Origin of the sequence: Vibrio sp. Vb1729, from assembly GCF_033338655.1 — a bacterium.
In the GTDB taxonomy this organism is placed as follows: domain Bacteria; phylum Pseudomonadota; class Gammaproteobacteria; order Enterobacterales; family Vibrionaceae; genus Vibrio; species Vibrio alginolyticus.
In genome coordinates this window covers 1-45,381 of sequence record NZ_JAWOTB010000021.1, presented here as the reverse complement: position 1 = coordinate 45,381, position 45,381 = coordinate 1, and the positions used below count along the sequence as shown (strand labels likewise).

At 43.5% G+C, this 45,381-nt stretch carries 41 protein-coding genes and 1 pseudogene; 22 read left to right on the top strand and 20 right to left on the bottom strand.

What is annotated here, in order from left to right:
- The first annotated feature begins 276 nt into the window (after positions 1-276).
- The gene (locus R7E29_RS11255; RefSeq protein WP_025766654.1) at positions 277-1,869 is read left to right on the top strand and encodes an ABC-F family ATPase; all 1,593 of its coding nucleotides are present in this window, start codon (positions 277-279) and stop codon (positions 1,867-1,869) included.
- Positions 1,870-2,109: 240 nt separating this feature from the next.
- Here the strand turns inward: R7E29_RS11255 and R7E29_RS11250 are convergent, their stop codons facing one another.
- Complete coding sequence (locus tag R7E29_RS11250) at positions 2,110-2,934, bottom strand: formate dehydrogenase accessory sulfurtransferase FdhD (RefSeq protein WP_005377552.1); 825 nt, start codon at positions 2,932-2,934, stop codon at positions 2,110-2,112.
- A 321-nt stretch (positions 2,935-3,255) separates the two neighbouring features.
- On the opposite strand from R7E29_RS11250, the gene R7E29_RS11245 reads away from it, so the two are divergent.
- The 12 genes from R7E29_RS11245 (at position 3,256) to R7E29_RS11190 (ending at position 19,416) form a co-directional block, all read left to right on the top strand.
- Complete coding sequence (locus tag R7E29_RS11245) at positions 3,256-3,720, top strand: DUF3305 domain-containing protein (RefSeq protein WP_005389514.1); 465 nt, start codon at positions 3,256-3,258, stop codon at positions 3,718-3,720.
- Positions 3,710-4,336 carry a DUF3306 domain-containing protein gene (locus R7E29_RS11240; protein ID WP_054576890.1) on the top strand — a complete coding sequence of 209 codons (627 nt, stop codon included), beginning with the start codon at positions 3,710-3,712 and terminating at the stop codon, positions 4,334-4,336. The genes R7E29_RS11245 and R7E29_RS11240 overlap by 11 nt, the downstream gene beginning before the upstream one ends.
- Positions 4,337-4,647: 311 nt before the next feature.
- Positions 4,648-6,309 carry a 4Fe-4S dicluster domain-containing protein gene (locus R7E29_RS11235; protein WP_054576889.1) on the top strand — a complete coding sequence of 554 codons (1,662 nt, stop codon included), beginning with the start codon at positions 4,648-4,650 and terminating at the stop codon, positions 6,307-6,309.
- Between the two features lie 9 nt (positions 6,310-6,318).
- A complete protein-coding gene (locus R7E29_RS11230; protein ID WP_017820684.1) occupies positions 6,319-6,945 on the top strand; it encodes a molecular chaperone in 627 nt (208 codons plus the stop codon).
- A 73-nt stretch (positions 6,946-7,018) separates the two neighbouring features.
- Positions 7,019-7,219 (top strand): twin-arginine translocation signal domain-containing protein, encoded by a 201-nt coding sequence (locus R7E29_RS11225; protein WP_005377542.1) that lies wholly within the window; start codon positions 7,019-7,021, stop codon positions 7,217-7,219.
- Between the two features lie 10 nt (positions 7,220-7,229).
- A complete protein-coding gene (locus R7E29_RS11220) occupies positions 7,230-10,085 on the top strand; it encodes a formate dehydrogenase subunit alpha (RefSeq protein WP_021033875.1) in 2,856 nt (951 codons plus the stop codon).
- Between the two features lie 11 nt (positions 10,086-10,096).
- Positions 10,097-10,705, top strand: a complete 609-nt coding sequence (fdh3B, locus tag R7E29_RS11215) for a formate dehydrogenase FDH3 subunit beta (RefSeq protein WP_005377536.1) — start codon at positions 10,097-10,099, stop codon at positions 10,703-10,705.
- A gap of 14 nt (positions 10,706-10,719) precedes the next feature.
- The gene (locus tag R7E29_RS11210; protein WP_054576888.1) at positions 10,720-11,772 is read left to right on the top strand and encodes a formate dehydrogenase subunit gamma; all 1,053 of its coding nucleotides are present in this window, start codon (positions 10,720-10,722) and stop codon (positions 11,770-11,772) included.
- Positions 11,756-12,172: a membrane protein gene (locus R7E29_RS11205; protein ID WP_005377532.1), complete on the top strand. Its 417-nt coding sequence runs from the start codon at positions 11,756-11,758 to the stop codon at positions 12,170-12,172. The genes R7E29_RS11210 and R7E29_RS11205 overlap by 17 nt, the downstream gene beginning before the upstream one ends.
- 423 nt (positions 12,173-12,595) lie before the next feature.
- The gene (locus R7E29_RS11200) at positions 12,596-16,975 is read left to right on the top strand and encodes an RHS repeat-associated core domain-containing protein (RefSeq protein ID WP_213906444.1); all 4,380 of its coding nucleotides are present in this window, start codon (positions 12,596-12,598) and stop codon (positions 16,973-16,975) included.
- 16 nt (positions 16,976-16,991) lie between these two features.
- On the top strand, positions 16,992-17,873 hold the full coding sequence (locus R7E29_RS11195) for an immunity 49 family protein (protein ID WP_053307099.1): 882 nt from the start codon (positions 16,992-16,994) through the stop codon (positions 17,871-17,873).
- A gap of 322 nt (positions 17,874-18,195) precedes the next feature.
- Positions 18,196-19,416, top strand: a complete 1,221-nt coding sequence (locus tag R7E29_RS11190) for an ammonium transporter (RefSeq protein ID WP_054576886.1) — start codon at positions 18,196-18,198, stop codon at positions 19,414-19,416.
- Positions 19,417-19,448: 32 nt separating this feature from the next.
- Here the strand turns inward: R7E29_RS11190 and R7E29_RS11185 are convergent, their stop codons facing one another.
- The gene (locus R7E29_RS11185; RefSeq protein WP_005377524.1) at positions 19,449-19,622 is read right to left on the bottom strand and encodes a hypothetical protein; all 174 of its coding nucleotides are present in this window, start codon (positions 19,620-19,622) and stop codon (positions 19,449-19,451) included.
- Between the two features lie 118 nt (positions 19,623-19,740).
- Here R7E29_RS11185 and cobB point away from each other — a divergent pair, with 118 nt between their 5' ends.
- On the top strand, positions 19,741-20,472 hold the full coding sequence (cobB, locus tag R7E29_RS11180; RefSeq protein WP_005377522.1) for a Sir2 family NAD+-dependent deacetylase: 732 nt from the start codon (positions 19,741-19,743) through the stop codon (positions 20,470-20,472).
- A gap of 88 nt (positions 20,473-20,560) precedes the next feature.
- On the opposite strand, the gene R7E29_RS11175 is transcribed toward cobB, so the two are convergent.
- The 5 genes from R7E29_RS11175 to potA form a co-directional block, all read right to left on the bottom strand.
- The gene (locus tag R7E29_RS11175; protein ID WP_005377521.1) at positions 20,561-21,598 is read right to left on the bottom strand and encodes an extracellular solute-binding protein; all 1,038 of its coding nucleotides are present in this window, start codon (positions 21,596-21,598) and stop codon (positions 20,561-20,563) included.
- A gap of 249 nt (positions 21,599-21,847) precedes the next feature.
- Complete coding sequence (locus R7E29_RS11170; RefSeq protein WP_213906442.1) at positions 21,848-22,879, bottom strand: extracellular solute-binding protein; 1,032 nt, start codon at positions 22,877-22,879, stop codon at positions 21,848-21,850.
- Positions 22,880-22,981: 102 nt separating this feature from the next.
- The gene (gene potC / locus R7E29_RS11165) at positions 22,982-23,752 is read right to left on the bottom strand and encodes a spermidine/putrescine ABC transporter permease PotC (protein ID WP_005389180.1); all 771 of its coding nucleotides are present in this window, start codon (positions 23,750-23,752) and stop codon (positions 22,982-22,984) included.
- On the bottom strand, positions 23,752-24,612 hold the full coding sequence (potB, locus tag R7E29_RS11160) for a spermidine/putrescine ABC transporter permease PotB (RefSeq protein ID WP_005377512.1): 861 nt from the start codon (positions 24,610-24,612) through the stop codon (positions 23,752-23,754). Before potB ends, potC begins: the two co-directional genes overlap by 1 nt.
- Positions 24,593-25,708, bottom strand: a complete 1,116-nt coding sequence (potA, locus tag R7E29_RS11155; protein ID WP_250158447.1) for a spermidine/putrescine ABC transporter ATP-binding protein PotA — start codon at positions 25,706-25,708, stop codon at positions 24,593-24,595. Before potA ends, potB begins: the two co-directional genes overlap by 20 nt.
- A 400-nt stretch (positions 25,709-26,108) precedes the next feature.
- Here potA and R7E29_RS11150 point away from each other — a divergent pair, with 400 nt between their 5' ends.
- The 4 genes from R7E29_RS11150 (at position 26,109) to ttcA (ending at position 29,503) form a co-directional block, all read left to right on the top strand.
- Positions 26,109-26,906, top strand: coding sequence for a hypothetical protein (locus tag R7E29_RS11150; RefSeq protein WP_005389175.1), 798 nt, complete (start codon positions 26,109-26,111; stop codon positions 26,904-26,906).
- Entirely contained in the window at positions 26,899-27,735 is an 837-nt protein-coding gene (locus R7E29_RS11145; RefSeq protein ID WP_017634900.1) for a glucosaminidase domain-containing protein, read from the top strand. The genes R7E29_RS11150 and R7E29_RS11145 overlap by 8 nt, the downstream gene beginning before the upstream one ends.
- Positions 27,736-27,748: 13 nt before the next feature.
- The gene (locus R7E29_RS11140; protein ID WP_005389171.1) at positions 27,749-28,411 is read left to right on the top strand and encodes a DUF2987 domain-containing protein; all 663 of its coding nucleotides are present in this window, start codon (positions 27,749-27,751) and stop codon (positions 28,409-28,411) included.
- A gap of 198 nt (positions 28,412-28,609) precedes the next feature.
- The gene (gene ttcA, locus R7E29_RS11135) at positions 28,610-29,503 is read left to right on the top strand and encodes a tRNA 2-thiocytidine(32) synthetase TtcA (protein ID WP_005377502.1); all 894 of its coding nucleotides are present in this window, start codon (positions 28,610-28,612) and stop codon (positions 29,501-29,503) included.
- Positions 29,504-29,643: 140 nt separating this feature from the next.
- On the opposite strand, the gene uspE is transcribed toward ttcA, so the two are convergent.
- The 10 genes from uspE to ccoN all read right to left on the bottom strand — a co-directional run bounded on the left by uspE (position 29,644) and on the right by ccoN (position 38,645).
- The gene (gene uspE, locus R7E29_RS11130) at positions 29,644-30,591 is read right to left on the bottom strand and encodes a universal stress protein UspE (RefSeq protein ID WP_054576884.1); all 948 of its coding nucleotides are present in this window, start codon (positions 30,589-30,591) and stop codon (positions 29,644-29,646) included.
- Between the two features lie 180 nt (positions 30,592-30,771).
- Positions 30,772-31,518, bottom strand: a complete 747-nt coding sequence (locus R7E29_RS11125) for an FNR family transcription factor (RefSeq protein WP_005377497.1) — start codon at positions 31,516-31,518, stop codon at positions 30,772-30,774.
- 90 nt (positions 31,519-31,608) lie between these two features.
- Positions 31,609-32,289, bottom strand: a complete 681-nt coding sequence (locus R7E29_RS11120; RefSeq protein ID WP_017634899.1) for a sulfite exporter TauE/SafE family protein — start codon at positions 32,287-32,289, stop codon at positions 31,609-31,611.
- Between the two features lie 8 nt (positions 32,290-32,297).
- Complete coding sequence (gene ccoS, locus R7E29_RS11115) at positions 32,298-32,462, bottom strand: cbb3-type cytochrome oxidase assembly protein CcoS (protein ID WP_005377493.1); 165 nt, start codon at positions 32,460-32,462, stop codon at positions 32,298-32,300.
- Positions 32,463-32,477: 15 nt separating this feature from the next.
- Positions 32,478-34,841, bottom strand: coding sequence for a heavy metal translocating P-type ATPase (locus tag R7E29_RS11110; protein WP_054576883.1), 2,364 nt, complete (start codon positions 34,839-34,841; stop codon positions 32,478-32,480).
- A gap of 4 nt (positions 34,842-34,845) precedes the next feature.
- Entirely contained in the window at positions 34,846-35,322 is a 477-nt protein-coding gene (locus R7E29_RS11105) for a FixH family protein (RefSeq protein WP_005377489.1), read from the bottom strand.
- A gap of 105 nt (positions 35,323-35,427) precedes the next feature.
- Positions 35,428-36,402 carry a cytochrome-c oxidase, cbb3-type subunit III gene (ccoP, locus tag R7E29_RS11100; RefSeq protein ID WP_017634897.1) on the bottom strand — a complete coding sequence of 325 codons (975 nt, stop codon included), beginning with the start codon at positions 36,400-36,402 and terminating at the stop codon, positions 35,428-35,430.
- The gene (locus R7E29_RS11095) at positions 36,402-36,575 is read right to left on the bottom strand and encodes a cbb3-type cytochrome oxidase subunit 3 (protein ID WP_005377485.1); all 174 of its coding nucleotides are present in this window, start codon (positions 36,573-36,575) and stop codon (positions 36,402-36,404) included. Before R7E29_RS11095 ends, ccoP begins: the two co-directional genes overlap by 1 nt.
- 9 nt (positions 36,576-36,584) lie before the next feature.
- Positions 36,585-37,205, bottom strand: coding sequence for a cytochrome-c oxidase, cbb3-type subunit II (ccoO, locus tag R7E29_RS11090; RefSeq protein ID WP_005377475.1), 621 nt, complete (start codon positions 37,203-37,205; stop codon positions 36,585-36,587).
- A gap of 12 nt (positions 37,206-37,217) precedes the next feature.
- Positions 37,218-38,645 carry a cytochrome-c oxidase, cbb3-type subunit I gene (ccoN, locus tag R7E29_RS11085; protein WP_005396488.1) on the bottom strand — a complete coding sequence of 476 codons (1,428 nt, stop codon included), beginning with the start codon at positions 38,643-38,645 and terminating at the stop codon, positions 37,218-37,220.
- 257 nt (positions 38,646-38,902) lie between these two features.
- On the opposite strand from ccoN, the gene R7E29_RS11080 reads away from it, so the two are divergent.
- From R7E29_RS11080 to R7E29_RS11065, 4 genes are all read left to right on the top strand, one after another.
- Positions 38,903-39,259 carry a hypothetical protein gene (locus R7E29_RS11080; protein WP_054576882.1) on the top strand — a complete coding sequence of 119 codons (357 nt, stop codon included), beginning with the start codon at positions 38,903-38,905 and terminating at the stop codon, positions 39,257-39,259.
- 113 nt (positions 39,260-39,372) lie between these two features.
- Entirely contained in the window at positions 39,373-40,554 is a 1,182-nt protein-coding gene (locus R7E29_RS11075) for an FIST signal transduction protein (RefSeq protein WP_017634895.1), read from the top strand.
- The gene (locus R7E29_RS11070; RefSeq protein WP_054576881.1) at positions 40,544-42,265 is read left to right on the top strand and encodes an ATP-binding protein; all 1,722 of its coding nucleotides are present in this window, start codon (positions 40,544-40,546) and stop codon (positions 42,263-42,265) included. The genes R7E29_RS11075 and R7E29_RS11070 overlap by 11 nt, the downstream gene beginning before the upstream one ends.
- Positions 42,266-42,711: 446 nt before the next feature.
- Complete coding sequence (locus tag R7E29_RS11065) at positions 42,712-43,140, top strand: phage protein (protein ID WP_213986700.1); 429 nt, start codon at positions 42,712-42,714, stop codon at positions 43,138-43,140.
- A gap of 8 nt (positions 43,141-43,148) precedes the next feature.
- On the opposite strand, the gene R7E29_RS11060 is transcribed toward R7E29_RS11065, so the two are convergent.
- From R7E29_RS11060 to R7E29_RS11050, 3 genes and pseudogenes are all read right to left on the bottom strand, one after another.
- Positions 43,149-43,553, bottom strand: coding sequence for a hypothetical protein (locus R7E29_RS11060; RefSeq protein WP_213986699.1), 405 nt, complete (start codon positions 43,551-43,553; stop codon positions 43,149-43,151).
- Between the two features lie 118 nt (positions 43,554-43,671).
- Complete coding sequence (locus tag R7E29_RS11055; RefSeq protein WP_213986698.1) at positions 43,672-44,637, bottom strand: hypothetical protein; 966 nt, start codon at positions 44,635-44,637, stop codon at positions 43,672-43,674.
- Between the two features lie 279 nt (positions 44,638-44,916).
- Positions 44,917-45,381, bottom strand: a pseudogene (locus R7E29_RS11050) (hypothetical protein); the annotation flags it as partial.

The window sequence follows — 45,381 nt, the reverse complement described above, 5'->3', positions numbered from 1 at the left end:
TTCTTTTAGTTGTTGATTTCATAACACTCTCCAATTTTGGGGGTGGAAAGTGTCAACCTTATTTAGGACGGCACAATTAATGGAAAAAGAGCCACTGACGATAGTGGCTCTTTTTTGTATTTAATGACGCATTTATGTTTACGCTTTTGCTTCTTAGAAACCTTACAATGATTTCACTTGGAGTGAATTAATAAAAACAACACTTGCAGTATGTAGCATGAACAAGTACCGTTGCCCGGTTTTTCTAAATACACCCCAATTGCTAAGGTAAAGGTTTTGATCTCCACAGCGAATATTACTCAACAATTCGGCGCTAAGCCGCTATTCGAAAACATTTCAGTTAAGTTCGGCGAAGGCAATCGCTATGGCTTAATTGGAGCTAACGGTTGTGGTAAATCAACCTTTATGAAGATCCTCAGCGGCGAGCTTGAGCAAACCAGTGGTAACGTAAGCTACGATCCAAACGAGCGCGTTGCAAAACTGAACCAGGACCAGTTCGCTTACGAAGAATTTACTGTAATCGATACCGTTATCATGGGTCATAAAGAGCTATGGGAAGTGAAGAAAGAGCGTGACCGCATCTACTCACTTGCTGAAATGAGCGAAGAAGACGGCATGAAAGTGGCTGACTTAGAAGTTCAGTTTGCTGAAATGGACGGCTACATGGCAGAAGCCAAAGCGGGCGAGCTTCTTCTTGCTGTAGGTATCCCAATGGAGCAACACTTCGGTCTAATGAGTGAAGTAGCACCAGGCTGGAAACTTCGTGTGCTTCTAGCGCAGGTTCTATTCGCAGACCCAGATGTGATGCTTCTTGACGAACCTACCAACAACTTGGACATGGACACAATCCGTTGGTTGGAAGATACGCTAAACGCGCGTAACTGCACAATGATCATCATTTCGCACGACCGTCACTTCCTAAACTCAGTATGTACACACATGGCTGACTTGGACTACGGTGAGCTACGCGTTTACCCTGGTAACTACGACGAGTACATGACGGCGGCTTCTCAAGCTCGCGAACGTCTACTAAACGACAACGCGAAGAAGAAAGCACAAATCGCTGAGCTACAAACGTTCGTTGCACGTTTCTCTGCAAACGCATCGAAAGCAAAACAAGCGACATCTCGTGCGAAGCAAATCGACAAGATCAAACTGGACGAAGTGAAAGCGTCTAGCCGTCAAAACCCATTCATTCGTTTTGAACAGTCTAAAGAGCTGTTCCGTAACGCTCTGATTGTAGAAAACCTGAGCCAAGGTTTTGAAGAGGACTTGTTCTCAGACTTCAATGCAATTTTTGAAGTGGGAGAGCGCGTTGCGATCATCGGTGAAAATGGTGTGGGTAAAACAACACTTCTAAACACGCTTGCTGGTGTACTTGAACCGCGTGCTGGTGAGTTCAAATGGTCTGAAAATGCAAACATCGGTTACTACGCGCAAGACCACGCGCATGACTTTGCAGAAGATATGAATCTAACGGATTGGATGGGTCAATGGCGTCAAGAAGGTGATGACGAGCAAGTCGTTCGTGGTTTCCTTGGTCGTATGCTATTTGGTCAAGATGACATTAAGAAGTCAGTAAAAGTACTGTCTGGTGGTGAGCAAGGTCGTATGCTGCTTGGTAAGCTAATGATGCACAAGCCAAACATGCTGCTAATGGACGAACCAACCAACCACATGGACATGGAATCGATCGAATCTTTGAACACGGCGCTTGAGCAATACAAAGGCACGTTGTTCTTCGTCTCTCACGACCGTGTATTCGTAGACTCGCTAGCAACGCGTATTATCGAAATCCGCGATGGCAAGATCACAGACTTCAAAGGCACGTACTCTGAGTTCCTAAAATCTCGTGGCGTTGACGCGTAATTACTCGCAAAGCGTTTAAAAAGCAAAAGCCTCGCTATTTAGCGAGGCTTTTTTGATATTTGGCCTTAATCCTTAAACTGACCGGTTATATACGCATAGATCCCGACCACGCCAAAGGTAATAATCATAGAAAGCATGATACCGCTGGGCGTAAGCAGAAAATTCCACAATTGGTCATTATTCATAGTCCACATCCTCTGTGAATCCGCATTATTGGTTTTAGTTTACACTGAAAAGGTGTTATTGGTTGCCTTTTACATCAAATTCAACCTTGTCGGCTCCTGTAAACACTTGGAAGCGCAAACCTTTCGCACGCGCAATGGTCGTAATACCAAATTGCTTCGCTAGATCTAACCCCATTTGAGTAACGCCAGAGCGAGAAAGCAGAACAGGAATGCCCATTTGAGCCACTTTAATCACCATCTCTGATGTAAGGCGACCAGTTGTGTAGAAAATTTTATCTTCACCTGTTTCTTCTTTGAGCCACATCTCACCTGCAAGTGTATCCACTGCGTTGTGACGGCCGACATCTTCCACAAATGACAACACCTCATTTCCTTTGCAAACCGCACAGCCGTGTACTGCGCCCGCTTTTTTGTAGGTGTCGTTGTAATGGGTTAACGCTTCCAGCGCAGAATAAATTTCTGACTGCTTAAGAGAAACTTGAGGCACTTGATAATTTTCAAGCTGCTTCATCACGTTGCCATACATAGTGCCTTGGCCACAACCTGAGGTGACGGTTTTCTTTTTCAGGGCGCCTTCTAAGTGTTCAGTGTTTTCTTTAGTAATCACCGCTGCGGAATGCGTTTCCCAGTCAATAATAACGGATTCGATCGCGGCTGGATCGGACAGGAAGCTTTGGTTTTTTAAATAACCGAGTACTAGTGCTTCTGGGCGCGAACCTAGCGTCATGAGCGTGACCACTTCTTTCCAGTTCAGCATGACCGTAAGAGGACGCTCGCAAGCGATTTGCTTCGTGAGCTTTTCGCCGTACTCGTCGTACACATCGACTTCAATGGTTTGCAGGGGATTTTCACTGGTTTTAATAATATTTGGTTTCAGCACAGTCGTGTCCTAGTGATTAAGAGCGTTAGGTTGCTACGCATTTTAGCTTTTTAAGTGGCTAGCAAATCTCATTCCAAAATAGCGGTTTCCACAGAAATTGCGAGGTTTTATGTCAACAATGCATTAAAACTGCGAGTTCGCAGTAATGACACATCAATACATTTGAGTTTCGTCTAGTTTGGTACTTATAGCCTGAGGGTGTATATAGACTAAGTTATATCAGCTTGGCGCGTTTATTGCTTCGAAGACAATAAAAATGGTCGAAAACGGGGGCAAAATGTCCTGTGTTTTCAGACCAAAAATAGAAAGACTGGGTGAGTTATGTCGGATAAGAAAGATTTCGAAAAAAATTACGAAAAGACTGAGGATACATGGCCAATCGGCGTAGAGCTTGTTGAGCATGAGATCAGTACAGGGATTTGGGTGACAACCCAATGGCAGTTGACAGGATTTGCGCTGAATCCGACGGAAGAGACTCCAGATGTTTGTCTGTTGCAATTACATAAAGACGAGCGTACAGACTACCGCTTTAACTTAAGCTCTCAGCAACCTAAACTCTTTTTAGTTATGGATAACGTCGAGTCTGGTGAAAAACCAGCGATACAGTTACTGACGGCTTCACAATCTGTTGCGGCGCAATATATGGATGGTGATAACCTTGTACTATCTAACGATATGCCGTTAGCCGTTCAGGCTTGGATGGAAGCCTTTATTGGTCGTCATGGTGAGTTGTTAGAAGTAAGACGCAAGAAACGCAAAGGAGCAGGCAGAGCAAATGGCAACTAGTTTTTTAAGCCGTTGGTCGAAACGTAAACTAGAAGAATCTTCCCAACATGCTGAAGAGATCACGCCGATAGCAGAGACGGAACAATCCGAAGATAGTGTCACAGCGCTTTCAAACGCTGACGAAAGCTTAGATACTTTGAACGTCAATGAGGATAGTCAGGCTCCAGACATTACCGCGAGTGTAGAGACTGAAAAAACCGAAGAAATGTCTGTGGCGCAACTGCTGGTTTCTGAAGCTTCAGAAAGCGTTAAGAAAGCTGCGCTGCGCAAAATGTTCTTGTCCGAAGAATTTAACGTGCGTGACGGCCTAGACGATTACGATGATGATTACAGTAACTTAAAGTCACTTTCTCAAGACGTCGCTGAGACGCTGCGTGATTGGGTTAAAGATAAAGTGGAAGACGAACCAGACGCTGAAACTGCGCAAGGGTCTGAGCTTAACGCTAACGATATCGCATCTGAGGTAGTTGAAGACGCAGAGTCAAACACCGACAAAAGTGGCCAAATTACTCAAGATGAAAATGAACTGTATATAAATACAGCATCTGGCGAAAGTGATACTTTTGCTGAAGAATCACAGCCTAACGAGGTGAGACAAAATATACCACACAAATAATAGGTACATTTTGACTAAACACTCAATGAGCCGGCTGAGACAAAATGTCTCAACCGGTTTTTTTATCCCTACTATTTGTCAGTAAAATTGATAACCTATTGATTTTCAGTTGATATTTTATTGGCATGACACTTGCTATTTGTTGCTCAATACCAATCTGGTTGAAGTTAGTACGGACGCACTGCGTAGTATTCATCGCCTATAGACGGCGGAATAAGAATTCTCATTGATAAGTTAATCAGCAGAATCTCCGGCGCTAACTACACTAAGAGATGGAAAAGACTATCCATGTTCATAAATGGAATTGAGCAATGCTGAAACAATTATTAGAACAAGCAACTTCCAATAACGGTAAAGCGAGGCTGTACGCTTTCGAAAATACCGTAGAGTTGACCAATCTTATTCCACCAACCGTAAGCTATGAAAGCGGCGGTAATACTTTGATTGTGGGCCCAACAGCAATCATCGAAAGTGCGGCAGCGCAATTGTCGCAAATGAACAGCCTAACGCTGCTTTCTACCGATGGCGAAAAGGGCACAAATCCCGAGCTTTATTACGCCAATTCGGTTCAGGTTTCAGGGTTCTTAGGTACGTTTGAAGTTCTGATTGAAAATCATGGTTCGACCAACAATCTTGCCAAGGTCGCGATCAATAGCGATTGTTTCGATATCGTACTCGATCTTTGCCTTAACAGCTGCATGTCGGAAGAAGTCCCAGTACCGGGCTACTACCCAGTAGGTCGTGGCTATCCGAAACTGGCTGAAGCGTTGGAAGAGATTCCAACCTTAATGGGGACGTTCGATAAACCGAAATTCTTCCGTTTAGATACCGATTTATGTGCACACAGCTCTCGTGGCGTAAAAGGTTGCGAACGGTGTGTGGATGCTTGTCCGGCAGGGGCACTATCGAGTGAGGGCAGCGACAGAACGGGCCATCGCATCGAGATCAATCCATACCTATGTCAAGGCGTGGGTACTTGTGCTACAGCGTGTCCGACAGAAGCGATTCATTACGCACTGCCAAACCCTGAAGATACGCAAAAGTTTATTGAACGTACGCTCGCCAACTATGAGCAAGCGGGTGGTTTAGATCCTATCGTATTGATTTGTAGTTCTCGCCACGAGAGCTACAACGTGATGGCACTAAAAGCACTGCCAGATAATGTGATTCCAATTGTGGTGGAAGAACTGCCTTCGGTTGGTATTGATACTTGGTTCGCCGCGCTTGTGAATGGTGCTACTCAGGTGCTGTTTACGGCTTCACGTTTTATGCCTCAAACCATTATTCGTGTGCTTAATAGCGAAGTAGGTATTGCTCAAGAGCTGCTCGGTCAGCTTGGTATCGCCAAAGAAACCATCGACATTCTGTATCTAGAGTCACTACGTGAAGGTGCTCCGACACTTTGTACCGAGTCTTTTGATTTGGCATTAGGAGACTTGCAAGGCAACAAACGTCAGCGTCTATTTACGGCGTTGGATGCGTTGTCGTCTTCTCGTATTCCAGTCGAGAACATTGTTGAGCTGCCAGCAAACGCGCCTTACGGCAATGTTTCTTGTGAGAGCAAAGATTGTACGTTGTGTATGAGCTGTGTGGCAGTTTGTCCTACACGTGCACTTCATACCGATGGTCAATCTCCGTCGCTTAAATTCGTCGAGCAAGACTGCATTCAATGTGGGCTGTGCGAGAAAGCGTGTCCAGAGAAAGTGCTGACGCTTACGCCTCGTATGAACTGGGTGAAAAAAGAGCGCCAAAAAGCGGTTGTGATTCACGAAGAGAAAGCAGCGGAATGTATTCGCTGTCATAAGCCATTCGCACCTCAGTCTATGATCGACATGCTACAAAACAAGTTACGCGGTCACTCTTGTTTCTCTGATGAAGCGGCGATCAATCGTATCGCGATGTGTGAAGACTGCCGTGTGATCGACATGTTTGAGTCGATGGCAGAAGACCCAATGAAACAACTGAAATACTAGGAGCTCGCAGTGGACACACAACAAGAACAAACACTGAGAACAGACATTTATCTCGTTCTATCTGCACTTTTTCGTAGTGCGCCTAGTGATGAAATGCTGGCGTTCCTGAAATCGCTAGAAATTGAGCCGTCTGAGAGCGCGATGCAAAAAGCTTGGCTCGCACTGCAACAAGCCGCGAACGAAGCGCAGCGAGAAGCGTTAGAAGAAGAATATCAAGATCTGTTTATTGGCATTGGACGTGGTGAAGTTGTGCCATTCGGATCTTGGCATCGCACTGGCTCGATGATGGAAAAACCGTTAGCGGAAATTCGTCGCGATTTGGATCTTTTAGGCATCGAACGAGAAGAGAACGTGAAAGAGCCTGAAGACCATATTTCTGCACTGTGCGAAGTGATGGCAATGCTGACAGGTGAAGAGGAAGAACTTCAACAAGCGGTGTTTAACAAACACATCGCCCCTTGGTTCCAATCTTTTACGCGCCAACTAGAGAGCGCAGAAAGCGTGAACTTCTACAAGCCAGCTGCACAGCTTTGCGATGCGTTTTTAACGTTAGAGCAAGTGCGCTTTAGCGTGAACACCAAAAGCAGTAAGAACAAATTAAAAATTGATGTGAAAAACGTCACTGATTACGAGTAATCGAGCAGTACTTGGTCATATCGATAGAGAGGCATGAGTCTCCAAAGATCTACCGTAAGGTAAGGAAGCAATGATGAAAGATAATAAAGAAATAAACACAAGCCGTAGGGATCTCCTAAAAGGCTTCACAACCGCTGCCGTTGCCGGTGCTGTTGTTGCGGGAACCACGAAAGTGGCCGTTGCTTCAGAAACGGTTGAGCCTTCTGAAAACGACGTGAAGAAGAAAGGGTATCGTGAAACTCAACACATTCGCGATTACTACGACACACTTTAGGAGATAACGGATGAAACTTGTCAAACGCTCCGACAGTGTGAGCAAAGAAACGAACCAGCTTGGCGTATCTCGTCGTGCATTCATGAAAAACACTTCGCTTGCCGCTGGTGGCGCAGTGGTTGGTGCTAGTCTATTCGCACCGGGAATGATGAAAAAAGCGCAAGCAAAATCTGTCGATCCAGAAGCGAAAACAGAAATAAAACGTACTATCTGTTCTCACTGTTCAGTGGGTTGTGGTATTTACGCAGAAGTTCAAAATGGTGTTTGGACGGGTCAAGAGCCTGCATTTGACCACCCATTTAACGCCGGTGGTCACTGTGCAAAAGGCGCAGCACTGCGTGAACATGGCCACGGTGAGCGTCGTCTAAAATACCCAATGAAGCTTGAAAACGGTAAGTGGAAAAAGCTTTCTTGGGATCAAGCGATCGAAGAAATCGGTAACAAGGTGATGGACATCCGCAAAGAGTCTGGCCCTGATTCGGTTTACTTCTTGGGAAGCGCAAAGCACAGCAACGAACAAGCGTACTTGTTCCGCAAAATGGCATCACTTTGGGGTACGAACAACGTTGACCACCAAGCGCGTATTTGTCACTCAACAACCGTGGCGGGTGTAGCGAACACTTGGGGTTACGGTGCGATGACCAACTCTTTCAATGACATGCACAACTGTAAGTCGATGCTATTCATTGGTTCAAACCCAGCTGAAGCACACCCAGTAGCGATGCAGCACATTCTGATCGCAAAAGAGAAGAACAACTGTAAGATCGTCGTAGCGGATCCTCGCCGTACGCGTACTGCTGCGAAATCAGATCACTACGTTTCTCTTCGTCCAGGTTCTGACGTAGCATTTATTTGGGGTGTGTTGTGGCACATCTTCGAAAACCAATGGGAAGATAAAGAGTTCATCCGTCAACGTGTATTCGGTATGGATGAAATCCGTGCTGAAGTGGCGAAGTGGACGCCAGCAGAAGTAGAGCGCGTAACAGGCGTAAGCGAAGAAGACGTTTACCAAACAGCAAAACTGCTTTCTGAAAATCGCCCGGGCTGTATTGTTTGGTGTATGGGTGGTACTCAGCATACTACTGGTAACAACAACACACGCGCTTACTGTGTGCTTGAGCTAGCGCTTGGTAACATTGGTAAATCAGGCGGCGGTGCAAACATCTTCCGTGGTCACGATAACGTACAAGGCGCAACCGACCTTGGCGTACTTTCTGACACGCTACCTGGCTACTACGGCCTTTCTGAAGGCGCTTGGCGTCATTGGTCAAAAGTGTGGGAAATCGATTACGAATGGATCAAAGGTCGTTTCGATGACAACGCTTACAGCGGTCAGAAACCAATGCACAGTGCAGGTATTCCTGTATCTCGTTGGGTTGATGGTGTACTGGAAAACAAAGACAACATTCGTCAGCGCGAAAACATCCGTGCAATGTTCTACTGGGGACACGCAGTGAACTCTCAAACACGTGGTGTTGAGATGAAAAAAGCGATGCAGAAGTTGGACATGATGGTGATTGTGGACCCTTACCCAACGGTTGCTGCGGTAATGAACGACCGTACCGACGGCGTTTACCTGCTTCCTGCAACAACACAGTTTGAAACACACGGCAGCGTTACCGCTTCTAACCGCTCTCTACAATGGCGTGATCAGGTGATTGAACCTTTGTTTGAATCAAAACCAGACCACGAAATCATGTACCTGCTTTCGAAGAAACTGGGCTATTCCGATCTTCTGTTCAAAAACATCCGTGTTGAAAACAACCAGCCGGTGATTGAAGACCTAACGCGTGAATTCAACAAAGGCATGTGGACGATTGGTTACACAGGCCAAAGCCCAGAGCGTTTGAAAGCGCACCAACAAAACTGGCATACGTTCCACAAAACCACATTGGAAGCGGAAGGTGGCCCTGTCAACGGTGAAACCTATGGTCTACCTTGGCCATGCTGGGGCACACCAGAAATGAAACACCCAGGTACACACATTCTGTACGATACGTCAAAGACGGTTGCAGAAGGTGGCGGTAACTTCCGTACGCGCTTTGGTGTGGAATTTGAAGGCAAGAGCCTTCTTGCAGAAGACAGCTACTCGAAAGGCTGTGAAATCAAAGATGGTTACCCAGAGTTCACTGACAAGTTATTGAAACAACTTGGTTGGTGGGACGACCTAACTGCTGAAGAGAAAGTGGCAGCAGAGGGTAAAAACTGGAAGACTGACCTTTCTGGCGGTATTCAGCGTGTCGCGATCAAGCACGGTTGTATTCCATTTGGTAACGCGAAAGCGCGTGCGATTGTTTGGACGTTCCCAGACCGTGTGCCACTGCATCGTGAACCACTTTACACACCACGTCGTGACCTTGTAACGGACTACCCAACTTGGGAAGACAAAGATGCAATCTTCCGTGTACCTACGTTGTATAAATCCATTCAAGAGCAAGACAAATCGGGCGAGTACCCAATCGTTCTGACTTCTGGCCGTCTGGTTGAATACGAAGGTGGTGGTGAAGAAACGCGTTCAAACCCATGGCTTGCCGAGCTTCAACAAGAAATGTTTGTCGAAGTAAATCCGAAAGACGCGAACGACCTTGGTTTCAGAGATGGTGATGATGTTTGGGTAGAAGGTGCAGAGAAGGGACGAATCAAGGTGAAAGCGATGGTAACACGTCGTGTGAAACCTGGTTTGGCGTTCATTCCGTTCCACTTTGGCGGTAAGTTCGAAGGTGAAGACCTACGTCCTAAATACCCAGAAGGTACACAGCCTTACGTTGTTGGCGAATCGGCCAACACGGCAACCACTTACGGTTACGACCCGGTTACCTTGATGCAGGAAACCAAAGTAACCCTATGTAACATTCGTAAAGCGTAAGGAGTCTGACAATGGCACGAATGAAATTTCTATGTGACACCAAGCGCTGTATCGAGTGTAACGGCTGTGTTACTGCATGTAAGAACGAAAACGACGATGCGCTTGAATGGGGCATTCAGCGTCGTCGCGTGGTAACACTAAACGACGGTGAAGCTGGTGAAAACTCTATCTCTGTTGCTTGTATGCACTGTACCGATGCGCCTTGTATGGCAGTTTGTCCAGCTGATTGTTTCGAACATACTGAAGACGGCATCGTTCTTCACAATAAAGATCTGTGTATCGGTTGTGGTTACTGTTTGTTTGCTTGTCCGTTTGGCGCACCTCAATTTCCTAAACAAGAGGCGTTTGGTGAACGTGGCAAAATGGATAAATGTACTTTCTGCGCGGGCGGCCCAGAAACAGAGCCTGGCTCTGAGGAAGAACGCCAAAAGTACGGTGCGAACCGTATCGCAGAAGGCAAGTTACCGATGTGTGCATCGCTTTGTTCAACCAAAGCGCTGCTTGCGGGTGACGCAGAGAAAGTCTCTGACATTTTCCGTCAACGTGTGGTAGAACGCGGCGCGAAAAACGCAGGTTGGACAGACGGAAACGATCTTTCTTACGATGCGACGAAAAGCTAAGTAAGGAGAGGCACATGTTAAACACGCTTAAACGTGCATCTCTAGCAATGTTGTCAATGATGACGGCATTGCTGCTGTCTTTTGCAATGCCTGCTTCAGCAGAGGGACAATCTTCTAAAGTTATTCAACAGGAGATCACGCAACTCGCCGGGGCAGACTATTGGCGCGAAGTCAGAGAGGGGCAAGAAGGCTACACCACGTCTCAATCGCCAGAACATGGCGTATTGATCAGTAAACCTGGTGAGACTTGGTACATTCTAAAAGAAAAATGGATGTCTCCTGCTGGTGCTGTCGCGATTTTCGGCAGTATTGCAATGGTAATCATGGCTTACGTATTCGTTGGTCCTTTGATGCTTAGCAAGCCGCGTACTGGTAAAAAAATGAAGCGTTGGTCTCGTTTAGACCGCGCGCTTCACTGGAGTATGGCGTTTACATTCTTAACGCTGGCATTCAGTGGTTTGATGCTGGTTTACGGTAAGCACTTCTTAAAACCGTACGTTCCTACTGAGTTCTGGGGCTTTATCGTCATGTTGGCGAAGCAGTACCACAATTACATGGGACCATTGTTCTTCATTTTACTGATGCTCGTGCTCTTTAAATGGTGGCGCAAGTCGATTCCAAACATGACAGATGTTCGTTGGTTTATGAAAATGGGCGGCATGGTTGGTAAACACAAAGGCACACATCCGTCAGCTGGTTTCTCAAACGGTGGTGAGAAGGCAATCTATTGGTTGTTAATCTTCTTTGGTGCTATCGCGGCAGTGAGTGGCTTAGTTCTGGACTTTCCTATCTTTGGCCAAACTCGCCGTGACATGGAGCTTTCTAACTTAGTTCATGCGATTTCGGCGCTGATTCTAATCTGTGGCTTTATCTTCCACATCTATATTGGTCTATTCGGTATGGAAGGTGCGCTAGAAGGCATGGTGACAGGTGAAGTTGATGAAACATGGGCGAAAGAGCATCACGATCTTTGGTATGAGGAAGTGAAGTCCAAAGAAGCGATGGGTGAAACAGATACGGCACAAACGGAAGTAAAAGGAGCGAAAGCGAATGAACAAACCTCATAACGGGATTTGGGTTGCGTACATCCTGAGCTGTCTGACCCCGTTTACGTTTCTGATCTCAGGCGTTATCGCAATTATCTATGCGGGTTACCGATTAGATAAGGGAGAAGACAGCGACGTAGTGATTTCTCATTACTACGGTTTAATTCGCACCTTCTTTCTCTACCTGACGTTTTTTGTTGTGTTGATCGTCACCGTCGCGACTTCTAACGGTGTACTCGTTGGCGTGAGTGATTATTGGTTGCATAGTACTTTGCTTGAAACCATCGCTTACTTTATTCCTTGGGTAGGGATGGTGTTTGCTGCATTAGCCATCTTGGTGTGGTTTATGCGAATGTTTCAAGGGATGCAGCAACTGCTCAATAACCAACCACACAGACCATCGACAGGTCCAAACCTTTAATCAGTATTCTTTAAGCAAAACCGCCGTAATAGGCGGTTTTTTTGTTGCTGTTTTGTCTCAAATATGAAGCGTTGAGTCGCAGTGGTGATACTTGATGCAACTTATTGAGTGAATTTACGTAACTGGGCAGAAAATCATAGTTAAGTAAGAAACATGTAAAAAAATCGCGTCACGATGAGACATTAGTCTCACTCACGCTATTGTTCATTTACTCAGGATTCATCGTCCCGTTAAAGTACGCTGCGCTCAGAAATTCAAAGAGTTGCATACGTGAAAATTGCCATCAATACATTCAGTCTACGCATACAGAGGAATCTCTATCGGAGGATGTTTGATTAAGGCATCTTGCTCTCACAAATAAAAAGAGCGAAACGAGCATTAAATGATGCGGCAAGGTAAGAAAAGGACAAACACGTTACGGCTATGATCCCTCAATTCGTCATTCCTATCACGAATCGCTTTGGCGAAAGTTATCACTTCTCTGGTCAGTTACTTACTAGCGGCGAACCTAAAACATTCGTGACCAAACAAGAGGCAATAGAGTTTCTTGAGAGCTTTGGTGAGCTTGACCTTCGCTATGTCGAGGATTTGTTCTATGCGATTGGTCAATTCAAGCCAAACATACCTGACGGTGAGCTTACTTCCCAACACTATAATTCAACGTTTGCCAATGCTTTGGTGAACGGTGACTTGCATGTCGCTCGAATTGTACCTACCGGCGAAAACTACGCACTCTCGTCGGCGGTTACGCCTCCACCGACTCAAAATACCGTCAATGCAAAACCATCGAAGGGAAAGGGGAAGTCGAATAAAAAGAGTGGCAGAAGTGCCGCATCCGCCAAGCCTCAGCAACAAAGCAGCGAAAAACATGAGAAAGCCGGTGATCCTGTATCACTTGTGACGGGTGAAGAAATTCTCGAACTCTATGATATCGAGCTACAACAAGGTACTACTTGGCAGCGTACTTACCGCTCTTCGCAGTCGGATGTAAATCATGGAATGGGCTTTGGTTGGCGACATGCATTTCAGTTTGAATTACGCGAAAAGACGGACGAGAAAGACAATGTTATCGCTTGGGAGTTTGTTGACGATAAGGCCGATATCACAGAATTTGAGCCAGTAGATATTGGAGCAACAAGTTACCAGATATACGCTGGTGCGAGCTGTTATTTCCTAAATTCAGCAACTCGGATCGTGACGCTCGCTAGTGGGCATCAATATCGATTTGAACAGAAAGATGATCGTTGGGTTGTTAAACAAGTCAGAAATGGCACGTTTTCAACGTTTCAACTGCAGTATTCTCGAAACCATCGATTGATCGAGATTGCATACAACAAGCGTCCGGTTCTTGAATGTCAATATGATAGGCAAGGACGCCTTGTAGAACTGCTAAATGCAAAGTCCCAAAAAGTTCTGACAACTTATACCTATGATGAGCACGATGATTTGGTCAGTGCAACTAGTCATTTGGGCTTAAAGGAACAGTATCAGTATCGCGGCCATTTAATTGTTAAGCGTGTACGACCAACTGGCTTTACTCATTATTTTGAATGGGATGGCGAAGGTGCTAACGCAAAATGCATCAGGAACGTTGGGGACGCAGGAATTTATGACTATCGCTTCCATTATCAAGGAAATCACTCTTCTTATTCTGACTCGTTAGATCATCAATGGTCTTTCTTGCATGACGAGCAGGGTAACTTACTCGAGAAAATAAGCCCCACAGGTAGAACTTGGCGATGGCAATATGATGAATTAGGGCGAAAAGCGCAAGCTATCTATCCTGATCAGTCAACGGTCAATTATCAATATAATCAGCATGGTCAATTAGTTTCTAAGTTTCATTCCTCTGGCAAAGAAATTCAATATGGTTATGACGGCTTAGGTAAGTTAGTTAAAACGGTTTCACCTGACGGGGATATCGAGAAGGCTTACTACAATAGCCTCGGTCAAAGAGTTTGGGATACCGATCAGTTCGGCTGTGTCACGGAATATGATTACGATAAACACGGTCAAGTCGTCAAAAAAGAGTCTGAAGATGGTAAGAAAAGTCAGTGGTGGTGGGATGAACAACAAAGACTTATCGCGAATGAAATAGACGGTACATTACTTCGTTATAGCTACAATGAAGAAGATTTAGTGAATGGCGTTGCTTATCCCGATGGGTGTATTGCTCAACTCGCTTATGATCAATTTGGCAGGCGTACATCAGTTCGTTATTTTAACGACGAAGACAAAGTCGGTTATAGCGAAGAATATTCTTACGATGAGCACAGCCGTGTTGCTCAGATTCGAACGCCAGCAGGCATTACCTCGTATCAATGGGGAGCACTCGCGCAACAAGAAGCAGTCATCTTTCCCGATGGCAGCCATATTTCTTACGAATACGATCAACAACGTAACCTGACTAAATTAGTTCGGAGTGACGGCTTAGAGTTCGAATTCCTGTATGACGATGAAGGCCAGCTGTCAGGAACTGTCGGGTTTGATAATCTACAAAGCCAATTTGATTATGATCATATGGGGCGAATCCATCGTAAGCAAGTCGCCGATAGGACGGTGCTGTATCGCTATGACGCTGCGGGTTATCTCAAGCACGTCAAAGCAGGAAATGGTAGCAGTATTGTAGAGAACCACTTCAATTATACGCTTGGTGGGCGACTTACTTTCGCATCCAATCGCCATCACACATTGCAATACCAATACTCTTCATTCGGGCATTTAACAAAGCGCATTCAAGGCCAGTTTGAGATAACGCAGGAGTTTAACAGAGTTGGCCAACGCGTATCTCAGGTACTGCCAGATAATACGGAGCTGAACTTCTCTTATGATCGATATGGGCGTTTTTCAGCGATTCGGTTTGGAAACCTAGATTTACCTCAAATCAAATTTCATTACGATGAAATGGGACGAGTTTCCCAAATTGAAACGGCATATTTTAATGAGCGCATCATTTATGATGGTGTTGGTCGTTTGGTTGAACAGCATTGGCCAGATAGAGAGAAAAAGTACGTTTACAATGCGCAAAACCGTATTTCATCAATCATTGATAATACGGCAGGAGCAACGCACTATCAGTACGATGCCTTAGGGCAACTTAAACGAGTCAATGCTTCCGGAGATGTGACTAAATTTGAATACGATAGTTTTGGCAATCCTACTTTGCCAACTTCAGAGGTATTCGCTGATCGTATTGAAGTACACGATGGTGTCAGGTTCAAATATGACGCGCAAGGAAATCAGACAAAACGTGAGGGGCAAGGACACGTTCAGACTCGCGTATTTGATGCGTTAAATCAGCTCATTGAAGTTCACACCGACGATGGCATCAGTCAATATGAATATGATGCATTAGGGCGCAGAACGAAGAAAATTACACAACAAGGCGTTACGGAGTTCCTGTGGGAAGGTGAACGTTTAATTGGTGAACGCTCTTCAGGTGCTTTCCGTTGGTACCTATATCAACCAGAAACCTACACGCCAGTGGCACTGCTAGAAAATGACGTTATTTATTGGTACCAGTGCGATCAAGTTGGTAAACCAGAGCGACTGATCGATTGCGAGGGGAATGTTGTATGGAGTGCCAGCTACGATGCTAACGGCTTTGCTCATGTACATATTGAAAATGTAGCAAATCCACTGCGTTTTCAAGGGCAGTACTTCGATCAAGAAACCAACTTACATTACAACCTCACTCGGTATTACGATCCTAAACTAGGACGTTTTATCCAACAAGATCCGATATCTATTGCTGGTGGTATTAATCATTACCAATATGCAGTCAACCCTATCCAGTGGATTGATCCAACAGGTTTCCTTTGTGAAGAAGGGCTAAAACGCTTGGGTCAAATGTTGGCAGAGTATCAGGCGCAAAGCGATGTCCCCCAAGAGGTTTGCGATCAGATTTTAGAGGCAGCAAAAGAATCATCCGTCGGAGAAGATGGCGTTCGCTCGCAAGTCAAAATCCGAAAACCCAAAGGTAAAAATCATATTCGATATGAATACGATTTAGACCATATTGATTGCGAAAGAAACGAGATTACTTTTTATCGTCATATCAATCACTCAGATGGCACCAGACACGAAGTGCAGTATGTTGTTGGGATTGAGGAGTTTGTAAATGCGCATGTTTTTGACTCAGAGAAAGTTGGCGGGGAAGAAAGTTGCACGATCTTTACTGAAGATCTTGTGCTAAATAAAGCAGAGTATAAAGAAAACTCTGAACTCAATACGAGTGATTATGAGCTAACAGAAAGAAACAAAGCAAAAATTGATGAATGCTTGAAAGAGCGTCAAGAGGCAATGGACGCTCGATCTGGCGAAGATGGATATAACGCTCAAATTGGTAATATTAACCAACAGTCTGCAAAAATAGGTGAGTTGGCCGCGGATGACTTTGTCCGGAGTAAACGTCCTAATGCTAAGCTGCTTCATCCCAAAGATATTGGAACCTCAATTTCGAAGCCGGGCGACTTTGATATGGTTTACAAGGTGGAAGAGCCACCACCAGGCGAAATTATAATTGTTGAGGCTAAAGGTGGCAGCAGTTCGCTCGGTAGCCGTAAAATTGGCAATGAAGCATATCAACAAGGGACAAGCAAATATGCGGCGGAAATCGTTAAATTAATGTCTGAACAAAAAGCTGGTACAACAGAAAGAGCTGCTGCAGACGAAATTACATCAGCAGTGCAAGATGATATTCCAGTCAGGTATTTACATACCCAAGCAGAAATTGATGCTTCAGATGGCGTATCTAAAGTGAATGTAAAAGAGTTTGATATTAGCCTCGAAGAATTAGGTTAAGGGAAGTAAAGTTAGTATGAAAAAGATAAATAGAAAAGCAGCCTACGAGTTGAATACTGAGGAACTTAATTACTATACAAAACAAATAGAAAAAAACTTAGAGAAAAGAAAACATCGTATCACAATAAAGCGAGAAAACTTGATATATCTAACAGACGGGGTTTGGGAGCAAGTTAGGTTATATACTTTATTTCCAGTGTCTGAACTAAATGACCGAATAGGAACGCTGCGTCTATTTGAAGCCTCGATAATGCAAGCTAGCTATCATCGACTGGCTCAAAAACCTGAAAGCTCTTTGACGGTTAAGGTACCTGATCATCCTGAAATAACTTGGAAAGGCGAAGGTATTTTAAAAACAGGTTTCATTTGCCCCTCAATGTGGCTAGATGCGTATTTTACCTCTGTCATCGTTCGTGATAAACCTAGCATGGACGTATTGGCAAACTTTCCTATTTCTTTGATGAGACAGAGCTCTACCAAAGCGGGTGAGCTGTCTTATATGCTAGTAGACGTCATTCAGTCGTTCCACAATCGCACATCAGATTATCCTGATAAGCTGGTTTCAGCAATGGACGCGGCGGTAGCTCAAGGAGATAACTGGGCGTTGGAAATTGCGATGGGGATCCTAGAAACCTTCGCAGCGCTCACTACTAATATTGGTTATGATTTTGAGGAAGCGCTCGTTAAAAACCTACAGTTCCAAGAGAAATATCATCTTAGAGAATTAGGACCAGATAGGATAGGCATCAGAACTTTTATCAACTTCCCTCTGCTTGGCATGGCTTGCATGTGGTACGACAAAGGCAACCGTCTATCTGTTGAAACTGGTTGGCTTCCTCCCTATCTTGTCGAAGGACGTTGGTTAGAAGATGTAAAAGCAGGGAAGATCACTCGATAAACCCCTTTAGTTAGCAATTCAGTATATAAGCCACCTCTCATGAGGTGGCTTTTACGTTTTGTTGAGCTATATGGTGCGCATTATGTTGGTGCACTAAAACCATATTGGTGCACTTATTAGCGTGTTAAGCACCATTTAAAGAATGCGTAGTTTTATTAAAGTTCATACAAAACAATAAATTAAAGTGTAAGTGTTAGAAATGTAAATTGTGGAATGAGAATTGCTCTGTTAGACGCTCTATAAATTAAGTTCACCAAATTGGTGATGAGCCTAACTTTGATGCACAGGATAAGTGCGCTACAGATCAACGGAGACAATCATAATGAGTGTAACTGCCAATCAGGTACACGGCGCTGTACAAACTCTCACGCAAAGTTCCGACACACTTTTCTTACTACTTGGCGCAATCATGGTTTTTTTGATGCATGCTGGTTTTGCTTTTCTTGAAGTAGGAACCGTGCGCCAAAAGAACCAAGTTAATGCTTTAGTTAAAATCTTGGCCGATTTCGGTATTTCCGCCATTGCGTATTTTTTCATTGGATACTGGGTCGCTTATGGCGGCACCTTCTTTGCTGATGCAGAGACGTTATCTCAAGGCAATGGTTACGAGTTGGTGAAGTTCTTTTTCTTGCTGACTTTCGCTGCAGCGATTCCTGCTATTGTTTCTGGTGGTATTGCAGAACGAGCTCGTTTTTATCCGATTCTAATCGCAACATTTTTCACTGTCGGCATCGTATACCCGTTATTTGAGGGAATGATCTGGAACGGAAACTTTGGTGTTCAAGCTTGGTTTGAAAATACCTTTGGTTATGGCTTCCACGATTTTGCAGGTTCAGTCGTTGTGCATGGTGTTGGCGGCTGGATAGCGCTTGTTGCCGTCGTGTTTTTGGGCATGAGAAAAGGCAGAGTTCGAGCAGGAAAGCACACCAACTTTGCACCTTCGAATATTCCATTTTTGGCCTTGGGAGCTTGGATCTTATGTGTGGGGTGGTTTGGCTTCAACGTCATGTCAGCTCAAACTGTGTCAGGCATAAGTGGCTTGGTGGCTATGAACTCATTGATGGCAATGGTCGGAGGCATTGTCGCGTCATTGTTGGCTGGTAAGAATGACCCTGGCTTTATTCATAACGGCCCACTGGCTGGCTTGGTTGCTGTATGTGCGGGCTCAGACTTAATGCATCCTATCGGTGCTTTAGTGACAGGTGCGATTGCTGGCGTGCTATTTGTTTATCTTTTTACCCACCTACAAAACAAAACCAAGATTGATGATGTGCTGGGTGTCTGGCCTTTACACGGTGTATGTGGCGCTTGGGGTGGTATTGCTGCGGGGATCTTTGGCCAAAGCTCGTTGGGTGGGCTAGGGGGCGTGAGCATTATCGTTCAGCTTCTAGGAACGCTTTGGGGCATTTCCATCGCTGTGCTTGGGGCGCTTGCAGTCTACGGCGCGATTAATACCAGTATGGGACTAAGGCTTTCAGAAGAAGACGAATTCAATGGCGCTGACCTAGCCATTCATAAAATATCTTCGACCAACGAGGATTGAGGCCAATATGGGAGCGGCATAAAGCCGCTCTTTTAGCAATTGTCTTTCTTGGCTTGGCCCGGAGGACAGAAATTACCATTACCTCGATGGTCATCATCATTGGTGCTGACTCTCACCTTTACATCATCGACTTCGCCTTCAACATTGGTAAGTTGACAGCCTGCCAAAGTCAGAAGCAATGTAAACGTTAGAGATACTTGTCTCATTGCTGTTCCTCTTAAATTGTAATTCTAATAGTGACCATTACGACTATGGTCTAATCCATATTACTACTGTTGCTATTCTTTCAGTGTTAAGCTAATGAAAAAACAGCAAGGATGAGTTATGAATTTCCCTTATAGAAATATTGTAGTACTTACTGGTGCAGGTATCTCGGCCGAATCTGGTATTCAAACATTTCGTGCGCAAGATGGCCTATGGGAGAATCACCGTATCGAAGATGTAGCAACGCCTGAAGGGTTTGCTCGCGATCCGGACCTTGTTCAAGATTTTTACAACCAACGCCGCAAGAAACTTCAAGATAATGCGATAAAGCCTAATGCAGCGCATGAAGCATTGGGTCGTTTAGAGGCTGAGTTAGAAGGTAAAGTGACGGTCATCACTCAAAATATAGACAACCTTCACGAACGAGGCGGCAGTCAGAATGTGATTCACATGCATGGTGAGTTGCTCAAGGCCCGCTGTAGTGAATCTAACCAAGTAGTAGAGCACAATGAGGACATTAAGACCGGCGAGCTTTGTCACTGTTGTCAGATCCCTTCACAAATGCGACCACATATTGTTTGGTTTGGTGAAATGCCATTGCGAATGGGGGATATCTACGCGTCATTAGAAGAAGCAGATTTGTTTATTTCTATTGGGACTTCTGGCGTTGTGTATCCCGCAGCAGGTTTTGTTCATGATGCAAAAATGCACGGCGCACATACCATTGAAATTAACCTAGAACCTAGTGCGGTAGAAAGTGAATTTGAGGAAAAACGCTACGGAAAAGCAAGCGTTGAGGTTCCAAAATTAGTTGACGAGATACTGGCTCTAGAAGGAAAAGAAAGAGCGTAATAACTTTAACAGGAAGAGTTTTTGTCTTGTCATTAAGAACAAAAAAGCGGCTCATGAGCCGCTTTTTCATATCTTTAAAACTAACGAATTAGTTGTTCACTTTTAGCTTTTGGAAGTACTCATCGTACATTACGCTCGCTTCGCCAACTTCATCTTGCCAAGTACCGCTGTCCATCACTTCTTGTGGTGGGAAGATGCTTGGATCATTAGCAAATTCTTTCGGTAGCAGATCGTGTGCCGTTTTAACTGGCGTAGGATAACCAATCTCAAGTGCAATCTTAGCTGCGTTCTCAGGGCGCAGTAAGAAGTCAATCATCTTATGAGCCGCATCAACGTTCTTCGCACCAGCTGGAATTGCTAGGCTGTCCATCCAGAAGATAGTGCCTTTTTCTGGCCAGATGATGTCGATGTTCGCGCCTTCTTGACGAGCCATGTATGCAGAACCGTTCCAAAGCATGCCTAGTGAAACTTCACCCGCAAGGTAAGGGTTTGCAGGAAAATCTGAGTTAAATACTAATACGTTTGGCATTAGCTTTTTCAGTTCTTCGTAAGCGGCTTTGATTTCTTCTGGGTTAGTCGTGTTTGGTGAGTAACCAAGCTTAGTCAATGCAATGTGGAATACTTCGCGAGAATCATCCATCAGCATTAGTTGACCTTCCCACTTGCTATCCCAGAAATCATCCCATTTAGAAACCGATGACTTGTCTAGCATGTCAGCATTGATACCAATACCGGTCGCACCCCAAATGTATGGAATAGAGTAGTTGTTGTTCGGATCGAACGGTTTGTTTAGGAAGTTAGTATCAAGATCGGCAAAATGAGATAATTTCTCTTTGTCGATCTGTTGTAGCATGCCTTCTTTACGCATTTTAGAGACGAAATAGGTAGACGGTACTACCAAGTCGTAACCAGAACCTTGAGTTTTTAGTTTTGCATACATACTCTCGTTAGATTCGTATGTAGAGTAAATAACTTTGATTCCAGTTTCTTTTGTAAAGTCTTCAAGAACTTCGTTTGGAATGTATTCCGACCAGTTGTAGAAATACAGTTCTTGATCAGCAGCCATTGCAGGGGTAGCGATGAGCGTCGCTGCACATAGAGCGCTTGCGTAGAATTTACTTTTCATTTGTTTTCCGTTTTGTTTCGCGATTGGACAAGTCAATACTAGTTGGAGTTATCAATTTGAGCCAAATCGCAGTAAGCACAAATATGTTCATTTAGCTTGAATATCGTTGTCTCCTTGTTATGAGACGATAAATCTATGATACCAAGACAAATAAACCTAGCAACGCGCGATTATATCAGCCTAAGACAAAAATAGGCAGCGTATTGCTGCCTATTTTCCTATGGTTGATGACTTGTTACACAAGCTAGATTATTGTCCCGCTTTCAGCTTGAGGAAATAATCTTCGTACTTAACGGTTAGATCACCAACCGCATCTTGCCATTCAACGCGGCCAAGGTCTTCTTGAGAAGGGAACAGTGGGGCAACGTCTTTAAACTTAGCATTCGATTCTTCCACCGCCGTTAGGTAGCCAGTATCACGAGAGATTTGCTCTGCGATTTCTGGGCGCAGTAGGAAGTCGATCATCTTGTGAGCGGCTTCTACGTTCTTCGCACCAGAAGAGATAGCGAAGTTATCAACCCAGCCGATACCGCCTTCTTTAGGAAAAACGAGTTTAAGGTTCAGGCCTTCACTTTGTGCCGCTGCGGCGCTACCGTTCCAAAGCATACCAACGCCCACTTCACCAGACATGTAAGGTGCGCCAGGGTTGTCAGAGTTGAAAACTAAAACGTTAGGCATCAACTTTTGTAGCTCAGCGTACGCTTCATCGATTTGCTTAGGGTCTTTTGAGTTACCTGAGTAGCCAAGTTTACGCAGAGCGATATGGAACACTTCACGAGTGTCGTCCATCAACATTACTTGACCTTCAAGCTCAGGCTTCCATAGGTCAGCCCAGCTTTGGAAGTCGTTTGGATCGTACATATCTGCGTTAACCGCTAGGCCTGTAATCGCAACAACGTGTGGGATAGAGTAGTCGTTACTTGGATCGTAAGGCTTGTCTAGGTAGTTTTTATCTAGGTTGCCGAAGTTTTTCAGCTTAGTCTTATCGATCTTTTGTAGCATGCCTTCGTCACGCATCTTCGCCACGAAGTACGTTGAAGGTACTACTAGGTCATAACCTTGGTTATGGGTTTTTAGCTTTGCATACAAAGTTTCGTTCGACTCGTAAGTCGAGTAGATCACTTTGATGCCAGTTTCTTTAGTAAATTGCTCTAGGATATTACTGTTGATGTAAGGACCCCAGTTCATAAATACTAGTTCTTTATCATCCGCTGTCGCTGTACCAGAGAACAGAGAAAGCGCACATGCACTACCAGCTAATAGAGTAGCCCATTTTTTCATTGACGTTAGCTCCAAACCAAACGTTGTCCAATTTTGGACGATAGATAGAAAAACAGAATGGCATGTAACCATTCTGTTTCGTGATGTTAACAGGTGCGGATTCTACTTCACTTTTTCTCTTGCTAGCAACTGAGAAATTACTACCAAGACCAAAGAAACAATCAACATCACCGTTGCTAGGGCGTTCACTTCCGGTGAAATGCCCACCTTAACCATGGAGTAAATCTTCAATGGTAAGATTTCGTATGTTGGACCCGTTACAAACGAGCTGATGATCACATCGTCCAAAGACAGGGTAAAGCTCAGTAGCCAACCTGCAGCAACCGCTGGTTTAGCAAGAGGAAGGATGATCTGTTTCAAGATTACCCATTCGCTTGCACCAAGGTCTTTTGCAGCTTCCAACATTTTCACATCAAAGCCATTTAAGCGGCTGTACACTGTTACCACAACGAATGGTAGACAGAAGGTGATGTGAGCAATCAATAGAGTAAAGAAGCCAAGCTGCGCGCCTAATACTAGGAACAGAGCAAGCAATGAAATCGCCATAACAATATCTGGAGACATCATCACGACAAACAGCATGCCGTTTACCGCACCTTTACCTTTGAACGAGTAACGGAATAGGGCAACGGCCGTTAAGCTACCAATGATGGTTGCTGCTGTCGCTGAGAATACCGCTACGTTCAATGAATGCCATGCAGCTTGCATTAGGCTGTCGTTATTTACTAAGGTTTCGTACCATTTCGTGGTGAAACCACCCCATTTCATACCAAATTTGTTGGCATTAAATGAGTTAACAATTAAGACGATGATTGGCAGATACAAAAATGCATACACCAGCGCCATAAAGCTAAATCTAACTGTGCGTCCCATTAGTCTAGCTCCACTTTCTTATTCAATAGTTTGCCTGCTCTGTAGTAAGCGTAAAGCATCACAGCCATTGCGAAGGTGAGGGCGATACTGGTCGCAGCACCAAATGGCCAGTCACGAGCGTTCAATACTTGGCTCTTAATAACGTTACCAATCAGTAGGTTCTTCGCACCACCAAGAAGGTCAGAGATGTAGAACATACCTAGTGCTGGTAGCAGAACCAACAAACAACCACCGATAATGCCAGGCATTGTAAGAGGTAGAATCACTTTCGTAATGGTTTGGAACTTGTTCGCACCAAGATCTTTCGCCGCCTCGATATAAGTGTTGTCCAACTTCTCGATTGCCGAGTAAAGCGGCAGAATCATAAATGGAAGCAGGATGTACACAAGACCAATCATTACTGCTGTTTCGGTGTACATAATACGTAATGGCTTATCGATGATTTCCATCGCCATTAATGATTTGTTCAAAATACCTTGTGTACCCAGAACAATCTTCAGGCCGTAAGTACGGATAAGAGAGTTTGTCCAAAAAGGTACGATAACTAAGAACAACATGAATGGGCGCCATTTCTCTGGCATTTTCGCTATGATGTAAGCAAATGGGTAACCAATTACTAAACACAACAACGTCGCCACAATCGCCATGTAGAACGAGTGCATCAGCACTTTCGCATACAAGGGGTCGAGTAGACGTAAGTAGTTGTCGAAAGTAAATGTCATTTCGATTAAGTTTGCTTCATCACGCGTTAAGAAACTCGTACCGATAATCATCACATTTGGTACCAACACGAAAAGTGTTAACCAACCGACGATTAAGGTAATGATCGCGTTTTGAAGATTAATCTTCTTGCTTATCATTGAGGACTACCTCCCAACTCTCAACCCAAGTGATAGCGACTTTCTGGCCAAGTGAGTGGTCCACATCAGGATCATCTTCGTTAAAGAATTCGCTAACCATTACACGCATGCCTGAATCCAATTGGATAACGGAATCAAGCGTCATACCTTTATAGGTACGCTCTGTTACGTGACCTACGATGCCTTTTTCTTCAGACTCTTTGATCTCTTCGATACGTAAGTCTTCTGGGCGAAGTAGTACTTGCAGTTTTTCACCTGCTTGCGCTTCCTGACCGTAGTAAACAACAGACTCGACACCTTCGATTTCTGCACGGATACGTTTCTCGTCGATACGCTCTAGCATGGTTGCGTTGAATACGTTGATCTCTCCGATAAAGCGAGCAACAAATAGGTTCTTCGGCTCTTCGTAAATCTCACGTGGAGAACCATCCTGCTCGATAACACCATCGCGCATTACAATAATGCGGTCAGACATCGATAGGGCTTCTTCCTGATCGTGCGTAACGAAGATAAAGGTAATACCAAGTTGACGCTGAAGCTGTTTAAGCTCGATTTGCATTTGCTTACGCAGTTTGTAATCAAGTGCCGATAGAGATTCATCTAGCAGCAGTACTTTTGGTTTGTTAACAACCGCACGCGCAATGGCGATACGTTGTTGCTGACCACCAGAAAGCTGATGAGGCTTACGCTGTGCCATTTTTTCTAGGCGCACCATGCGTAGCGCTTCCATTACTCGTGGTTCAATGTCCGCAGTAGGCGTTTTCTGCATACGAAGGCCAAAAGCGACATTCTCATATACGGTCATGTGTGGAAACAATGCGTAACTTTGAAATACCGTGTTGACGTGCCTTTGCTCTGCAGGAACCTGTGTTACATCCTGGTCATCCAAAATAATTTGACCGTTATCTGCCGTTTCAAAACCTGCAATCATGCGTAAAACTGTTGTCTTACCACAACCAGAAGGCCCGAGAATCGTCAGAAATTCACCATGATTAACATCCAGATTTAAATTACCGATGATTTCCTTACCATCGAAACTTTTACTAATACCAGATAAACGAATAACTGGCTTTCCTGCTTGCGGTTTTGCGTTCAACGTCTGTATTTCCCCCACGTTCAAGCCGGGATTATCCCAGCTGATGTGACACTAACCATTCACTTTTGAGGCGCGCATCATAATCACCAAAAGTGTGAAATTAAAGCATTTTCTTATCTTGAAACAGAAATAATTTTGCAGGAAAAAGCCATCATTCCTTACCATACTGTTTTTATGAGATTAATTGGCATCTAGACACAGTTTGATAGCACTAAACTTTGTTCAACAATTGTTTCAATTTCATGACCTTGAAAGTGGTTAATTATCAACCATACAGTTGAGATTGCAAGGATTGTAGGTGAGTTGTGATGTTAGATGTGGAAAGATTTCTTTATAATGACGATTACATTAATTGACTGGAATTCCAGTCAAAATTTTACAAGTTAGTCTTGGATAAACTATGAACGACGATTTTGAGAAAGATTTCAATCTTGGGGGGAGTGTAGAGCGAGCTTTGTCTGGCAACTACGAGCTTAAAGCTGGCGCGGTTTTTAACGAAGCTTGGCGAGCAACCATCCAGCACTTTTTATCATTTTCTCCTGCCATTATTGTATTGCTTTTTGTCCAGTTAGGTATTTTCTATATTGCATTAAAACTGCAGTTGGGCGATTTGAGCGTTATTCTTGATGCGTTTGAGAACCCAGAGTCGTTCACAAACGATATTGTGTCTTCTATTTATGTCGCGAATTTCAGTTATGAGGTGATTAGCGCCCCAATTTATGCGGGGATAAGTTTGATGGCTATGAGTCATGTCGCTGGCTTAAAGACTAAGTTGCGCCATGTTGGAAAGGGGTTGCAGTTCACCATTCCTGTTATCCTAGCAACGCTCATGAGCTTAATGCTACAAGGTGTGGTTGGTATGATTTTTCCTTTACTGTCGCTGTATCTTTCCTTGGCATTTAGCCACTCTATCTTGTTGATTTGTGAGAAAAGGGTGCCACCAATGCAAGCGTTGCTGTTATCACTTCGCGCAATCAACAAGAAGATTTTTGTGGTCGCGGGGCTTTACTTAGGCGTGATGTTAATGTTTATTATTGCAGCAATGTTCTACGGTATTGGCTTGATTTTTGTGCTGCCATTCTTCTTCCATTTGAAAGGCATACTCTACCGCGAAATGTTTGGAATTAAGCTTAAGATCGTTACAACACAGAAAAACGATAATGATCACGATGGTAACTCACAGGTGTTTGATGCCTAATTCTTTGAAATCAATAAGTTTACGAGTGGCGGCAACCTGTATAGCCGCCACTTTCATTTCTATAGGCCCATATTTACACTACGAGAAACAGTTTAAATATGTGGAAAATCCTGACGTACTCTCTGGCAAGATTAAGCATGTCGATTTATCACACTTGCCATACATCGGTGATATCCCAGACTTCAATTCAATAAAAGATACGAAAGAGAAAAAAGCTGCTTTTTTTGATTTTTTAAGGCCTAAAATTGCTCTTGAGAATCAACGAATTCGTCATGAGCGGGCCTTTCTTACCTCTTTAAAGGTGGGACAAGTGACGCAAGAACAACAAGAGTATGCTCAGCGGTTATCATCTCTGTATTCGTTGCCCTTGAGTAACGATAAGATTGATCAAGCATGGCTAGACGAGATGCTTGTGCGAGTGAACGTCTTACCTGAAGCCTTGGTTCTAACTCAAGCGGCAAATGAATCTGCGTGGGGCACTTCTCGTTTTGCTACTCAAGCAAACAACTTGTTCGGCCAATGGTGTTATAAAAAGGGCTGTGGAATTGTTCCAGCGCAACGTGGCGCTAACAAAGTTCATGAAGTTGAAAAATTCGATTCTGTACAACAGTCTGTTCATGGCTACTTTATGAATGTTAATCGAAACCCAGCGTATGCAGACCTGCGTGAAATCAGAACATCTCTGGCTGAAAAGAACAAGGGCTTGTTAACGGTTGCAACCGCGTCAGAGTTAACGCATGGGTTGCTAGCCTATTCTGAACGTGGCATCGCCTATGTACACGATCTTCGCGCTATGATTCGTCATAACAACGCCTACTGGACGCAATAAAATAACGGATAAAATGAAAAAGTTAAGCCTAAGTCTATTGGGAAGTGCGGCGCTAATTCTTGTATCGCCGATAACCCAAGCTCAAGAGTACATGTTCACGTACTCAAAGTTATACACTCAACTAAAAAACAACAATAAAGAAGGGCATGACGATGTGAAAGTTGGTGTCTTTTTTGTGGACGCAAAAACTAAGCAAATTTGTACGATAGAAAAAGCTTGGATGGAAAAAGAAGAGCACTATGAAGAGTTTGTTATCCCTGCTTCACAAGAGTTGCCTTTACCAGTTGATAAAAACTTAAAGTCAGCAAATCCGTTGGTTTTTGTCGATACCCCAAAAGATACACGTTGCGATTACTCACTTGTCGTGATGACCAAAGAACCATTACAGGGTAACGTTTCTTACGACCAACTTAAGCCTCTTCTACCTCAAATGCAGACGATGCTGGAAGATTTAGGCGGTATGTTTGCGGGTTGGTTTACACCGGAAGTTCAAGGTGTGACGATGGAGTTTGCAAATCAACTGAATGATAAAGTGATTTTCTCAAACGGAACCGAAAAGCCAATTGTCAATGGCAAGATACAAGTCGCACTAAGTGAAATAGGGCAAGGTGGCACAATGACACTACCAGAACCGACGATGCGAGTGTTACCTTATCTACCTAACGCAAAGAAATGAACACTGAACGTTTAGAAAGGGCTGCAATCGCAGCTCTTTTTTAATTTTGACCGTAACTAAAGTATCTTTCACACTCTTTTCTTAAAGACTCAATAAGACAAGCATTTAATCCTGCGTAAAAAGCTCGTATAATCCACGCCCCAAAGAAACCCATGTTAGGAAGTCCTAGTCGATTTATCGGCGATGTGAGAGCCCGCAATGAACCAAATAGATACAAGAAAAGAAACCCTAGAATTCAACAAGCTTCAGAAACGCCTAAGAAGACATGTTGGAAATGCCATTACTGATTACAACATGATCGAAGAAGGCGATGTTGTAATGGCATGTATTAGCGGTGGTAAAGATTCATTCGCGATGCTTGATATCCTGCTGAATCTTCAAAAAGCCGCACCGATCAAATTTGAAGTGGTTGCGGTAAACCTAGACCAAAAACAACCGGGCTTCCCTGAGCACATTCTGCCAGAGTATTTCGAAACACTGAACATCCCTTACTATATCGTCGATAAGGACACGTATTCCGTCGTAAAAGAGAAGGTACCAGAAGGCAAAACCACTTGTGGTCTGTGTTCACGCCTGCGACGTGGTACGCTGTATTCATTTGCAGAGAAGATTGGTGCAACTAAGCTTGCGCTAGGTCATCACATGGATGACATCGTCGAAACAATGTTCTTGAATATGTTCCACGGCTCTCGCCTTAAAGCGATGCCACCAAAGCTACGCTCTGATGATGGTCGTAACGTGGTCATTCGTCCATTGACTTACTGTCGTGAAAAAGATTTGATCAAATACGCTGAGCACAAGGATTTCCCAATAATTCCGTGTAACCTTTGTGGCTCTCAAGAGAACCTTCAGCGTCAATCTATAAAAGCAATGTTGATTGAATGGGATAAGAAGACGCCAGGGCGTGTGGAGGCAATTTTTAAATCAATTCAAAACGTAAGCCCAAGCCAACTAGCAGACCGCGAATTGTTCGACTTTGTTAACTTACCGCTAGATCGTGAAGGTAACCGCGAAGAGTATGAATTTAATGAGGCTGTCGTTTCTTCGACGAATATTGATGAATCGATGTTCATCGATGTTACGAACATCTAACTTGTAAAAAAGGAGGTCAATTAGACCTCCTTTTTTGTACCCAACGCTTTAACTGTTCCCAAACAAAAATCCCCCTGTATTGGGGGGATTTATTAGCGCTTATTTGAAAGCGCTCAATACATAGCGATACTAAGGAGAGATTAGGTTGCTGTATGTGGGTCGAGAGGGCTAATATAGCCTTTTGGTTTTAGAGCCAACACGTCGCAATTTATTTTATCAATTACGTGCTCCGCTGTATTACCAATAAAGACAGCCGAAAGCCCTGTTCGCCCTGTGGTACCTAAAATAACCATTGCTGCGTTCAAGCGCTCTGCAGCTGCCGGAATGACATCTTCAGGTAAACCTTGCTCAACTATCGTTTGTTCTTCATCAAGACCATGTTTTTGGCGTAGTGCTTTCATAGCCGTTAAATGATGACCTCGCACTGCATCGGTATAAGTCGTTGGGTCAAATTCAGGAAGTTCAATCGTAATATTCGCCGGTGTAACGGGGTAGGCGTTAACAAGATATGGCTTGGCCTCAAGCCGAGTGGTGATTTCTTTTAATCGCTCGACCATCGTATCGTTGAGATCAATATGAGTCGGGTTTTCTGAGCCCACATGTACTGAGGCAAGGATACTTGCTTGTTCCGGCCAAGCAGCATTCTTAATAAGAAGCACTGGAATAGGGCATTTTCGCAACAAGTGCCAATCTGTCGGTGTGAAAATGACAGACTCTAAAACATCATGCTTACGTGTGCCTTTGATGACTAGGTCATGATTGCCTGCATAGACTTCAGCAATAATCGCCTCATAAGGGCGGTTGTGCCAGACAACACAAACATCAAAGTCGAAGCCATCGTTTAGGTATGGTTGAGCAATTTTACGCATCCACTGCTCACGCTGATGAATGACACCTCGACGCATAGCATCTCTTTCATCCACTGATAGCATTGACGTCATGTCATACGAGAAATCGTAAATGGATAAAAAGAAAGTGATTCGGCTTCTAGATACACTTTTCTGAGCTAATTGAACAGCTCTTGCAAGTGCGGGCTGCTCATCATTATTGATGTCAGCTACAACAAGGATCTTACTGTATATACTCATAACTAAGCCCACTTCTATTGCAAAACCAGATACTGAATGTAAATTAAATCAGTATTTTGGAGTACTCACCGTACATTTTTACTGTAGCTTAGTTTGGAGAACTTTTTGAGGACTTTCGAAAGGAATTTATGAGAAATATGATGTAGCTCATTTTCGAGCTACATCAATAATTAGGGTGTATTATTCTTTAGTTACACCAGCAAGTTCCATCAATGCATCGTGGTCTAAGATAGTGATATATTTACCTTTTACGCTTAGGATCTCAGATTTCTGGAAACGACCTAACAAACGACTGATCGTTTCGACTGTAAGACCAAGGTAGTTGCCAATATCACCACGAGTCATAGTTAAACGAAACTCTCTAGGGCTGAAGCCACGCTGAGAAAAACGCGTTGATAGGTTGTAAAGGAAAGCAGCTAGTCGCTCTTCTGCGTTCTTTTTAGAAAGAAGCAAAATCATTTCCTGATCACCTTTAATTTCGTTACTCATCAAACGCATGATTTGCTGGCGAAGCTTAGGCATTTTACCCGATAGATCGTCTAAAATTTCGTATGGGATTTCACATACCATCGACGTTTCGAGTGCTTGAGCAAAGCTAGGGTGGGAGTCACCAGTGATAGCATCGAAACCGACTAAGTCTCCAGCTAAGTGAAACGCTGTGATTTGCTCATCACCTTGCTCTGTGATCGTATAGCTCTTGATGGTACCAGAGCGGATAGCGTATAGCGATTTTAGCTCATCACCGGCCTTAAAAAGCTCTTGTCCTTTTTGAATAGGCTTCTTACGTTCGATGATTTGGTCAAGCTGGTCAAGTTCTGCCTCATTTAGAGTGAACGGGATACACAGTTGACTAATGCTACAATCTTGGCAATGAATGGCGCAACCGCCTGATTGGATACGCTTTGTTGCAGGTTTTTCAGAAATCATAACAACCTTTCACTATTTGATATACATCAATATTTTAGCATCGCTTAATCTTAAAGGGTAGCAAAAATGTCACCTCAATAGAGTTTAACGTTATATGAAACCGAGTAACGCTAAGGCTCCTACAGCGGTATACGTACCATAGCCAATAAGGATTAATGCTGAAATATTTCTAAATATTAATGATTTTTGTAATTTCTGAAAATGATTGGCACCGTATCCAATAATAAGCATTGCAGGTAGTGTTCCGAGCCCAAACGCAAGCATAATTAGGCCGCCGTTCATCGCACTACCAGAAACCGCCGACCAAGTAAGCGCTGAATAAACTAAGCCACATGGTAACCAACCCCAAATAAAGCCAAATGGCAACGCGTGAAGAGGATGCTTTAGTGGCAACAGATTCTTCCCTGCCGGCGAGATAAAGCGCCAGATATACTGCCCTAGCTTTTCTATTAAAAGTAAGCCTTGCCACCATTTAGCAATATACAGCGCGACCAGAATCATGAATAAGGCCGCAATCAGCCTTAACCAAGCAAGAGAGTGCGTTAACCCACTAAGTTCAGATAAACCTGATATAGCACCACCGACTAATGCTCCTATTAAGGTATAACTGATCAATCGTCCGAGGTTGTAGAAGAGGGGGATAAGAGGGGTAGTTTTATTTTTAGCAGAAGAGCCCATGGTAAGCAGAGACGCGATACCACCACACATACCCATACAATGACCGGCTCCTACTAAGCCGATCATCAACGCACCGATAAAATCAGGAGTCATAAAGGTCGCTACTTTTTATCACTATTAGATTGGTCTTCTTCGTCGAGAAGAATGTTGTGCCCTTGCCGTTCAAGATCTTCAAACTGATCGCTTCTTACTGCCCAAAGAAAAACGGCGACAGCAACACAAACGAGAACGATAGCGATGGGAATCAATATATAAAGACTTTCCATGTTTGCTTTCTCTACTTATTTCTCTTTGAGCAGGCGCAAAGAGTTAGATACAACGATAATTGAGCTTGCAGACATGCCAACTACTGCAATGTAGGGAGCCACTAAACCTGCGACCGCCAAAGGCAAAATTAACAGGTTGTAACCCAAAGACCAAGCCAAGTTTTCTCGAATAATCTTTCTTGTACGCAGTGCAAGCAAACGTGCTTCTAGTAGCTTTTCGAGATTATCCCCAAGTAACGTCATATCTGCAGAAGCTTTAGCGACATCTGTACCACCGCCCATTGCGACAGAAAGGTGAGCTCCGGCGAGAGTCGGCGCGTCATTGATTCCATCACCAACCATCATAGTGATACTGTTTTCGTCCAAGCTCTTAAGGTATGCAAGCTTATCTTCTGGCTTTGCTGACGCGACGATGTGATCGATACCAATTTCATTCGCCACTGGTTGGGCGTTTGAGAGAGAATCACCAGTTAGCAGGGTTGTCTTAATTCCAGCGTCAGCAAAACGTTGAATAAAGGCTTTGCTTTCTTTTCGGATAGGGTCGCGGTAGTAAAAGCTAGCGACATGCTTGCCATCAACCGACAGATAGACCGCCTGGCTTTCACCACTTTCTTTGCCTTGAACAAAAGCAGCACTACCTATCTTAACGATTTTGCCATTCCACATACCCTCAATCCCTGAACCAATCACGTTTTGCACGTCAGACACGATAAAGTCATCATTGGTGTAAGTTGCAAAAGAACGAGCGATAGGGTGGTTTGCATGAGCCTCTAAAGCTGCAGCTAGTGATAGACAATCTTTCTGTGGGAGATCACTAAGTACCTTTGTTTCACAGATCTCAATATCACCTTTCGTTAGAGTGCCTGTTTTATCTACAACTAAGTGGTTGATCTTACATAGTGTCTCAAACACATGGCCTTTACGAAGCAAAATGCCAAAATTACCCATTCTAGAGGTAGCACAAGTGAGAGCGGTCGGAGTAGCCAGAGATAGCGCACATGGGCATGTAGCGACTAACACAGACAGCATGATCCAAAACGCATCATCTGGTTTTGTTTGATGCCAGTAAAACCAAGTACCAGCAGAGATAATAAGAATCACACCAACAAAGTAACGGGCGACAATGTCTGCAATTTCCGCAATTTTAGGTTTGGAGTGTTGAGCTTCATCTTGTAAACGCACGATGTTAGAAATCATTGAATCGGCCTTTGAGCTTACTACCTCAAGTTCAAATGATTCGTCTCCGTTTAGTGTTCCCGCATAGACGACATCGCCTTCTCGTTTCACAACGTGCACTGACTCACCCGTTAACATGGATTCATCAATATGAATACGGCCTGAAATAACTTTACCGTCAGCGGGGATATGTTCACCAGGTAGAACGCGAATACGATCGCCAACTTTTAGCGTCTTCACGGGGATCTGATCACCGTCCAGCGTTGTAGCAATTGCAGGAATCAACTTAAGAAGGTTACCACTCGCTGCAGCAGCTTTGCGACGAGCGCGCATCTCTAAGAATCGACCTACTAACAAAAAGAAGGTAAACATCGAGATAGATTCAAAGAAGACTTCGCCTTGTTCAGTTACTGTTGCAACTAAACTTGCAACATAGGCAAAGATCAACGCGATAGAAACCGGGACATCCATACCAAGGGTTCGACCTTTGATACTACGCCATGCGTTTAAGTAAAATGGAAGAGCGGAATAAAGCAAAACAGGAGTAGCAAAAATCAAACTTACCCAACGAAAGTAACTTTTAAACTCTGGCTCTAAATCACCAAAGACTTCGAGATACAGTGCAACGGCGAGCATCATGACCTGCATGGTTGCTAAACCTGCAATACCTAGTCGATATAGATATTGCTTCATCATTCGATGGTAAGAGGCTTCTTGCTTATCTGCTTCAAAAGGTGCAGCTTTGTAACCAAGTTTATGAATAACGGAAAGGAGCTCGCTTAACCGTACCTGAGTTTTATCCCAGGCTAGTAACGCTCGATTGGTGGTTGTATTAACACGGATAGATACCAACCCGGCCGTATTAGAAACTTGCTTTTCGATTAACCACGCACAAGCGGCACATGAAACGCCTTCCAAAGAAAGGGTTACTTCAGAAACATTTTCGCGATTTCGTACGAATTCAGATTGTACATCCGCATTGTCATAATGAATTAAAGCTTGGAGTTGCTCTGGTACTAGGTCTGCCTTTTCTGCAGGCGCAGTGCGGTATTGGTAATATGATACAAGACCACTATCTACAATAGTCTGCGCCACAGTTTCGCAGCCCGGACAACACATGTCGCGAATTTCACCCAATATTTCTACTTTGAAATCCGTGTTGGCTGGTACATCTTCACCGCAGTGATAACAGGATTTACACATATGCTTACTTCATTAACGGTGTTGAAGAGGCAGGAAACTCAACTTTACCTTGGATCATCCATTGCTTGTCGTGTGGTTGTAGTTCAACAAACCATGGTCCTTGAATAGATTCCTCAGCTTTTAGTCGGTAATTACCAGATGCATCCGCTGTTACAAGCTTTGTGAAGTCACGATCAGGAAGAGTACGATGAGTGAAAGTGGCCGTTAGAGCAGGGTAATGAGGTAGCTTCCCTTTAGCGAAAACAATCACAACATTGTTATTTTCAGAGGAAATCTCAGCGTTAAGACCTAGGTCACGAGCGACATTCATTTTACTAATGTCGATATTAATGCCTTTGCCTTTTTTATAGTAATCCTCGGCGACTAAAGAAACAGAGTTGTTCGAGAAAACGACCACAGTAATCACAGTCCAAACTACGACAGTAAGAGGAAGGATGATTAGGAACCACGGCCAAAATTGTTTATACCAAGGCTTTACCATAAAAAAGTTCTCAACAGCTAAATGAAAAAATGTAAGGCGTTAAATTTAAAGGAAAGACAGCCCCTATGAAAGGGGCTGTTATTGCTATGTTACTTAATATCTCAGTTACTTACTCTCTGAGTTACTTAAGCTCCAGACATAAGAGGCAACGAGCTGAACTTTATCTTCACCCAAAATGTCTTTCCACGCGGGCATTACACCTGAGCGGCCGTTCATTACGGTTTCTGTTACAGCTGCACGAGAGTCACCAAATAACCAGTCTTGGTCTGTAAGGTCAGGCGCACCGACTGCAGGGTTACCCTTACCATCCGTACCATGACAAGCAGCACACACTACGAAGCGTGCTTTACCTGCCGCGGCTTCACGAGCATTTACTTTACGACCAGATAGACTAAGTGTGTAACTTACAACTTCTTGAACACCTTGCTCACCAAGGGCATCTTTCCATGCTGGCATTTGACCAATACGGCCGTGCATGATGGTTGTAACGATCGCTGATGGCTCGCCACCATATAGCCATGCATCATCAGTCAGGTTAGGGAAGCCTTTCTGACCACGTGCATCAGAGCCATGGCATTGAGAACAGTTTTGCAAAAACAAACGCTGACCAACTTTTAATGCTTCAGGATCTTGCGCAATTTCAGGAATTGGGCGTAGACCACTGTCATTGTGCGCAAGTTTACGGAATGCTTCGCCGAAGTAAGCGTCGGCATCATCCAGTTCTTTTGCATATTGGTTTAGTTGCTTGTTCTCTTGTGCTGCAGCGATGGCTTCTTTTGACTCTTCTAGTGAGCGAACGGTTTGAGCCGAACTCTGCCAGTTTAAAAAGCCCTTGAAGCTACCTAGCCCTGGGAATAGGGCAAGGTAAACTGCTGCGAACACAAATGTGCTTACAAACAGGTAAGTCCACCACTTTGGTAGAGGGTTGTTTAGCTCGCGAATACCATCGTACTCGTGGCCCATGTCTTCCCCTTCCTCGACGCCCATTTTATCTTTAGCGCACCAAGTCAGGAGAATCGCACAGCCTACTAGCGTACCGACAGTAATCACGATAATCCAGAGACTCCAGAATGTAGTCATTACTTCTTCACTCCTTGGTTATTAGGGGTCTTTTGTTCTTCGTCAGCAAACACCAAGTTGGCATCTTCTTCAAAGCGTGCTTTACGCTTTTTACTAAATGCCCACCATACGATGCCAATAAAACTAGCGAAGAGTACAACGGTATAAATACTATGAATTGTACCGAAATCCATATGATCCCCTTACTTCATTGCATGACCAAGAGACTGAAGGTAAGCGATGATTGCATCCATCTCTGTTTTACCTTCTACTTCTTTAGCCGAATTCGCGATCTCTTCATCAGTGTATGGAACGCCGAACTGATCACGAAATAGCTCAAGTTTCTTCTGAGTTAGCTTACCGTCTAAAACGTTTTCAGCTAGCCACGGGAAACCTGGCATGTTTGACTCAGGTACAAGCTCACGAGGATCTAACAGGTGAACACGGTGCCATTCGTCAGAATAACGACCACCAACACGAGCTAAATCCGGGCCTGTACGCTTAGAGCCCCAAAGGAATGGGTGTTCCCAAACACTCTCACCAGCAACAGAGTAGTGACCGTAACGTTCAGTCTCTGAGCGGAAAGGACGAACCATCTGGCTGTGACAGACGTTACAACCTTCACGGATGTAGATATCACGGCCTTCCATCTCCAAAGGAGTGTAAGCGCGCAGATTTTCTACAGGTTCAGTCGTTTGCTTTTGGAAAATCAGAGGAGTGATCTCTACAAGAGCACCCCAACTGATAGCAAACACGATAAAAATAGCCAACAAACCGACATTACGTTCTAAGATTTCATGGCGATTATTAGAATTATTACTCATTCTTAAATCTCCTTATGCCGGATGTGGGATAGCTTTTAGGCTTTCTTTAGGTGCACTTACCGTTTTGTACGTGTTGTATGCCATTAGGAACATACCAGATAGGAAGATAAATCCGCCTAGGAAACGTACAAAGTAGAACGGATAAGACGCTTCTACAGACTCAACAAAGCTGTAAGTTAGCGTACCGTCAGAGTTAACCGCGCGCCACATAAGACCTTGCATTACACCAGAGATCCACATCGCAACGATGTAAAGAACGGTACCGATTGTTGCTAGCCAGAAATGCACATTAACTAGACCAACAGAGTACATACGCTCTTGGCCAAATAGGCGAGGTACCAAGTGATATACAGAGCCGATAGAAACCATCGCAACCCAACCTAACGCACCAGAGTGAACGTGACCAATGGTCCAGTCTGTGTAGTGAGAAAGTGCGTTAACCGTCTTAATCGACATCATCGGGCCTTCAAAGGTAGACATACCGTAGAACGACAGTGAAACGATTAGGAAACGTAGGATAGGGTCATAACGAAGCTTATGCCATGCACCAGATAACGTCATAATACCGTTGATCATACCACCCCAAGAAGGAGCAAATAGAACCAGCGACATAACCATACCTAGAGACTGAGTCCAGTCTGGTAGCGCTGTATAATGAAGGTGGTGAGGGCCTGCCCAAATATATAGAGAAATAAGTGCCCAGAAGTGAACGATAGATAGACGGTAAGAATAAACAGGACGTTCAGCTTGTTTAGGAACGAAGTAGTACATCATACCTAGGAAACCAGCGGTCAGTAGGAAACCTACCGCATTGTGTCCATACCACCACTGAACCATCGCATCCACTGCGCCCGAGTAAATCGAGTAAGATTTACCAAGTGACACAGGAATAGCCATGCTGTTCACGATGTGAAGTACTGCTACTGTGATAATAAAGGCACCGAAGAACCAGTTTGCCACATAAATATGTGACGTGTTTCGCTTCACTAGTGTGCCGAAGAACACCACCGCATATGATACCCATACTAGCGCAATTGCGATATCAATAGGCCATTCTAGCTCAGCATACTCTTTACCCGATGTTAAACCGAGAGGCAAAGTAATGGCTGCTGCCAGGATGATTGCTTGCCAACCCCAAAAGGTGAAGGCAACGAGTGGGCCACCAAAAAGACGTGTTTGACATGTGCGCTGTACAACATAATAAGACGTTGCGAACAGAGCACTGGTACCAAACGCAAAAATTACCGCATTAGTATGCAGTGGACGTAAGCGACTGTACGTCAACCACGGCGTATCAAAGTTTAGCTGTGGCCAAACTAATTGAGCGGCAATCAAAACACCAACAGCCATACCAACTATGCCCCATAAAATGGTCACAAGGGTAAATTGGCGAACGACTGTATAGTTGTAGTTTTGTTCAAGCTGCTTTACTTGGCTCATTTGCATGCTTCCAATTTCTAATTAACTACACTTTTACTTCCAACACGACTTGCGTCGTAACACCACCCAAGTAAACTCTAGAATTCAAGTGTTATCATCACCTTATTTCCATTGCTGACTTTAATAAAAAGTGGCATTTTCAGCGTGACACTATACTTGAATTAACAATTCAATGACAGGGTAGTAACCTTACTGGACCTCTGGAAATCATTTTTTATTTAAAAAGTTTGAAGTTTGTAACAAGGATATTAGTAATTATGCCTGCACAAAAGTTAACAAAGGCGCGACTTGCACAAATCTTAATCATGCTCAGTGTTTTAATAGGCGCATTTTTCTGGCGTACCTTTACACACGAGAGTGTTAATAGCGTTGACTGTTCACAAAAAGAACGATGCGATGTAACAATTGAAGGAGAAATAATCACGATTAATCGTGACTCAATGGGAATTTCGCTCGAAACGACAGAAAGTAGCACTCTAAAAATTGATCTAAATCAATCTGGTAATTTTATCCATCTCAACGAAAAGCATAAGTCAGTAGAATGGGACATCATGCCTGAATCGAAAAAAATCACCTTTAAAAAAGGTGAAAACATTGTTGTAGTTCAATTATAAATACGATCTATCACGAGATAATCGTAACTTATTAATGAAATTAACACCTTCTTACCTAGAGAAAATTGGTTGGAATGGTATAACAGCAGAGTGATAACCAATTATAAAATCGTATGCATTGCCAATCAGTTTTTACTCATATTAAAGATGAAGACTCAGCGATAAAAACGCTCAGGTCCGAATTGACACAACAAAACTTGTCTTACGTGATGTGTTACTACACGGAAGAATACAATTTCGAGTTGATTCGAGAAGCGTTTCTTGCGCATTTTCCTGGTGTGCCTTTTCATGGCGCCAGTTCATGTCAAGCCGTAATGACAGATCAGGGCTTTCATACAGGACCAGTAATTGCGGCACTTGCTGTTTATGATACAGGTCCTCATGCTTATGGTACTGGTATTTCTAATCACAACTCAGGTGACAGCGTCACCAAGGCTTTGGATATGGCCCTTGAGAACGCAAACCGTGTTGGAGAGGTACCAAACTTAATTCTACTTCATGCTACACCAGGGCAAGAGGAATCAATCATTGCGTCTATAGATGAAAGATTTGGAACTCTAATTCCAATTATTGGTGGTTCGGCCGCTGATAATAACATCGCTGGGAAATGGTCTGTGATAACCGCCCAAGGATCTCAAACTTCAGGTTTAAGCTTAACTCTCTTTTACTCCTCTCAACCTGTTGATATCGCTTTTAGCGCTGGGCATACACCAACTAATATCAAAGGTGTTGCAACCAAGACCAACGATAGATGCTTACTTGAAATTGATAATGAACCTGCGCTCAATGTTTATAGAAGGTGGACAAATCACCAGGATAACCAAGTAGGTAAAGATAATATGCTGTTTACAAACTCGAGTGCTTATCCATTAGGGCGGATCGCAGGTCATCTCTATGATCGCCCATATTACAAGTTATCCCATCCGATCCGTGAGACGCCAGATGGTGGAATCGAGTTGTTTACACGAATAGAAGAGGGTGACGAGCTCACATTAATGAAAGGAAGTCGTGAGCATCTCGTTGCGCGCGCTGCAAAAGTCGTCAATGCCGCTTTTAACCAAAAATTAGAAGAGTCTCGAAAAATTGGAGTGATAAATATCTTTTGCGCAGGTCCCATGTTGCACTTAATGCAAGACATGAATAGCGTTTGTGAACAAATTAACCAAGAACTAGAACATTTGCCTTTTATTTGCCCTTTTACTTTCGGCGAGCAAGGTAGATTTATTGGTGGTGAGAATGGACATGGAAACCTGATGATTTCATCGGCTATATTCCATAAACCTTATGAAAGATAAATACTTAGACATATATCAACAGGAAGCGCTTCAAGAAGCGTTAGTTGAGCTAAAGCAGGCTAGACAAAGAGAACGACTACTCGCTGATGAAAACAAGGCCATTCTTTCCGCGATATCTGCGATGAGTGAGGCAAAGAATCGGCATGAGATATTTACGGGATTAAACAATGTCCTCAAAAAGTACATCAACTTCGATGATTTTATTGTACTGACTCGTGATGGTGAACGATATCCCTTCAAGACGTTGATATCAACTAATAGCGTATTTGATAATGTATCCTGGTTACACGGTAACACCTATCAAAGAGCTCTCAATGGTGAATGCATTCTACTGTTCGAGCCAGATAAACTCGCTGAGTTTGTTAACTTAAACAGCTTTATAAAAAGCCATGTAAACTCGGTCGTTTTAACTGGTATACGTTCAGAAGTAACGCAAACCGTAATCCTACTTATTGGAGCTCAGAAAGGGCACTTTAGCATAGAGAATAAGGAAACCTTGAGGCGGTTTCGTCCCTTAATTGAAAGGGCGGTCATTGATATCGAGACCAAAGAGAAGTTACAACGTATCGTTGAAGTAAGAACAACTCAGCTCGCTAAAGCAAGAGAAGAAGCAGAGCTTGCGAACCGGTCTAAGTCGGAGTTCTTAGCGATGATGAGTCATGAAATAAGAACCCCTTTAAATTCCGTTCTTGGAATGCTAGATATACTGAAGCAATCAACCTTGTCAGAAGAACAAATTGATGCTTTGAGCCAAATGGAGTGCTCTGCAGAGTTACTTCTCGCGATAATCAGTGACATTCTTGACCTTTCTAAAATCGAGTCAGGTCGCTTTCAGCTCAATGAACAATGGATTAACTTAAGAGACACTGTCACTTTTGTTATTTCTCAGCAAAAACAAATAGCTAAGAAGAAAGATCTTAAATTCAAGCTCAACTGTACTGTCACTAATGACAAACAATTTTGGATTGACTCCACGCGGTTATCTCAAATTCTGTTTAATCTAATAGGGAATGCAATAAAGTTTACAGACGAAGGTGAAGTAAAAGTTTCTGTATCTGAGCAAGATGCTGAACTTGTGATCTCAATATCTGACACTGGAATTGGTATATCTAAAGCAAAGCAAGAGCACTTGTTTACGGCATTTCATCAAGGAGACCGTTCCATCACGAGACGCTTTGGTGGTACAGGACTGGGACTCGCAATAACCAAGCATTTAGTTGAAATGATGCGTGGCAAGATTGCCGTTAAAAGTGACGAGCATGTTGGTTCAACCTTTACGATTTCGATTCCAGTTTTGACTCGTTGCAATCAAAATCGTCCAGTTAGAATCGAAACCAATCAACCGACAAAAGCAATGGAACTTCTCGTCGTAGAAGATACCGAATCGAATCAGTTCGTAATAAAGCTTATCTTAAATAAGCTTGGCCATAATGTTCATATCGCAAGCCATGGAGCAGAGGCATTAACATTTTTAGAAGAGAATGAGGATTTAATCGATTTGATTCTCATGGATGTCTCGATGCCAGTGATGGATGGAATTACCGCAACAAGACTTATTCGAGATAAAGGTCTCAGGACCCCAATTATAGCGTTAACTGCACATGCGCTAGAAAGCGATAGAGATAAATGCCTGGATGCCGGTATGGACGGATTCATTTCCAAGCCAGTTAGAAGACAAGATATCTTTGAAGCTATACAGTCATTTCAATAAGTAAAAAGGCGTTAATATAGATCTTAACAATCGATAGATTATTAAGATCTATATTAAGTATTTTATGGTAAATAACGATTATGTTTAATGCTCACAGTAAGGCCCTTAAATTTAAAATCTGCAGGGGAATAGGAGCATACTCAGACAACATTTAGCGTACAGCAATATACAATTTAACATAATATACATAATGCGCACTAAGGGGTAATTTGTTAACAAAGGCTAACTCTTTGATTAAGCGTTTCATAAGTGTCTGATAACCAAACCGTAATTTTTTATTTTGTCGATTTCCATAACGCAAGTTGCTTGTACTATTCGTGACGTTCGTTTTGTGCAATCAACGAAAAACCACTAAAACCCTGACCGCCACATAATGTTGCGTTCGGTAACGCCCAAAACAACAAGAAAAATATTTTTAGTCAGTTATTCAATATGCGAGCGTTGTCATGTTTCACGAATCATTCCGCACACTCTTTTGGCGTGAGTTTACCTCCATCAAGCAAGGCGCTGAATATTTTCATGTGTCTAAACCGACGATTACCCGTTGGCTCGATGGCACGGTTCCAGTCAATCCGATGGCTGAAAAACTCCTGCTCATCAAATCGCTTGGTTATTTGCCTAATGATATTCGTTGGTCTGGATTTCGTGTTGATGAGAAACGCGCAGTGTTAATCACGCCGTCAGGCCGTGAGTTCAGCCCTAAAGAATTGGAAAGTTTCGTGTTCTGGCGTGACGAACATCGTCAATTTGTGGAAATGTACGGACACTTTGAGTATCCCAAGGTTTATCCTGCTAAAGAAAACGTCTTACCGTTTCGTGGCGGCCGTCGAATGAAAGCCGCCGAATGGGTCCCTTCTAAAATAAAGTTGAAGTAGCTTTAACTTCAATGCTCTTCGCTTATCCAGTAATCCAAATTTTTCTTTATTAAATTCAAGCTATCAATAACGAGAACAATGCTCCAAATCGAGAAGAAAATAGAGAACGCAGCTGCACTCCAATGTGGGATTAACCCTACCGTTAATTGTATAAGCGCAGCAATAATAGTCATATAAACAGCTATGTATAATACATCCTTTAATTGAATAAGTGGTCCATAGCGTTTAAGGGACTCGTTGTGCTTAGCCATCTTCTTAAAGTTCTCGATATATTTTTGGTCATCGAATACGTTTTGTTTCATAGTGACAAGAATGAATGTCTTCCCCGTCATTAGAAAACCACCGACAGCTATCAGTCCAGCAAACATATTGCCTCGAATATGCTTTGAATAATAATCCCATAGTAGGTTCATTTTGAGCACCTTGGCTTGAACCAAGTACTTTGGTTCGCTCAAATCATCAATAATGAAATAAGTTACTAATAGGAATACAGCCGTTATCAATATCGATATGAAAAACTGCCAGAGCAGTCTAGCTTTCATCACACACCTTCACTTGGAAAATATGGTTGAATGCTTCATCTTCAAAAGTATCTCGTAGTAGTTTTACTATTTCGCTATCGTAAAACTTTGAGGCTTTAATATTAGATAGTTTATCGGCTAGCTCATCAAAATCGTAGACTGCAAAATAGTCAGGCATATCAAAAATACGTAGAGGAAATTCATCTCCATACTCATTTTCTACCTTTACTCGACCAGACTTAAGCCCTCCATTCTTCGCAAAGCCTGCTATAGATTTAGCCAAATCAAATACATTTGTAGGTGTATGAAAACGCAAATATTCTTTCTTTTTTAGCACATGACTTGCAAGTGGCGTTGCTTGCTGTATTTGAGGTGTTAAAGTCGCATACTCATATTCAAATGATTTAATTTTTGCGTATTCCTTTAAGATCTCTTCTAAGTTTTCTTGACGAACTAAAATGCTGAAATCTAGTTTCGAAACGAAAGGTTGACGTAATTTTGACCGCTTCGATTTAGAGTACTGCTTCCCATTTTTAGCCTCGATTGCTGCTATATGTGCATCACCACATGAACGCGAGTAAATAGATGACAACTGTTTTAGCATCTGACCTAAAATTCGAGGAGTACAAGACTGATGATAGTGTTGATATAGTCCGAGCCCAGACGACTTATTGATAATAAAGTAGTTAAACTCAAGCATCTTGTCTGCTTGTTTAAGGTTAACCACATCAAAAGTAAAGTCTCCACCTAATACCTTACCTTTGCAGAACTTCTTTTGATCTCGAACCGTAACGATCATTCCGAGATAGTAATCTTCATCATGGTCACTGTTGAAATAAACCATACGGTTATTTCCCGTGCTTGGGTCGCCATGAAATTCGTGATTAAGCTTTGATGACAACTCTCTCATGAGCATATCAAAGCTTAGTTTTTCTGACTTATACCCGATAGAAAAGCCAAGGAATCGCGAGTCCAAAATTTCACCTCTAAATTTTGCGAATAGACGCGTTGATTCTATTTCTTGGGTTATGAAAGTAAACACTCAATATGCACTTATTGGCATTTCTGTGATCAAAAAAGCCGAACCCCATCGCTAAGGGTTCGGCTTTTTTAGGCTTCCGCTTTGGTGGCATTTGTTTGAAGCCTGTCGAGGTCAATCGACCCGCCAAAAGTATCGGCTCCCTACTCGCTATGTAAATCGTCATTAGTAGCGTTTCGAACCAGTTCGCAAGGTTTAAGCCTTAGCTTTCATTGCTTACACTAACGGCGGCGCGACATCGAAAAAGTTCATGTATAGGTTTTGGCTAAAGAAGCCACGAACCTGTGCGTTTGCCGTTGAGCTCACCATGCCAATGTTCGACATCGTGACGGTGCCATCATCGCCCAAGCTGAAATCGGTGTCCCGCGCTTGGAATTCAAACTCAAAGCCTTGGTTGCCCATTATGATAAACGACAGGTGTTTATCAATTGGGTAGCAGCCCTCAACGCAAGGTAGGAAAAAGGTTGGGTCTGCTTTTGAGAACTTCTTGGTGATAATGAACTCTTTCCCGATGCCTTGATTGGTGTAATTGAGTTTTGGCACTTGTCCGGCTTTGCCGTAGTACACCCCTGCACCTTCCACGGACAACACGCCCCGCGCGGCACTTTCGATGAAAAACGCACGTTTACGATAGTTAATGGTCGCGCCACCTTCGGCCAGACTTGGGATTTCAAGCCAGAA

Excerpts from the sequence above, each read along its gene's own strand:
- R7E29_RS11245 (WP_005389514.1), top strand. The coding sequence starts at position 3,256 with ATGTCGGATAAGAAAGATTTCGAAAAAAATTACGAAAAGACTGAGGAT.
- R7E29_RS11240 (WP_054576890.1), top strand. The coding sequence starts at position 3,710 with ATGGCAACTAGTTTTTTAAGCCGTTGGTCGAAACGTAAACTAGAAGAA.
- R7E29_RS11235 (WP_054576889.1), top strand. The coding sequence starts at position 4,648 with ATGCTGAAACAATTATTAGAACAAGCAACTTCCAATAACGGTAAAGCG.
- R7E29_RS11225 (WP_005377542.1), top strand. The coding sequence starts at position 7,019 with ATGAAAGATAATAAAGAAATAAACACAAGCCGTAGGGATCTCCTAAAA.
- R7E29_RS11220 (WP_021033875.1), top strand. The coding sequence starts at position 7,230 with ATGAAACTTGTCAAACGCTCCGACAGTGTGAGCAAAGAAACGAACCAG.
- fdh3B (WP_005377536.1), top strand. The coding sequence starts at position 10,097 with ATGGCACGAATGAAATTTCTATGTGACACCAAGCGCTGTATCGAGTGT.
- R7E29_RS11210 (WP_054576888.1), top strand. The coding sequence starts at position 10,720 with ATGTTAAACACGCTTAAACGTGCATCTCTAGCAATGTTGTCAATGATG.
- R7E29_RS11205 (WP_005377532.1), top strand. The coding sequence starts at position 11,756 with ATGAACAAACCTCATAACGGGATTTGGGTTGCGTACATCCTGAGCTGT.
- R7E29_RS11200 (WP_213906444.1), top strand. The coding sequence starts at position 12,596 with ATGATCCCTCAATTCGTCATTCCTATCACGAATCGCTTTGGCGAAAGT.
- R7E29_RS11195 (WP_053307099.1), top strand. The coding sequence starts at position 16,992 with ATGAAAAAGATAAATAGAAAAGCAGCCTACGAGTTGAATACTGAGGAA.
- R7E29_RS11190 (WP_054576886.1), top strand. The coding sequence starts at position 18,196 with ATGAGTGTAACTGCCAATCAGGTACACGGCGCTGTACAAACTCTCACG.
- R7E29_RS11185 (WP_005377524.1), bottom strand. The coding sequence starts at position 19,622 with ATGAGACAAGTATCTCTAACGTTTACATTGCTTCTGACTTTGGCAGGC.
- cobB (WP_005377522.1), top strand. The coding sequence starts at position 19,741 with ATGAATTTCCCTTATAGAAATATTGTAGTACTTACTGGTGCAGGTATC.
- R7E29_RS11175 (WP_005377521.1), bottom strand. The coding sequence starts at position 21,598 with ATGAAAAGTAAATTCTACGCAAGCGCTCTATGTGCAGCGACGCTCATC.
- R7E29_RS11170 (WP_213906442.1), bottom strand. The coding sequence starts at position 22,879 with ATGAAAAAATGGGCTACTCTATTAGCTGGTAGTGCATGTGCGCTTTCT.
- potC (WP_005389180.1), bottom strand. The coding sequence starts at position 23,752 with ATGGGACGCACAGTTAGATTTAGCTTTATGGCGCTGGTGTATGCATTT.
- potB (WP_005377512.1), bottom strand. The coding sequence starts at position 24,612 with ATGATAAGCAAGAAGATTAATCTTCAAAACGCGATCATTACCTTAATC.
- R7E29_RS11150 (WP_005389175.1), top strand. The coding sequence starts at position 26,109 with ATGAACGACGATTTTGAGAAAGATTTCAATCTTGGGGGGAGTGTAGAG.
- R7E29_RS11145 (WP_017634900.1), top strand. The coding sequence starts at position 26,899 with ATGCCTAATTCTTTGAAATCAATAAGTTTACGAGTGGCGGCAACCTGT.
- R7E29_RS11140 (WP_005389171.1), top strand. The coding sequence starts at position 27,749 with ATGAAAAAGTTAAGCCTAAGTCTATTGGGAAGTGCGGCGCTAATTCTT.
- ttcA (WP_005377502.1), top strand. The coding sequence starts at position 28,610 with ATGAACCAAATAGATACAAGAAAAGAAACCCTAGAATTCAACAAGCTT.
- uspE (WP_054576884.1), bottom strand. The coding sequence starts at position 30,591 with ATGAGTATATACAGTAAGATCCTTGTTGTAGCTGACATCAATAATGAT.
- R7E29_RS11125 (WP_005377497.1), bottom strand. The coding sequence starts at position 31,518 with ATGATTTCTGAAAAACCTGCAACAAAGCGTATCCAATCAGGCGGTTGC.
- R7E29_RS11120 (WP_017634899.1), bottom strand. The coding sequence starts at position 32,289 with ATGACTCCTGATTTTATCGGTGCGTTGATGATCGGCTTAGTAGGAGCC.
- ccoS (WP_005377493.1), bottom strand. The coding sequence starts at position 32,462 with ATGGAAAGTCTTTATATATTGATTCCCATCGCTATCGTTCTCGTTTGT.
- R7E29_RS11110 (WP_054576883.1), bottom strand. The coding sequence starts at position 34,841 with ATGTGTAAATCCTGTTATCACTGCGGTGAAGATGTACCAGCCAACACG.
- R7E29_RS11105 (WP_005377489.1), bottom strand. The coding sequence starts at position 35,322 with ATGGTAAAGCCTTGGTATAAACAATTTTGGCCGTGGTTCCTAATCATC.
- ccoP (WP_017634897.1), bottom strand. The coding sequence starts at position 36,402 with ATGACTACATTCTGGAGTCTCTGGATTATCGTGATTACTGTCGGTACG.
- R7E29_RS11095 (WP_005377485.1), bottom strand. The coding sequence starts at position 36,575 with ATGGATTTCGGTACAATTCATAGTATTTATACCGTTGTACTCTTCGCT.
- ccoO (WP_005377475.1), bottom strand. The coding sequence starts at position 37,205 with ATGAGTAATAATTCTAATAATCGCCATGAAATCTTAGAACGTAATGTC.
- ccoN (WP_005396488.1), bottom strand. The coding sequence starts at position 38,645 with ATGAGCCAAGTAAAGCAGCTTGAACAAAACTACAACTATACAGTCGTT.
- R7E29_RS11080 (WP_054576882.1), top strand. The coding sequence starts at position 38,903 with ATGCCTGCACAAAAGTTAACAAAGGCGCGACTTGCACAAATCTTAATC.
- R7E29_RS11075 (WP_017634895.1), top strand. The coding sequence starts at position 39,373 with ATGCATTGCCAATCAGTTTTTACTCATATTAAAGATGAAGACTCAGCG.
- R7E29_RS11070 (WP_054576881.1), top strand. The coding sequence starts at position 40,544 with ATGAAAGATAAATACTTAGACATATATCAACAGGAAGCGCTTCAAGAA.
- R7E29_RS11065 (WP_213986700.1), top strand. The coding sequence starts at position 42,712 with ATGTTTCACGAATCATTCCGCACACTCTTTTGGCGTGAGTTTACCTCC.
- R7E29_RS11060 (WP_213986699.1), bottom strand. The coding sequence starts at position 43,553 with ATGAACCTACTATGGGATTATTATTCAAAGCATATTCGAGGCAATATG.